Origin of the sequence: Actinomyces urogenitalis DSM 15434, from assembly GCF_000159035.1 — a bacterium.
GTDB classification, from domain to species: Bacteria; Actinomycetota; Actinomycetes; order Actinomycetales; family Actinomycetaceae; genus Actinomyces; species Actinomyces urogenitalis.
In genome coordinates this window covers 627,053-669,838 of the sequence record NZ_DS999576.1, presented here as the reverse complement: position 1 = coordinate 669,838, position 42,786 = coordinate 627,053, and the positions used below count along the sequence as shown (strand labels likewise).

Annotated in this window: 35 protein-coding genes, 4 tRNA genes, 1 other RNA gene and 1 pseudogene; 21 read left to right on the top strand and 20 right to left on the bottom strand. The window is 69.6% G+C overall.

The window, feature by feature from the left end; genetic code table 11:
• On the top strand, positions 1–1,088 hold a 1,088-nt coding region (locus HMPREF0058_RS11060; protein WP_006549881.1), incomplete at its 5' end, for a M20/M25/M40 family metallo-hydrolase.
• A 4-nt stretch (positions 1,089–1,092) separates the two neighbouring features.
• Positions 1,093–2,322, top strand: coding sequence for a glycerate kinase (locus HMPREF0058_RS11055; RefSeq protein WP_040319881.1), 1,230 nt, complete (start codon positions 1,093–1,095; stop codon positions 2,320–2,322).
• Between the two features lie 12 nt (positions 2,323–2,334).
• Here the strand turns inward: HMPREF0058_RS11055 and HMPREF0058_RS11050 are convergent, their stop codons facing one another.
• Positions 2,335–3,348, bottom strand: coding sequence for a LacI family DNA-binding transcriptional regulator (locus tag HMPREF0058_RS11050; protein WP_006549879.1), 1,014 nt, complete (start codon positions 3,346–3,348; stop codon positions 2,335–2,337).
• A gap of 220 nt (positions 3,349–3,568) precedes the next feature.
• On the opposite strand from HMPREF0058_RS11050, the gene HMPREF0058_RS13275 reads away from it, so the two are divergent.
• Together HMPREF0058_RS13275 and HMPREF0058_RS11040 are read left to right on the top strand one after the other, a co-directional pair.
• Positions 3,569–4,273 carry a hypothetical protein gene (locus tag HMPREF0058_RS13275; protein WP_048679083.1) on the top strand — a complete coding sequence of 235 codons (705 nt, stop codon included), beginning with the start codon at positions 3,569–3,571 and terminating at the stop codon, positions 4,271–4,273.
• A 91-nt stretch (positions 4,274–4,364) separates the two neighbouring features.
• Positions 4,365–4,436: transfer RNA gene (locus tag HMPREF0058_RS11040), tRNA-Asn, on the top strand.
• 82 nt (positions 4,437–4,518) lie between these two features.
• Here HMPREF0058_RS11040 and HMPREF0058_RS13475 read toward each other — a convergent pair.
• From HMPREF0058_RS13475 to HMPREF0058_RS11025, 3 genes and pseudogenes are all read right to left on the bottom strand, one after another.
• Positions 4,519–4,644, bottom strand: a pseudogene (locus HMPREF0058_RS13475) (helix-turn-helix domain-containing protein); the annotation flags it as partial.
• 494 nt (positions 4,645–5,138) lie between these two features.
• Positions 5,139–7,145, bottom strand: coding sequence for a DNA primase (gene dnaG, locus HMPREF0058_RS11030; protein ID WP_006549877.1), 2,007 nt, complete (start codon positions 7,143–7,145; stop codon positions 5,139–5,141).
• Positions 7,146–7,235: 90 nt separating this feature from the next.
• Positions 7,236–8,558 carry a deoxyguanosinetriphosphate triphosphohydrolase gene (locus HMPREF0058_RS11025; protein WP_006549876.1) on the bottom strand — a complete coding sequence of 441 codons (1,323 nt, stop codon included), beginning with the start codon at positions 8,556–8,558 and terminating at the stop codon, positions 7,236–7,238.
• A 145-nt stretch (positions 8,559–8,703) separates the two neighbouring features.
• On the opposite strand from HMPREF0058_RS11025, the gene HMPREF0058_RS11020 reads away from it, so the two are divergent.
• The 4 genes from HMPREF0058_RS11020 to HMPREF0058_RS11005 all read left to right on the top strand — a co-directional run bounded on the left by HMPREF0058_RS11020 (position 8,704) and on the right by HMPREF0058_RS11005 (position 12,196).
• Positions 8,704–9,933 carry a glycosidase gene (locus tag HMPREF0058_RS11020; protein WP_034236328.1) on the top strand — a complete coding sequence of 410 codons (1,230 nt, stop codon included), beginning with the start codon at positions 8,704–8,706 and terminating at the stop codon, positions 9,931–9,933.
• Between the two features lie 87 nt (positions 9,934–10,020).
• Positions 10,021–10,512 carry a peptide deformylase gene (gene def, locus HMPREF0058_RS11015; RefSeq protein WP_006549874.1) on the top strand — a complete coding sequence of 164 codons (492 nt, stop codon included), beginning with the start codon at positions 10,021–10,023 and terminating at the stop codon, positions 10,510–10,512.
• Between the two features lie 64 nt (positions 10,513–10,576).
• Entirely contained in the window at positions 10,577–11,518 is a 942-nt protein-coding gene (locus tag HMPREF0058_RS11010; protein WP_006549873.1) for a DUF7916 family protein, read from the top strand.
• Positions 11,519–11,695: 177 nt separating this feature from the next.
• Positions 11,696–12,196 (top strand): DUF3145 domain-containing protein, encoded by a 501-nt coding sequence (locus HMPREF0058_RS11005; protein ID WP_006549872.1) that lies wholly within the window; start codon positions 11,696–11,698, stop codon positions 12,194–12,196.
• A gap of 8 nt (positions 12,197–12,204) precedes the next feature.
• On the opposite strand, the gene HMPREF0058_RS11000 is transcribed toward HMPREF0058_RS11005, so the two are convergent.
• From HMPREF0058_RS11000 to HMPREF0058_RS10985, 4 genes are all read right to left on the bottom strand, one after another.
• Positions 12,205–13,485, bottom strand: coding sequence for a beta-ketoacyl-[acyl-carrier-protein] synthase family protein (locus HMPREF0058_RS11000; protein ID WP_040319880.1), 1,281 nt, complete (start codon positions 13,483–13,485; stop codon positions 12,205–12,207).
• Between the two features lie 3 nt (positions 13,486–13,488).
• Positions 13,489–13,737, bottom strand: a complete 249-nt coding sequence (locus HMPREF0058_RS10995; protein ID WP_006549870.1) for an acyl carrier protein — start codon at positions 13,735–13,737, stop codon at positions 13,489–13,491.
• A gap of 175 nt (positions 13,738–13,912) precedes the next feature.
• Complete coding sequence (locus tag HMPREF0058_RS10990) at positions 13,913–14,947, bottom strand: ACP S-malonyltransferase (protein WP_050765696.1); 1,035 nt, start codon at positions 14,945–14,947, stop codon at positions 13,913–13,915.
• Positions 14,944–16,122 carry a PucR family transcriptional regulator gene (locus HMPREF0058_RS10985; protein ID WP_006549868.1) on the bottom strand — a complete coding sequence of 393 codons (1,179 nt, stop codon included), beginning with the start codon at positions 16,120–16,122 and terminating at the stop codon, positions 14,944–14,946. Before HMPREF0058_RS10985 ends, HMPREF0058_RS10990 begins: the two co-directional genes overlap by 4 nt.
• Before the next feature lie 257 nt (positions 16,123–16,379).
• On the opposite strand from HMPREF0058_RS10985, the gene aspA reads away from it, so the two are divergent.
• Positions 16,380–17,855, top strand: coding sequence for an aspartate ammonia-lyase (gene aspA / locus HMPREF0058_RS10980; RefSeq protein ID WP_006549867.1), 1,476 nt, complete (start codon positions 16,380–16,382; stop codon positions 17,853–17,855).
• Positions 17,856–17,946: 91 nt separating this feature from the next.
• Here aspA and aceE read toward each other — a convergent pair whose 3' ends face one another.
• On the bottom strand, positions 17,947–20,706 hold the full coding sequence (gene aceE / locus HMPREF0058_RS10975; protein WP_006549866.1) for a pyruvate dehydrogenase (acetyl-transferring), homodimeric type: 2,760 nt from the start codon (positions 20,704–20,706) through the stop codon (positions 17,947–17,949).
• A 319-nt stretch (positions 20,707–21,025) separates the two neighbouring features.
• Between aceE and HMPREF0058_RS10970 the strand changes: the two genes are divergently transcribed.
• The 6 genes from HMPREF0058_RS10970 (at position 21,026) to HMPREF0058_RS10945 (ending at position 23,598) form a co-directional block, all read left to right on the top strand.
• Positions 21,026–21,430 (top strand): DUF3052 domain-containing protein, encoded by a 405-nt coding sequence (locus HMPREF0058_RS10970; RefSeq protein WP_006549865.1) that lies wholly within the window; start codon positions 21,026–21,028, stop codon positions 21,428–21,430.
• A 68-nt stretch (positions 21,431–21,498) separates the two neighbouring features.
• Positions 21,499–21,574, top strand: a tRNA-Val gene (locus tag HMPREF0058_RS10965).
• A gap of 68 nt (positions 21,575–21,642) precedes the next feature.
• Positions 21,643–21,733, top strand: a tRNA-Ile gene (locus tag HMPREF0058_RS10960).
• 17 nt (positions 21,734–21,750) lie between these two features.
• Positions 21,751–21,832, top strand: a tRNA-Leu gene (locus HMPREF0058_RS10955).
• A gap of 163 nt (positions 21,833–21,995) precedes the next feature.
• Positions 21,996–22,835: a Nif3-like dinuclear metal center hexameric protein gene (locus HMPREF0058_RS10950; protein WP_006549864.1), complete on the top strand. Its 840-nt coding sequence runs from the start codon at positions 21,996–21,998 to the stop codon at positions 22,833–22,835.
• 28 nt (positions 22,836–22,863) lie between these two features.
• Entirely contained in the window at positions 22,864–23,598 is a 735-nt protein-coding gene (locus HMPREF0058_RS10945) for a zinc ribbon domain-containing protein (protein WP_006549863.1), read from the top strand.
• Positions 23,599–23,602: 4 nt separating this feature from the next.
• On the opposite strand, the gene HMPREF0058_RS10940 is transcribed toward HMPREF0058_RS10945, so the two are convergent.
• Entirely contained in the window at positions 23,603–24,400 is a 798-nt protein-coding gene (locus HMPREF0058_RS10940; protein WP_006549862.1) for a YaaA family protein, read from the bottom strand.
• Positions 24,401–24,434: 34 nt separating this feature from the next.
• Between HMPREF0058_RS10940 and rnpB the strand changes: the two genes are divergently transcribed.
• Positions 24,435–24,823: RNase P RNA component class A (gene rnpB, locus HMPREF0058_RS11910), an RNA gene on the top strand.
• An 86-nt stretch (positions 24,824–24,909) separates the two neighbouring features.
• Here the strand turns inward: rnpB and HMPREF0058_RS10935 are convergent.
• From HMPREF0058_RS10935 to panB, 3 genes are all read right to left on the bottom strand, one after another.
• Positions 24,910–26,058, bottom strand: coding sequence for a hypothetical protein (locus HMPREF0058_RS10935; protein ID WP_034236323.1), 1,149 nt, complete (start codon positions 26,056–26,058; stop codon positions 24,910–24,912).
• 129 nt (positions 26,059–26,187) lie between these two features.
• On the bottom strand, positions 26,188–27,105 hold the full coding sequence (gene map, locus HMPREF0058_RS10930; RefSeq protein ID WP_006549860.1) for a type I methionyl aminopeptidase: 918 nt from the start codon (positions 27,103–27,105) through the stop codon (positions 26,188–26,190).
• Positions 27,106–27,116: 11 nt separating this feature from the next.
• Positions 27,117–28,034 (bottom strand): 3-methyl-2-oxobutanoate hydroxymethyltransferase, encoded by a 918-nt coding sequence (panB, locus tag HMPREF0058_RS10925; RefSeq protein WP_081449234.1) that lies wholly within the window; start codon positions 28,032–28,034, stop codon positions 27,117–27,119.
• A 135-nt stretch (positions 28,035–28,169) separates the two neighbouring features.
• Here panB and HMPREF0058_RS10920 point away from each other — a divergent pair, with 135 nt between their 5' ends.
• From HMPREF0058_RS10920 to HMPREF0058_RS11905, 4 genes are all read left to right on the top strand, one after another.
• Positions 28,170–29,501: a glutamine synthetase family protein gene (locus HMPREF0058_RS10920; RefSeq protein ID WP_006549858.1), complete on the top strand. Its 1,332-nt coding sequence runs from the start codon at positions 28,170–28,172 to the stop codon at positions 29,499–29,501.
• A 2-nt stretch (positions 29,502–29,503) separates the two neighbouring features.
• Complete coding sequence (locus tag HMPREF0058_RS10915) at positions 29,504–33,016, top strand: bifunctional [glutamine synthetase] adenylyltransferase/[glutamine synthetase]-adenylyl-L-tyrosine phosphorylase (protein ID WP_006549857.1); 3,513 nt, start codon at positions 29,504–29,506, stop codon at positions 33,014–33,016.
• 114 nt (positions 33,017–33,130) lie between these two features.
• Positions 33,131–33,793: a histidine phosphatase family protein gene (locus HMPREF0058_RS10910; protein WP_024035472.1), complete on the top strand. Its 663-nt coding sequence runs from the start codon at positions 33,131–33,133 to the stop codon at positions 33,791–33,793.
• 109 nt (positions 33,794–33,902) lie between these two features.
• The gene (locus HMPREF0058_RS11905; RefSeq protein WP_050765695.1) at positions 33,903–34,628 is read left to right on the top strand and encodes a class I SAM-dependent methyltransferase; all 726 of its coding nucleotides are present in this window, start codon (positions 33,903–33,905) and stop codon (positions 34,626–34,628) included.
• 19 nt (positions 34,629–34,647) lie between these two features.
• Here HMPREF0058_RS11905 and HMPREF0058_RS10900 read toward each other — a convergent pair whose 3' ends face one another.
• The 7 genes from HMPREF0058_RS10900 to lipB all read right to left on the bottom strand — a co-directional run bounded on the left by HMPREF0058_RS10900 (position 34,648) and on the right by lipB (position 41,793).
• Positions 34,648–35,451 (bottom strand): amino acid ABC transporter ATP-binding protein, encoded by an 804-nt coding sequence (locus tag HMPREF0058_RS10900; RefSeq protein WP_006549854.1) that lies wholly within the window; start codon positions 35,449–35,451, stop codon positions 34,648–34,650.
• Positions 35,448–36,431, bottom strand: coding sequence for an amino acid ABC transporter permease (locus HMPREF0058_RS10895; protein WP_034236317.1), 984 nt, complete (start codon positions 36,429–36,431; stop codon positions 35,448–35,450). The genes HMPREF0058_RS10900 and HMPREF0058_RS10895 overlap by 4 nt, the downstream gene beginning before the upstream one ends.
• A 73-nt stretch (positions 36,432–36,504) precedes the next feature.
• Complete coding sequence (locus tag HMPREF0058_RS10890) at positions 36,505–37,449, bottom strand: ABC transporter substrate-binding protein (RefSeq protein ID WP_006549852.1); 945 nt, start codon at positions 37,447–37,449, stop codon at positions 36,505–36,507.
• Between the two features lie 240 nt (positions 37,450–37,689).
• Complete coding sequence (gene glnA / locus HMPREF0058_RS10885) at positions 37,690–39,114, bottom strand: type I glutamate--ammonia ligase (RefSeq protein WP_006549851.1); 1,425 nt, start codon at positions 39,112–39,114, stop codon at positions 37,690–37,692.
• A gap of 138 nt (positions 39,115–39,252) precedes the next feature.
• Entirely contained in the window at positions 39,253–39,975 is a 723-nt protein-coding gene (locus HMPREF0058_RS10880) for a DUF4191 domain-containing protein (protein ID WP_006549850.1), read from the bottom strand.
• A 27-nt stretch (positions 39,976–40,002) separates the two neighbouring features.
• Positions 40,003–41,028: a lipoyl synthase gene (gene lipA, locus HMPREF0058_RS10875; protein WP_006549849.1), complete on the bottom strand. Its 1,026-nt coding sequence runs from the start codon at positions 41,026–41,028 to the stop codon at positions 40,003–40,005.
• Positions 41,029–41,109: 81 nt separating this feature from the next.
• Positions 41,110–41,793: a lipoyl(octanoyl) transferase LipB gene (gene lipB / locus HMPREF0058_RS10870; protein ID WP_006549848.1), complete on the bottom strand. Its 684-nt coding sequence runs from the start codon at positions 41,791–41,793 to the stop codon at positions 41,110–41,112.
• Positions 41,794–41,908: 115 nt separating this feature from the next.
• Here lipB and HMPREF0058_RS10865 point away from each other — a divergent pair.
• A partial coding sequence (locus tag HMPREF0058_RS10865; RefSeq protein ID WP_006549847.1) for a protein kinase domain-containing protein occupies positions 41,909–42,786 on the top strand: 878 nt, incomplete at its 3' end.

Sequence of the window (42,786 nt, the reverse complement as noted above, 5' to 3'; positions counted from 1 at the left end):
GCGCCTGGGCCCAGGCTGATCCCTTCACTGCCGAGCGCCGCGGCGACCGCCTGTTCGGACGCGGTACGGCCGACGACGGCGCCGGCGTCATCTCCCACGTCCACGCCCTGCGGGTGCTGGACGAGCTCCTCGGGGGCCTTCCCTGCTCGGTCACCGTCTTCATCGAGGGGGAGGAAGAGGTCGGCTCGCCCTCCTTCGAGAACCTGCTGGCTGCCTACCGCGACCGTCTGGAGGCTGACGTCATCGTCGTGGCCGACTCCTCCAACTGGAAGGTCGGTGTGCCGGCGCTGACCACCTCGCTGCGCGGCGTGGTCCAGGTCGACGCCCGGCTGGACGTCCTCGACCACGCCCTGCACTCGGGACAGTACGGCGGCCCGGTGCTCGACGCCGTGACCTCCATGTGCCGCCTGGTGGCCACCTTGCACGACGAGGCGGGCGACGTCGCCGTGCCGGGGCTGGTCTCCCGTGCCCAGGCTGCTCCTGACTTCCCTGAGTACCCCGAGGAGGCCTTCCGCGCCGACGCTGGCGTGCTCGACGGCGTCGAGCTGGCCGGTACCGGGGACCTCACCGCCCGGCTGTGGACCAAGCCGACGATCACGGTGATCGGCATGGACGTCACGCCCCTCCACCTGGCCGGCAACGTCCTGGCCCCCTCCTGCACCGCCCGCATCTCAATGCGTCTGGCACCTGGCCAGGACCCTGCCGCGGCCCAGGCCGCGCTCGTGGCCTACCTGAAGCAGCAGGTGCCCTTCGGGGCGCGCCTGACCGTCTCCCAGGGCGAGGCCGGTCCCGCCTTCGACGGGTCCTCGGACACCCCGGCCGGCCGTGCGGCCCACTGGGCGCTGTCCACGGCCTTCGGCGAGAACTGCGTGGACATCGGCCAGGGTGGCTCCATCCCCTTCATCTCCACCCTCCAGGAGACCTTCCCCGGTGCTCAGGTCCTGGTGACCGGCATCGAGGACCCGGACACGCGTGCCCACAGCGAGGACGAGTCCATGCACCTGGGTGACCTGGAGAAGATCGTTACCGCCGAGGCGCTCCTGCTGGCGCGGCTGGGCGGGGCCGTGGACGAGCCGGCCAAGGGCTGAGCGCGTGCGCGTCCTTCTTGCACCGGGTGGGATGTATCCCGAGCCCGGGGGCGTGCCTGTGACCACGGCGGGGACGGGCCTGCCTGCTCACGCCGTGGCCCAGGCCCTGTCAGCGGGATGGCGCAGCCAGCGGCCCGAGGACCGCCTGGCGCTCCTGCCGATGGCCGACGGCGCTGCCGGCAGCGCTGCGGTCTTTCCTTCTTCCCTGGTCACTGGCCGCCTGGCTGTGCAGGCCTCCGGGCCGCTTGGCCAGGTCCGTGAGGTGGACCTGCTCAGGCTCGCCCCGCCGCAGGCAAAGAGACCGAGTGACGCGGCTGCGCCGTCGTCGGGCTCCGGGACCACGTGGTTCCTGGACGCAGCCCGCCTGACGGCCTTGCCGGCGGACCGCGAGGAGGCTGCGCGCGAGGCGATGGAGGGCACCACCTACGGCCTCGGCCAGGTGCTGGCTGCCGCCGTGAGGGCGAGCGCACCCGACGACCTGCTTGTCGTGGGCCTGGCGCGCAGCGGTGTCCACGACGGTGGGGCGGGCCTCGTCGACGGGCTCGGGGGAGTGGAGCAGGCCGCCCGGATGCTCGCGGAGCGGCGGCTCCTGCTCGCCCTGGCCGACGACGTCCCGCTCGGCGGACTGTCTGGCGCCGGACAGGGGCTGGTCTCCGTGACCTCCCTGGGAGCCGAGCAGGCGCAGGAACGTGACCGGGATGCCTGCGCGGCTGCCAGCAGTCTCCTCACGCAGCTGACCGAACGCTCCGGGGTCGGTGGGCCGGTGCGCCGGGTCCTGCCAGTGGTTGGGGCCGAAAGGAGCGCACCGGGCACGCTCAGCGTCACCTCATGGGGCAGTGGGGCCGGCGGTGGGGCTGCCCTCCTCCTCCAGGCGCTCGGCGCGCGGGCGATGCCCGGCACGCGAGTGATGGCGGACCTGCTCGGCCTGGAGGCGAGGGTGGAGGACGCTGATCTCGTCGTGACTGCAGCGGGAGAGGTCTACGACGTCCTGGCGGACTCGCTGACCGCCGTCGTGGGCCAGGCTGCCTCGGCGCGGGCGCTGCCGGTAGCCCTGGTCAGCGGCCGCGCTCTTGTGCCGCGCGGTGAGCTGGCAGTGGCTGGTGTGAGCGCCTCCTACAGCCTGGAGGAGATGGGGGCGGGCACCATGGGCGTCTGGCACAGCGAGGGAGAGCAGGCAGTGCGCCGTCGGCTGGAGGAGATGGGCGCGCGCCTGGCCCGCAGCTGGTCGCGTTAGGCGGCGGCCTCGCTACTCCTTGGGCGCCGGGCCCGTGGAGCCGCGGACAATGAGATCGGGGGAGAAGAACATCTCCCCATCCGGGACGTCCTCGCCGGCGATCGCGGCCAGCAGGGTTGTCACGGCCGAGCGGGCGATGGCAGTCACCGGCTGGCGCACCGTGGTCAGCGGCGGGTTGGTCATGGGGATGAGCGGGGAGTCGTCGTAGCCGATGACCGAGACGTCGCCGGGGACCGACAGACCTGCGGCACGCACACCCTGGATGGCGCCGAGGGCCATGATGTCCGAGCCGCACACGATGGCAGTGCACCCCTGCTCCAGCAGCCGGGTGGCGCCTGCGGCGCCGCCCTCATAGCTGTACAGGGCCTCGACGGTCCGCAGGGGCTCGCCAGGCAGACCGGCACGCATGGCGTCCTCGTAGCCCGAGCGCTTGCGCTGGGCGGGGACCATACGCAAGGGGCCCATGGCCAGGCCGATTCGGCGGTGGCCCAGACTGATGAGGTAGTCCACCGCCATGCGCGCGGCAGTGCGGTCGTCCGTGGTGAAGCCGGGGGCCTTGATCGTGGGGGCGTTGCCGTTGATCGTGACCAGGGGGACCTCGCGCTCGCGCAGGCGTTGGTAACGGGTGACGTCGCTGGAGGTGTCGGCGTGGCGGCCGGAGACGAAGATGATGCCGGAGACTCCACGGTCCACGAGCATCTCGATGTACTCGTCCTCGGTGGTGCCACCAGGGTTCTGGGTACACAGCAGTGGGGTGTGGCCGCTGGGAGCCAGCAGCTGCTCGATCTCCTGGGCGAACATAGGGAAGATCGGGTTGGACAGCTCGGGCACGATCAGCCCGACCAGCCCGCGTGAGGCCTGGTGCAGGGCCTCGGGACGTTCATATCCCAGCAGGTCCAGGGCCACGAGCACCTGACGCCGGGTGACCTCAGCGACGTTGGACTTGCCGTTGAGGACACGGGAGACGGTCGCCGTCGAGACGCCAGCCTGCTCGGCAATACTGGCCAAGGTGATGCGTTGAGGCACCTCAAATCTCCTTCGAGTCGGTGCAGCTCGTGGTGCGGCGTTAGATGACAACGACGCAGACGGACCGCGGACGGGGCGCCGTGACTCGCCGTCGAATCGAGGCAGGGGCGGACCCGTGTCATGTATGAATGTAACGGCTTAATGTAAGACTATGCAAGATAGGTGTCGTGAGCAGGGGGAGGGGGCGCCGGGGCGGGCCTGGTGCCTGTAGCCTGCGGCCATGTCATGGCTGCGTCGTTCTCGCTCTTCTCACCTTGCCCTGCCTGCTGAGGTAGTCGCGGAGGTTGCGGCAGAATCTCGTCTGCTTGCGGCTGTACCGGTCTCGGCGGATGGTCGGCGCTGGCTCGTGGCGTGCCAGGACGGTCTGCGGGGCGTTGAGGTCGGGTCGGCGGAGGCCTCTGCGGCCGGCGGTGCTGCCGGGGATGAGGTCGAGGTTGGGGCTGCCGGTGGTGCTGCCGCGGCGGGCGGTGCTGCCGCGGCCGAGCCCGAGGTTAAGGCCGCAGGCGCCGCGGAACCATGGTGCTGGGACGGGCTGACGGGCTGGGACCAGGTGACTCGGGCGCGGTGGGATGCCGAGGAGCGCTGCTTCTCGTTTCATGTCTTGTATGAGAGGCGGGCACGGTTGCTGCGCGTGCCGGCGGCCCTGCGTCAGGGGAGGCCTGGCGGCGGCTGGGAGAGTGTGGACGTCGACGAGTCCGCCTTCGGGCGGGTGGTCAGACAGCAGGTTGAGCGTGCCATTGTCCACTACGTCAGCCAGGCCCTGCCCGATGGGCTGCGCGTGACAGCCTCGATCCGTCGCCGTGGCGACGGGAGCTTGTACGCGGTGCTTGATCCGGCGCTCGAGAGTCTGGATACGGGGCAGCGTGAGGCTGCTCAGGCCCTGCTTCGTCAGGTCCGTGATGGTGTGGGTCTGCCCACACCGTGAGAAAATGGCGGAATCTGGCGGTCTTAGCCTCAGGTGCCGATTCGACGCGGCCGTGAACGGTTGCTAAAGTTCTTTCCGCGCCAAGCGCGATTCCTGCGTAGCTCAATGGCAGAGCATCCGACTGTTAATCGGACGGTTGTTGGTTCGAGTCCAACCGCAGGAGCTTCTCGGAAGCCCCGGCCCCACCGGCCGGGGCTTCCGTCGTCTCCGGCTCCTGGCGCGGTCCCGGTCTCGATCCACTGAATCGGCACGCCTGTAGCCATAGCCCAGACGTTGAGCACGATCTTGCGTGGCTTACTGGAGAAGCCCGTTTCGTAGTTGCTGACTGTTGCGCGACTGACGCCCATGGCCTCAGCGAGCTGGTGCTGGATAGTCGGGGTTGAAGTTGGTTCTGGGCACCTTGGGGAGCAGGCTCCGAACGACGGTGGCGCGTGGGGGTTTTGTGGCGTGGGGTGGGTGATTGGTGCGTGCTTTGGCGAATGCGACGGTCTCTAGGGGAGTGCTAGGGCACGCACCAATGACGTGTGCACGTCCGCATCGGGGGATGCACGTTCCAGTGGGGGTGGTGGGTTTGATGGCTGCGTCAGTTGAGGCCCTGAACCGTCAGTTTGGGGCTGGCGTGTGGCCTAGGAGCGTCGGTTTAGGCGCTGAACAGTCGGTTCGGGTGTGGCGGGGATGGGGATCGACTGTTCAGGGCCTAAAGCGACGGGAAGAGGCGACGGAGATGGGGCGGCGTGTGGGGCTTTGGTGCGTGCAGGGGGGGGACTCGCCCCCTCTGGAAACGTAGCCTGGCGTATGACCCGAGCGGGTCCTGGGCGACGCCTGGCAGGTTGGCTGTCAGAGGGCCGAGCGAGTCTGGGCCTGCTCAGCCCTGGCTCAGCTGCATGCGCTTGTTCTCCAGGCCCACGATCTCCTCGAAGAGCTCGCGGTACCCGGGGTCCTCGGCAGACATACGCCTCTGCCGGCCGCGCAGCTCAGTGAGCCTACGGTTGACACCCATTCGAGCCAGCGAGGTCACGACGTCGCGTGCGTAGCGTTGAAGGGCATCAGGGTCGATCTCCTGCGATCCCCGCCGTGTGGCCACCGGAAGCGTGACGACCGCGAGCGCCGTCAGCGCCGCATCAATCTCCGGGGTGGCACCGAGGCGAACCTGCTCCACCCAGTGGGCGAAGGCAGTGCGCTCGATCTCCTTCAGACCCTTGCCCCCGGCGGTGAGTGCCGTGACCTCGTCCTGCATCCGGCTGACGCCTCCCGCAGCCTCGATCGCCTCGAAGGCGGCGCGGTGGACGGCGTTGGAGAAGGCGGCGGACTCAATCGTGTCCGCCCCGGCGCGCGCTGCTGCCATCGGCTGCTGCACCATGGTGGCCAGAACCTGACGCTCCAGGGCCGTGACCTGGTCCGTCACCGGCTCAAGCGCAGGACGCCGGGCATCCGTGCCCAGGACCGCATCCCCACTGCCACCGGAGGAGGCCTGGACGGCGCCAGGTCCTCGTCTCTCGGCAGACTGGACGGCGCGCAGCACGTCTGACTCGGGAAGGGCCACCCATCCGGCCAGACGCCGCGTGTACTCACGGCGCAGAGCCCTGTCCCGGATCCCGGCGACGATCGGCGCCGCCGTGCGCAGACCGCGTACCCGGCCCTCAGCAGTGTCCAGATCCAGGTTGGCCAGGCAGGTGCGGATGACGAACTCGAACAGGGGCTTGCGCCGCTCCAGCAGGCGAGGAATGCCCTGGTTACCCTCCTCCAGCCGCAGGTCACAGGGATCCAGGCCGTGTGGCTCGACGGCGACGAAGGTCTGTGCCGCAAAGTGCTGGTCCTCGCCATAGGCGCGCAAGGCCGCCTTCTGGCCGGCGGCGTCGCCGTCGAAGGTGAAGATGACCTCGCCGCCACGAACGCGGTTGCCCATGACCACGCCGACCGACGGATCAGCGGCGTCTCCCAGGAGACGCCGCACGATCCGCACGTGGTCCTCGCCGAACGCGGTTCCGCAGGTAGCCACGGCTACCGTCACCCCGGACAGGTGGGCCGCCATGACGTCCGTGTAGCCCTCGACGACCACCACCCGGTGCTGGCTAGCGATGTCCTTCTTGGCCAGGTCCAGTCCGTAGAGGACCTGGCTCTTGTGGTAGATCGCGGTCTCCGGGGTATTGAGGTACTTGGGGACGGTCTTGTCCTCGTCGCTCAGTCGGCGGCCACCGAAGCCCACCGTCGCTCCGGTCACGTCCCGAATGGGCCACATGATCCGGTCTCGGAAGCGGTCGTAGACACGTCCGCCGCCGGCTCCTCCTTGGCCGCACAGGCCGGAGGCTACGAGCTCTGCCTCTGTGAAGCCCTTTGAGCGCAAGTGCCCGGCCAGGTTGTCCCAGCCGGGGGGCGCGTAGCCCACATCGAAGCGGGCGAGAGCGGCGTCGTCGAAACCGCGTCCGTAGAGGAAGCGGCCGGCTGAGGCGGCAGCGGGGTTGGCGGGGGAGAGCTGGGAGCGGAACCACTCCTCGGCCACGCGGTTGGCCTCCAGCAGGCGCTGGCGCGTGCCGGGCTCGACACCGCGGCGCACGTCCCCCGAGGAGTCCTCGTAGCGCAGCTGGACCCCGACGCGTCCAGCCAGGTACTCCACGGCCTCAGCGAAGGAGAGGTGGTTGATCTTCTCGACGAAGGAGATGACGTCCCCTCCCTCGCCGCAGCCGAAGCAGTGCCACAGGCCCAGCTGGGGGCGGACGTGGAAGGACGGGGTCTTCTCATCGTGGAAGGGGCACAGTCCCTTCATCGAGCCCACGCCGCCGCTCTTGAGCGTGACGTGCTCGCCGACGACGTCCTCGATCTTGGCGCGCTCACGCACCGCCTCGATGTCCTCGCGCTTGATCAGTCCCGCCATGGCGTCATCCTAGGCGTGCCCACCGACATCAATGAACGTGCTGAGCCAGGCCCGCTCCTGCCAGGAGAGCCCCGCCTCCTCGTGGAGCCCTCACACCTGGGAGAACAGCCCGCACAACCGAGCGTGCCACTGCCTGGCCGAGGTGTCCGTCAACGAGGCGATCTGGTCAACCACCGCGCGCAGTCGCCCGGCGTCGTCGGCCGCCTGCCGCCAGGCCTCGGCAAAGACGGGCTCCAGGTGCTCGTCGCCCGAGGCCGTCAGCACGTCTGCCAGATCGAACAGCTCGGTGCGTTGGCGCAGGTAGACCGGCTCGTGCTCGCGCGGCGCCATGACGTAGCGCACCGCCGCCCCCTTGAGCACGAGGATCTCGGCGCGGGTTCCCTCGGGGATGACCAAATCGGCGTCGTAGCGGGCCAGCGGGCCGTCGCCGAAGACCTCACGGGTGGCGCGCGCCACCTCGGAGACGAAGCGGCCGATGAGCTGGCTCGTCATGTTCTTCAGGCCGGCGGCGTCGGCCATGGACCCGGTGTATCCCGCGATCCAGCTTTCCAGCGCCGTCAGCCTGCGCCAGGCTGCCTCCAGCTCCTGGGCGTCCAGGTCGTGTCCGTACCAATTCAGCGTCGCCTCGACGACGGCCTGGCTTTCCGCGGCCGAGCGCAGCGTGGCCGGGTCCATCTTGCCCAGGGCGATGGCGTCCTCGACGTCGTGGACGGAGTAGCCCACGTCGTCGGAGAAGTCCATCACCTGAGCCTCCAGGCAGCGTCTGAGCGCCGGCGCACCAGCACGCATCCAGGCAAAGACCTCGCGGTCGTCGTCGTAGCAGCAGTACTTGCGGGCGCTCTTGCCCTCAGGCCCGCCCGGCCCCTCACCACGGGCCCAGGGGTACTTGGCGACGGCGTCCAGGCTCGCACGCGTGAGGTTGAGGCCCACGCTGCGCCCGGAGGCGTCCAGGGTCTTGGGCTCCAGCCGGGTCAGCAGCCGTAGGGTCTGCGCATTGCCCTCAAATCCGCCGATCGAGGCGGCCACCTGGTCCAGGGCCTTCTCGCCGTTGTGCCCGTAGGGCGGGTGGCCGAGGTCATGGGCCAGGCAGGCGGTGTCGACGACGTCCGGGTCGCAGCCCAGCGCCTGACCGATCGCCCGGCCAACCTGAGCCACCTCCAGGGAGTGGGTCAGGCGCGTGCGCACGAAGTCATCGGCAGAGGGACCGAGCACCTGCGTCTTGGCCCCCAGGCGCCGCAGCGCGGAGGAGTGGAGAACACGGGCTCGGTCGCGCTCAAAGGGCGTGCGCTGAGGGTTCTTGGCAGCCTCGGTGACGAAGCGTTCGACGTCGTGGGCGCCGTAGCCGATGAGGTCGCCCCGGTCCTCTCCAACGGCTGTGGCGGGGGTAGTCAAGACGTGCTCGGGTGACGACATGGCCTCAGCCTACGCAGCGGCGCGCTAGTATGGCCGAAAGGTTGAGGACGATCGCTAGCGGCCTGTGCCAGTCACAGGTGTGCTCACCGGTGCCGCCCCGGCCTCGTGACCGGGCGGTGTGCCCGGCAGAAGGGAGCCAGCTGCCGTGACGACCACGACAACGCTCGTCCACCGTGCGTCCTCCGGACCCATTGAGTGGTGGCGTGACGGGCTGGTTTATGAGATTGCCTCGCCTGAGCTGGGCGCTGCCGATCTGGCTGGTGCCCACCGCATGCTTGACCACGTGGTCTCCCTCGGCTTCACCGCGCTACTGCTGCGTCCCAGCCTCCTGGAGACCTCCACCAGCCAGATCGACTCCTTCCGGGCACTGGCCGAGCAGGCGCATGAGCGTGGTCTGCGCGTGGTGGTGCGGGTCTCCGGTGCCCTGGGCCCGGTCACGGGTGCGCACGTGCACGATGATGACCGCTTCGTCGTCGGCGCCGAGCGCAGCGGTGAGGGGATCTTGGAGCGTGCAGAGGCCTTCCTAGCCGCCGGGGCCGACGGCGTCGACCTGGGCACGATCATTCCCCCGGAGGTCGATGAGCGCACGGACCTGGGACGCCTGACCGAGTACTTCACGATCCTGCACGGTCTGGTCGCTATGCACGTGGAGGACGGGATCCTCGGGGCGGACGTGTCCGCGGACTACCCGGACACGATGCGCCACCACCTCCAGGAGGACTGGCTGCACCACCTGCGCGACGACGCCCTGACCCTCACGCGTTGGGACGTGGAGTCCCTGACGCGTCACATCACGGCCTCACTGGCCGAGCATGACCGCTTCGGCGCGCCGCCGGTGTGGCGCTACCTGCCCAGCTTCCGCCTCAGCGCGGCCACCGATCCTGGGGACGGGCGGCGCTGGTTCGACGTGGCGGGGGAGGAACGGCGTCGTCGAGGACTGTCGATGCAGGCCCTCATGCTGGCCCTGCCCGGTGCGCTCTACCTGCGCCAGGGCGACGAGATCGCCCTGCTGGACCAGGACAAGCCGGAGGCTGCCATGGAGCTGGCGGCGCTGGTGGGCGCCCACGCGCACACCCAGGCCAGCCAGTTCGGCTCGCCGCTGGCTACCGTGCGTCACGCCACGCGGCTGCGTCGTGAGCGCAAGCTGGCCACCTCCACCCTCGCCTTCGTCACCGGCCTGGACTGGTGCCCGCCGCAGGCGCTGACCCTGCTCGTGCGCGACGTCGTCGTCCTGGTCAACACCACTGACCAGGCCGTGGCCCTGCCTGAGCACGCCTCTGTCCTGCTCAGCTCCCAGCAGCTGGACCAGAAGGACGGGCTGCTGCAGGTCCCGCCGACGACGACCACCTGGCTCGACGCCGCGACGGTCCGCTAGGGGCGAGTCGGCCAAGGGCCGGGGCGCGCGGCGGGAGAGGAGCTGCGGGGTTCTGCCCCAGGCGGTGCCACGTGCGAAGATGAGCCCATGGCTTACCGCGACATCCGCATCATCGGCGACCCGGTCCTGCGCACCCAGTGCGAGTGGATCACTGACATTGACGACTCGGTCAAGCAGCTGGTTGAGGACCTGCTGGAGACCGTGGACGAGGACGGCCGCGCGGGCCTGGCCGCGAACCAGATCGGTGTGGGGCTGCGTGCCTTCTCCTGGAACATCGACGGCGAGATCGGCTACATCCTCAACCCCCGGATCGATGAGCTGAACTTTGACGAGTACCAGGACGGGGACGAGGGTTGCCTGTCCGTGCCCGGGCTGTGGTACCCGACCAAGCGTGCCTGGTACGCGCGCGCCACCGGCATCGACCTGGACGGCAAGGAGGTCGTGGTCGAGGGTGAGGAGCTCATGGGCCGGTGCATCCAGCACGAGTGCGACCACCTGGAGGGGCACCTCTACCTGGACCGCCTGGACCGTAAGAACCGGGCCAAGGCGATGAAGGACTTGCGCGCCCAGGGTCTGTAGGCGCTACGAGGCTGCATCTGACAGCTTTCCCACCCCCCGCCCGGCTGCGACGAAGGAGCCCTCCATGACTCGACTGATCGACCTTCCCTCCTCGGCCCTGCCAGGGCTGCGCGGCGAGGAGCTCGTGCGTGCCATCGCTGACAGTGAGGGACGCGCCGTCGCCGCCGAGACGATCGTGGCTACCGGCCCTTTGCTGGACAAGGTCTCCAACCCCGAGCTGGCTGCTGCTGCGGGGGCGGACATCGTCGTGCTCAACCTCTACGACGTCGATCACCCGTGTGTGGCCGGCATGCCTGATGCGCAGGGCCAGCAGGAGGCTGGAGACGCCGATGCCTTCGCCTTCGGCTCGGTCGGTCTGGGCCGGGGCGTGACCGCCGGACAGGTGTCCCAGTGGACGGGGCGGGTCACGGCAGTGAACCTGGAGCCGGTTTTCCCTCAAGCGACCTTTCCGCAGGGCCGGCGTGCCACGGTGCGTGCCGCGCAGATGCTGGTCGAGCAGGGCGGGCAGATCGCCGTCATCACGGGAAACCCCGGTACGGGGGTGACGATCGAGGCGATTATCGAGGCCACCAGGCAGATTCGCGCAGCCACGGACGGTGAGCTGGTGCTGCTCGCTGGTCGGATGCACGCTGCTGGCTCGGGTGAGCCGGTGATGACGGCCGACGACGTCGCTCGCCTGGCTGACGCCGGTGCCCACGGCGTCGTGCTGCCGGCTCCGGGTACCACGCCAGGCACGAGCGTGTCCGCGAGCGAGGCCTGGGTGGCTGCGGCGCACGCGCGGGGCATGCTGGCGTGGAACTCGATCGGTACCTCCCAGGAGGGGGCCTCGACGAGCGTCATCGAGCGTCTGGGGCTGGACTCGAAGACCACCGGTGCGGATATCCACCACATCGGGGACTCCGGCTTCTTCGGAATCGCCCCGCCGGAGAACATCTACGCCTACAGCCTCGCGGTGCGCGGGCGGCGTCACACCTGGCACCGGATCGCGGCCTCGCGCATGCGCTGAGGTGCGCTAGCCGTCGCGCCAGCGTGGCGGGCAGCGCCCGCAGGTGTGGCGGTGCTGGCCTTGAGGGGCGGTTCATGGCACCATGACCTTGCACGCCGCGTGCGTCATGAGGAGGCCCGGTCGGGCTCGAGAACGTAGGGGAAGACGGCTCTCGAACCAACCAGGAGGCGATCCATCGTGAACGGTGCCTACACCCGCGGTGTTCTTTTCGTGCACTCTGCGCCTCGCGCGCTGTGCCCGCACATCGAGTGGGCGGCCGCCGAGGTGCTGGGCGCACGCGTCCACCTGGACTGGACGGAGCAGCCTGCGGCTCCCGGCATGCTGCGTGCCGAGGCCAGCTGGGTGGGGCCGGTAGGCACTGGTGCCCGGCTGACCAGCGCGCTGCGGGGCTGGGCGAACCTGCGCTACGAGGTGACCGAGGAGGCCGCCCCGGGCTCCGACGGCGGACGCTGGTCCCACACCCCGGACCTGGGGATCTTCCACGCCCAGACCGACGTGCACGGCAATGTGGTGGTACCTGAGGACCGGGTGCGCGCGGCGCTCGTGCATGCCTCCCAACCTGAGGTCATGCGCCGCGAGCTGGATCTGGCCCTCGGTCAAGCCTGGGACGACGAGCTCGAGCCTTTCCGCTATGCCGGTGCGGGCGCGCCGGTGCGCTGGCTGCACCGGGTGGGCTGAGCCTGCGCTCAGCGCGTGAAGACGAGCGCGACGTCGTGCCCGCCAAAACCGAAGGAGGTGCTGGCTGCGGCCCGCAGCCCAGGGACCTGGCGCCCCTGCGGACCGACGATGTCCACTCCGAGCTCGGCGATCTGCGGATCGATGCCGCCAGGCAGCAAGGTCGGTGGCAGCCAGCCTTCGGCCAGTGCCATGACGCTGAGAACCGCCTCCAGGCCGCCGGCTCCGCCCAGGAGGTGGCCAGTCGCTGACTTGGTCGCCGAGACTGCCGCTGCTGGCGCCGTTCGCGCCAGCACCTGCGCCTCGACCACGTCCCCGGCGGGCGTCGAGGTCGCGTGGGCGTTGACGTGCCCGAGCTGGCTGGGTTCCAGGCCAGCTTGGTCCAGGGCGGTTCGTAGCGCTCGCTCCTGCTGGGCGCCGCTCGGATCGGGCCGGGCCACGTCATAGGCGTCTGCGGTCACGGCCGAACCTGCGAGGACCGCCAGCACCTGGGCGCCGCGGGCTGCTGCGTGCGCAGCGGACTCCAGGACCACAACACCGGCCCCCTCACCCAGGACGAAGCCGTCGCGATCGGGTGCGAAGGGACGCGACGCCGTCGCCGCCTCCTCGTTGCGGGTGGACAGGGCCCGCATGGCGGCAAAAGCAGCGACCGTCATGGGGTGCAGGGCTGCGTCCGTGCCACCGGCGACCACGACGTCGGCGCGCCCCCAGGCGATGAGGTCGGCGCCGTAGGCGATGGCCTCGGCTCCTGAGGCACAGGCGGACACCGGCGCGTGGATCCCCGCCGTCGAGCCCAGCTCGATACCAACCGTGGCCGCCGGAGCGTTGGGCATGAGAGCCGGGACCGCCGTCGGCAGCACCCGGCGTGGTCCCTTCTCACGCAGGGTGTCCCAGGCCTCCATGACCGAGAGCACGGGGCCCATGCCCGGCGAGATCGAGACAGCCAGCCTCTGGCCGTCGACCACCCCGTTGCCTGCCGCGCCCGGGCCGAACGCCTGCTGCCAGGCTTCACGCGCCGCCAGCAGGGCACACTGACTGGCACGGTCCAGTCGCCGCAGCTCCTTAGGCGTCAGGCAGGACTGCGGCTCGAGGGCGAGCCGAGCCCCGATCCGCACCGGCAGCTCGTGGGTCGCCACCCAGTCCTCGTCCAGCTCGCGCACCGCGCAGCGCCCCTCGCGCAGGGCCTGCCACGTGGTGGGCACGTCCCCGCCCAACGGATTAGTGGTACCCAGGCCGGTGACGACGACGGTGCGTGGCGCCAGGGCCGAGGCCTCGGGAGCGGGACGGGCCACGTTTCAGCCCTGCTTCTGCGCGGTCACGAGCTCGACGAGCGAGCCAACGGTCGGCAGGGTGGGGATGAGGGAGTCGTCCAGCGCGACGCTGAAGCGCTCCTCGACCTGGGTGGCGATGGTGAGCAGGCCCAGGGAGTCGATGTCGAGGTCGTCGGCGAAGCGGGATTCAGGCGTGATGGTGCTGGCCTCCACGCCGGCCTCCTCAGCGGTGATCTCAGCGATGACGGCGAGGACGTCGGTCTGCTCAGGCATCAGGGTCTCCTAAGGGGTCATAGATTCGTGGTGGCGCCGGCTCTGGCCACGGCCGAGTCCGGGCGGTAGGGCCGGTGAGCGGCCGCTACCGGTCATTGTGTCTCACAAGCAGGGGCGGGGGTGAACCGACGGCGCGTCGGCTTGCCACAGGGCGGCTGGCGGCGCGAGGCGGGCGTCAGGCCTGGCGCCGCGCCGGCTCCACCAGGTCCTCAGGCGAGCGCAGGCGGGTCAGGTGCGTCTCTGGCAGGTCGCGGCGAGCCAGGCCGGTGAGGGTTCCTGCGGGGGCGAGCTCGATGATCGAGGTGATCGCTTGCCGGCGCAGTGTCTCCTGGACCAGGTCCCAGCGCACGGGCCGGGTGATCTTGGCGCAGACGGCGTCCAGCAGGCCCTCGCTGCCCTCGTGCGGCAGGTGGGCTACGCCGTCGGCGTCATCGATGACGGCGGCGGTGGAGGCCCGTCGGGGCAGGTGCGCCACGGCCGCAGCCACCTGCGTCTGCGCCGCGGACATCGCGGGGGAGTGGAAGGCTCCTGCCACGGCGAGAGGGAGCACGCGGACGCCGGCAGGAGGAACGAGCGCCGCCAGTGCCTCGCGGCTGCCCGAGGCAACCACCTGGGTTGAGCCGTTGACGTTGGCGGCAGTCAGGCCGGCCTGGTCGATAGCCGCCAGGACCTCCTCCCGGCTACCGCCGATAAGCGCCGCCATCCCACCGTCGTGCTCGGCCGCGCACCGGGCCATCGCCCGGCCCCGCAGCGCAGCCAGCCCGACGGCCTCGGCCGGGGAGAGAACCCCGGCCAGTGCCAAGGCGGTGAGGTACCCGAGGGAGTGCCCAGCGAGCACCGGCGCTGGCCCAGGTGAGGCTTGAACGGGGCGAGGGCCGGCGAGCCCGACGGCGATGGCGCAGGCCAGGGACGTGGCCACCGTCAGCGGCTGGGCGACCTGAGTGGGGCGGAGAGCCTCGGCCGAGGCCGTGGTGCCCAGGGCCACCAGATCCGCATCCGCCGCCTCGGACATGGCCTCCAGTACGCCGGGGAAGCGGGCGTTGGCGCCCTGCCACCAAGGCGTGAGCATGCCGGGGCGCTGAGAACCCTGCCCGGGGCAGACGACGGCGGTGCCAGCTGGGAGGGCCAGGGCCAGGATCTCGGGCTCAGCGCGCGCAGGACCGAGCGGTGCGCGGGCGCTCGCTGCGGGCGGCGGGGGCGTCGTCGTCATCGCTGATCGCCTTCGTGCAGACGGCCGGCGATGATGGCCAGGTGGAGGACCAGGCTGTCACGCGCGTCGGTGGCGTCCCATCCCGTCACCTCGCTGACGCGGCCCAGCCGGTAGCGCACAGTGTTGGCATGGACGAACAGCTCCCGCGCGGTGGCTTCCAGGCTGCGGCCCAGCGCCAGGTAAGTGGCGACAGTCTCCTCAAAGGGCTCACCCATCGCACGCAGCGGCTCATGCACGAGGGTCTCGACGCGCTCGGTGGCCAGCTCATCGCCCAGCAGCAGACGCTCAGGAAGCAGATCGTCAGCGCGCACCGGGTTCGGAGCCTGGATCCATCCCGGCAGCGCGCGCAACCCAGCCAGAGCTGAGCGCAGCGACCGACCCGCCTGGCTGACTGCGCTCACCACCGGACCGAGCACGGCGGCGCCGTCGAGCCGGCGAGCGATGAGGGCGGCTGCGGCGTCGACCGCCTGATCCGGGCTGCCGGAGGACTGCGCCGCCTCGGGCTGGCCCCCCAGCACGATGATGACTGAGTCCCCGCGCACGGAGACCAGACAGTCGTGAGCGTGCTGCCTGCCCTCGTGGCGAAGCCGGGAGGCTGCGATGGCGTCCAGGCTCGCCCGGGCGGCGATCGCCACCACCGGTCCGTTTCCGCTCCAGCCGGCCGAACCGGCCCGGGAGGCCGCCTCCTCCGGGGACCCGTGGAGCATCGAGTCCACGGCGACCGACTCCAGACGGGCGTCCCAGGCGCCACGAGCCTCTGCCGCGCGGGCGTAGACCTCCGCTGCGGCGAAACCGACGTCCCGGCCGAAGGTGAGGACGAGAACCGTCAGGGCGTCATGATCTTGCTCGGGAACGGCCTGGGGGGCCTCCTCCACGACGACGTCGAGGGCGGTGCGTACCATGCCGAGCGTCTGCTCCAGCGTGATCGTGCCGGTCAGGGCTGCTGGCGCCACGGAGAAGATCTTGCCGGGGGCGACGGCGGTGTCTGGGAACTCAATGGAGTCGACGAACATCGTCACGCCGAGACGGGCGACAGCAGCAATCTGCTTGCGGGCAGGCTCAGCCAGGGTGCGGTACCACGGGTGCGCGGCGCTGATGCGGTCCAGAGCGTGCTCGATGATGGGCTCCTGGGCCTGACGCAGAGCTGCGACCGCGGGTGCACTGAGGTCCTTCATGCCTGAGAGCCTAGCCTGCACCCACGACACCGGAACGGTCCGCAGGTGGGACCTTTTGAGGGAACCGACAGAAAAACGACGGCGGGGCCGGAATACGGCAGATCTGGGGCGAAAGTCCGTGGACGCCGTCGGATCTCGCCCGGCAATGGCGTCCGGGCCCTGCTGCGGGTCGCTAGGCTGGGGCCTGCAACACGGCGCTGGGCCGTGAGCAGACCGTCAACGTCGACGTGCGCCTGGGGCGCACTGGAGGAATCACGATGTCGCAGGCCACCCGCACCGAGGAAGACCTCCTCGGTCCCCGCGAGGTACCGCTCGAGGCGTACTGGGGTATCCACACCTTGCGCGCCCAGGAGAACTACCAGATCTCTGGCGTGAAGATCGGGGAGGAGCCCGCCTTCATCCGCGGCATGGTCCAGGTCAAGAAGGCCTCGGCACTGGCCAATCACGAGTTGGGGACGCTGTCTGACGAGGTGGCTGACGCCATCGTGTGGGCCTGCGACCAGGTGCTCGACGACGGGCGCTGTCTGGACCAGTTCCCCATCGACGTCTTCCAGGGCGGGGCTGGCACGAGCGTCAACATGAACACCAACGAGGTCATCGCCAACCTTGCGCTGGAGCACCTGGGCTACGCCAAGGGACGCTACGACGTCATCAACCCTAATGACCACGTCAACAAGTCCCAGTCCACGAATGACGCCTACCCCTCCGGCTTCCGGCTGGGTCTGTACGCCCAGGTCGAGGCGCTCCTGGCTGAGCTGGACCGTCTCATCGACGCCCTGGCGTCCAAGGGCACCCAGTTCAAGGACGTGCTCAAGATGGGGCGCACCCAGCTCCAGGACGCCGTGCCCATGAGCCTGGGACAGGAGTTCGAGGCCTTCAGCGTGCTGCTGGGCGAGGAGATCTCGCGGCTGCGGGCCAACTCCAGCCTGCTCCTGGAGGTCAACCTCGGTGCCACGGCGATCGGGACGGGACTGAACACTCCTGAGGGGTACCAGGACTCCGTGGTGGGCTACCTCCAGCAGGTCACGGGCCTGCCGATCAAGGGCGCGGAGAACCTCATGGAGGCCACCAGCGACACCGGCGCCTACGTCTCCATGCACGCGGCCATCAAGAGGCTGGCGGTCAAGCTGTCCAAGATCTGCAACGACCTGCGTCTGCTGTCCTCCGGACCGCGTGCAGGCCTGGGGGAGATCCGCCTGCCCGAGCGGGCTGCGGGGTCCTCCATCATGCCGGCCAAGGTCAACCCGGTGATCCCCGAGGTCGTTAACCAGGTCTGCTTCAAGGTCATCGGCAACGATGTGGCGCTCACCTTCGCTGCCGAGGCCGGCCAGCTCCAGCTCAACGTCATGGAGCCGGTGATCGGCCAGACGAGCTTTGAGTCGATCCGCCTGCTCACCCACGCCATGCGCACGCTGCGCGAGCTGTGCATCATCGGCATCGAGGCCAATGAGGAGGTGTGCCGCGACAACGTCCTGAACTCCATCGGGATCGTCACCTACCTCAACGAGGTCATCGGTCACCACAACGGTGACCTGGTGGGACGTGAGTGCGCCCGCTCAGGACGAAACGTGCGTGAGGTGGTCCTGGAGATGGAGCTGCTGGACGAGAAGACGCTGGACGAGCTGCTGAGCGTGGACAACCTCCTGCGTCCGCGTTACCGCGACATGCGCTACTACTCCGGCTCTGACCCGTCGGTTCCCCGTACCCGGGCCGAGGACGCTGACGAGGACTGACGCCAGCGCCCAGCGCGTGCAAGTGCGGCCGGTGAAGGGCTTGAAGACCCTTCACCGGCCGCACTCACGCGTTCAGCGAGAACGGCAGCCCTCAGGCCTCGCCACCCTGGCTGCCGGAGGAACCGGCGTTGACGTCCTCAAGGTTGTAGCGCTCGATCGCCTGGGCCACGACCTCGCGGTCGAGCTTGCCCTGCTGCGCCAGCGCCTGAAGCGCCTTGACGACGACGGAATCGGCGTCGATGAGGTAGTGGCGGCGAGCCGCAGCGCGGGTGTCGGAGAAGCCGAAGCCATCGGCACCCAGCACGTGGTAGTCGCCAGGGACCCACGGACGGATGAGGTCAGGCACCGCGTGGTCGAAGTCGCTGGTGGCGATCAAGGGACCGGTGGCGTGGGCAAGCTTGCCGGTCACGTAGGGCACGCGCTGGTCAGCGGTGGGGTGGAGGAAGTTGTCCTTCTCCACCGCCAGAGCCTCACGGCGCAGCTCGCCCCACGAGGTTACGGACCACACGCTGGCGCGCACGCCCCAGTCCTCAGCCAGGATCCGCTGAGCCTCGACGATCCACGGCACCCCCACGCCGGAGGCCAGCAGCTGGACCTCGGGACCGTCGCCTGCCGGGGCGTCGGAGATCTTGTGCAGACCCTTGAGAATGCCCTCGACGTCGACGTCCTCGGGCTCGGCCGGCTGGACGATCGGCTCGTTGTACACCGTCAGGTAGTACATGATGTTGCGGTTACGACCGCTGTCCGGGCCGTACCAGCGCTCCAGCGCGTCACGCACGATGTGGCGGATCTCGTAGGCGTAGGCCGGGTCGTAGGAGGCGAAGGCCTCGTTGGTCCAAGCCATGAGCGGGGAGTGGCCGTCCATGTGCTGGGTACCCTCACCGGTCAGCGTCGTGCGACCGGCCGTGGCACCGATGACGAAGCCACGGGCCAGCTGGTCCCCGGCGGCCCAGAACTGGTCGGCCGTGCGCTGGAAGCCGAACATCGAGTAGAAGATGTAGACCGGGATCATCGGCTCGCCGTGGGTGGCGTAGCTGGTACCGGCCACCTGGAACAGTGAGGCGGAGCCAGCCTCGTTGATGCCGGTGTGCATGAGCTGACCGGAGGTGGACTCGCGGTAGGACAGCATCATGTCCGCGTCCACCGGCGTGTAGTTCTGTCCCTGGGTGTTGAAGATCTTCTTCGTGGGGAACAGCGACTCCAGACCGAAGGTGCGCGACTCGTCAGGAACGATCGGCACGAAGCGGCGGCCGATGTTCTTGTCCTTGATGAGCTCCTTGAGCAGGCGCACGAAGGCCATCGTCGAGGCGACTTCCTGCTTGCCCGAGCCGGACTTGAGGATGTCGTAGACCTTGTCACCGGGTAGCTCCAGCTCGGTGCCGGCGTCACGGCGCTCGGGCACGAAGCCTCCGAGCTGGCGACGGCGCTCGAGCATGTAGAGCAGAGCCGGGTCATCCGGCGCAGGCTTGTAGTACGGAGGACGGGTGGGGTCAGCCTCCAGCTGCTCGTCGGTGATCGGGATGTGCAGCCGGTCGCGCAGGCCCTTGAGGTCGTCGAGCTTGAGCTTCTTCATCTGGTGGGTCGCGTTGCGGCCCGCGAAGTGGGAGCCCAGCAGGTAGCCCTTGACCGTGTGGGCCAGGATGACCGTGGGCTGGCCCTTGTGCTCCATGGCCGCCTTGTAGGCGGCGTACATCTTGCGGTAGTCGTTACCGCCGCGCTGCAGGGCCCAGATCTCCTCGTCGGTCCAGTCCTTGACCAGCTCGGCGGTCCGCGGGTCACGGTTGAAGAAGTGCTCGCGCACGTAGGCGCCGTCGTTGGCCTTGAAGGTCTGGTAGTCGCCGTCGAGCGTCTCCATCATGAGGTGCTCCAGGGCGTGGTCCTTGTCCGCGGCCAGCAGCTGGTCCCAGCCACGGCCCCAGATGACCTTGATGACGTTCCAGCCTGCGCCCTTAAAGAAGGCCTCCAGCTCCTGGATGATCTTGCCGTTACCACGCACCGGGCCGTCCAGGCGCTGCAGGTTGCAGTTGATGACGAAGGTGAGGTTGTCCAGCTGCTGGGAGGCCGCCAGCTGGAGCATGCCGCGTGACTCGGGCTCGTCCATCTCGCCGTCGCCCAGGAAGGCCCAGGTGTGCTGCTGGGAGGTGTCCTTGATGCCCGCACCCTGGAGGTACTTGTCGAACCAGGCCTGGTAGATGGCCTCGGCCGGGCCCAGGCCCATCGAGACGGTCGGGTACTCCCAGAAGTCCTTCATCCGGCGCGGGTGCGGGTAGGAGGGGATGCCACGTCCGCCGGTGGCGGCGGGGTGGGAGTACTCCTGGCGGAAGCCGTCGAGGTCATCCTCAGTCAGACGGCCCTCGAGGAAGGCTCGGGCGTAGTTGCCGGGGGAGGCGTGGCCCTGGAAGAAGACGTGGTCGCCGCCGCCAGGGTGGTCCTTGCCGCGGAAGAAGTGGTTGAGGCCGACCTCGTAGAGCGTGGCGGTCGAGGCGTAGGAGGAGATGTGTCCGCCCACCCCGATCCCCGGGCGCTGGGCGCGGGTGACCATGACGGCGGCGTTCCAGCGGTTCCATCGGCGGTAGGTGCGCTCGGCGTCCTCGTCGCCAGGGAAGTAGGGCTCGTCGGCGACGTCGATGGTGTTGACGTAGGGCGTCGTCGTCTGCGAGGGGACGGCGACGTTCTTGCGCCGTGCCTCCGCCAGCATCGACAGCAGGATGAAGCGGGCACGGGGGCCACCCTTCTCCTGGATGAGGGCGTCAAGGGACTCGCGCCACTCCCTGGTCTCCTCGGGGTCGTTGTCGGTGACCTTGGTCAGGAGGCCGTCGATGAGCGGCGTGGAGTCACTGGTCGGGCTCACGGGTTCCTCTTTCCTCGCTTCGGTGCGGTGGCAGTTCAGGCTCGCGGCGGCGTCGGGCCGGCGAGCCCGGCCGGGTCGCATGGACTGTAGTCCACCACAAATCTACGGCCTTTGCGTCACAGCGTCGCCCAGGTGACGGGAAGAAGGTCCCAGTGATGCTGTGAGGTCAGCCACCGAAATCCGGCTGAGCGTATGGGCTTGCGTCAGTGGGGTCACATGCTGTGGGCTAGACTCCGTAGCGCCCCACGGGGCACTGAAAACCGCGCTACCGCGCACGAGAACGGGACGCACTGCGAGCCCGAGGGACGGAGAGACGACAGTGGCGAGCACAGCAGGTGGGGCCTTTGGCTTCACCTCCGGCCTCATCATCCAGGAGTTCGGTTACGACGACGACGTCGACGACGAGCTCCGCGCGGCCGCCGAGGCGCTGACCGGTACCGAGCTGGTCGATGAGGACTATGAGGACGTAGCCGACTCCACGATCGTGTGGTGGCGCGATGACGACGGTGACGTCGACGACCTGACTGACGTCCTGGTGGACGCGCAGGCCAACCTCGACGGCGACGGCGTGATCTGGGTGCTCACCCCCAAGGCTCGTACGGCCGGGGCCGTTCCCTCCTCGGACGTGGAGGAGGCTGCCCGCACTGCCGGTATGCATGCCACCTCGGCCGCGGCGATGGGCCAGCACTGGAGCGGCATCCGCATCTCCAGCCGGCGGCACTGACGCCGGGTGCGTCGTCGAACGACGGCGTGCCGTATGCTGCGGCGAGCAGCAGCGCCTACGGGCGCCACGGACCTGTAGCTCAGTTGGTAGAGCAACGCGTTTACACCGCGTCGGTCGTCGGTTCGAGTCCGGCCGGGTCCACCACGTGCACAGCGACGGCCGTGACTGCGGTAGTCTCAGCCGGTCAGCGTGCTTACTTGGCACCCTGGCGGGCCCCCATAGCTCAGTGGTTAGAGCAGCGAGCTTATACCTCGTCCGTGCCTGATAAGCACATGGTCCTGGGTTCGAATCCCAGTGGGGGTACTGGCTCAGCCAGCCACGCCCCCATGGTGGAATCGGTAGACACAGCGGCCTTAAAAGCCGATGCCCTTGGGCGTACGGGTTCGAGTCCCGTTGGGGGCACCTGACCGCCGTCGCTACCCCTTGGCGCCTGTGGCTACCCCCTGGTATCCGTGGCTACCCCTCAGCGCGCGCTACGGGGTAGCGGGCAACCTCAACGGGTAGCGACGGGCATGGGTGGGTAGCGGGACCTGCCTGGCGGGTCGCCGGCCGTAGGCTTGGGACCATGAGCGAGACCACCCCATTGACCGTCGGCGAGGTCGTCAGCCTCCTGCGTCGCATCGCCCCGAACGAGCTCGCTGAGCCCTGGGACTCCAACCAGCTCATCTGCGGAGACCCCGCGGACCCGGTACGCAGGGTACTGCTGGCCGTCGACCCGCTGCCCGCCGTCGTTGATGAGGCGATCGAGACGGGCGTGGACATGGTCATCACCCACCACCCCCTCTTCCTGCGTGGCACTGACCACGTCTCGGCCACGACCTCCAAGGGCCGCAGTGTCCACCGCCTCATCCGCGCCGGCATCGCCCTGGCTAACGCCCACACCTCCTGGGACTCGGCGGCCGGCGGCGTGGCTGACGCACTGGCAGCGGCCGTGGGACTCACGCGGACCGTCGTGCTCAGCCCGAGCCAGGCTGACCCTGAGCTGGGGATCGGACGCGTGGGGGAGCTGGCGGAGCCGACGACGTTGCGTGCCTTCGCCCAGACCGTGGCTACGGTCCTGCCTGACTGCGTCCCCGGCCTGCTCGTCGGCGGAGACCTGGACGCCCAGGTGAGCCGGATCGCTGTCTCAGGTGGTTCTGGGGATTCCTTGCTCGGCGCCGCCCGGGCGGCTGGCGCGGACGTGTTCGTGACCGCGGACCTACGGCACCACCCTGCGACCGACCACCTGGCTGAGGGACGCCCCTTCCTGCTGTGCGGTACGCACTGGGCGACGGAGTGGGTGGGACTGCCCCCGCTGGCCACGCGTCTTGAGGCCGAGGCGGCCGCCCAGGGACGTAGACTCACCGCACAGGTCTCGTGCGTCGTCACCGACGCCTGGACCCTGAGACTGAGCACGGGCGCCTGAGGGCGCCACCACCGGAAGGACCCCCGACGTGACGCGCGCACCACTTGCCCAGCAGCGGCTGCTCATCGAGCTCCAGGCACTGGACTCTGCCTTGGCGCGGCTCAGGCACGAGCGCCGGCACCTGCCCGTGCTCGCCCGCATCGAGGCGACGGTGGAGCGGCTGAAGGCCAACAAGCGCGAGGCCGTGATCGCTGACGCCGGCCTGAGCGAGGCCAAGAAGGAGGCCACACGCCGCGAGGACGAGGTCGGCCAGGTGGTGCGCCGTGCCGGGGTGCTGCGCGAGCGCCTGTCCTCGGGCGGGGCAGGCGCCCGGGACCTGACGGCTATCCAGGGTGAGATCGACCAGCTCGGACGGCGTCAGGCCGTGCTGGAGGAGGCCCAGCTGGCCGCCATGGAGTCCCTGGAGGCGGCGCAGGGTGAGGTCGATCGCCTGGCCGAGGAAGAGACGGCGATCCGGGCTGCTGGCCGTGAGCTGACCGCTGAGCGTGACGCCGAGTTCGCGCGGCTGGACGCCGCTATCGCCGAGGAGCAGGGCAAGCGGGACTTCCTGGCCGGTTCCGTCGCTGCGGACCTCCTGGCCGACTATGACGCAGTGCGCGAGGCTACCGGTGGGGTGGGCGCGGTCGCACTGTACGGACGGCGCGTCGAGGGCGCCGCCGTGGAGATCAGCCCGCAGGAGCACGCACGCATCGCCGCCGCTGACGAGGACGAGGTCATCCACGCCGAGGACGGTGACGTCATCATCGTGCGGATGGAGCGCTGATCTCTCACACGACGAGCGTGAGATCTCGTCGGCCGCGCGAGTCCGGCTCGCCGAGCCAGCCATCGCGTACGCCCTCGATCTGAGCGGCCAGGGCAAGGACGTCCTCGACGTCGGCGTCAGCGGGCAGGCCGGACGTGGCGCGGGCACGCACGAGCGCTCCGGCCAGCAGCCCGCGGGTGTGCTTGGCGTGGTGGGAGACGACGGCGTGGCTACCGTCCGGTCTCCGGCTGACCACCCGCACGCGCACCAGCTGGCCCTGCGCCCCCGGACCCGGCTGCCAGGCAGGGGAGTAGACCCCGGAGCGGCAGTCGACGACGACGCCGTCGGCCGCTTTGGTCAGGACCGGCGCCAGGACGGGCTTCCAGAAGGACGCCAGGCGCCCGGCGTCGGGCAGGCTCACGCCCATCGACAGCCGGTGGTCGGGCAGCAGGTCCGTGGCTCTCACCGCGCCCCACAGGCCGGAGAAGACGATCACCTCATGGCGCAGGACCTCGCGAGTGTCCGCGGAGGAGCCCAGGAGGGACATCTGGGCGGCGTCGAAGAGCACCCCGGTGTACAGCGCGTAGGCCGGGGCACAGGGGGCCTGCTCCAGGACGAGGTTGAGCGCGGCGTCATCTGCCGAGCGTGGTCCGAGCCCGAGCACGCGGGCAGCCTCGCTACCGGCGCTGAGCGCGGCCAGCTCGGCCATGACCGTGCGGCGGGCCCCAGTCAGCCGGTCTGGCTCCCACAGGCTGCCCAGGTCCAGGGCCGGGCCGGCGTCGGGTGCGGTCTTGCCCTCAGAGGGAGGTAGGAGGATGAGCACGCACCGATCTTAGGGGTAGGCTGTCCGGCGCGGACGAGCCGACCGGGCGGCCGCGGTACCGCGGGGCGACCCGTGGATCGAGGAACGTCCGGGCTCCACAGAGCAGGGCGGTGGCTAACGGCCACCCGGGGTGACCCGCGGGACAGTGCCACAGAGAACAGACTGCCGGCCGGAAGCTCGCTTCTGGTCGGCGAGGGTGAAACGGTGGGGTAAGAGCCCACCAGCGCTGTAGGTGACTACAGCGGCTTGGTAAACCCCGCCCGGAGCAAGACCGCACAGCAGGCGCCAGAGGGCTGCTCGCCCGAGCCTGCGGGTAGGTCGCGTGAGCCTGCTGGCAACAGCAGGCCAAGATGGATGGTCGCCACCGCCATCGCCGGTCACGGCGGGCGGCAACAGAACCCGGCGTACAGGTCGGCTCGTTCGTCCGCTCGTGCGCGCCTCCTGCGGCGCACGGCACGGGCCGCTGCCCGGGATCCCCGGACAGCGGCCCGTGCCATGACGTGGGTTGCTTACTTGGCCTGGATGTAGACCTCGCCGGTGCCGTCGTACCTGGAGGAGAAGGCCGAGGCGGCGAAGACACCGCTGTTGGCGTCAGAGGCGTTGATGACGTAGGTGTAGTACCCGCTCGCCGAACCGCCGTCACGCGGCATGTCCTGGAGATCGAACTCGTCATCCAGGAAGACGGACTCAGTGGTGTGGGTGTTGCCGTCCTTGACGTAGTCCATCTCCAGCTCGAAGCTGCTGAGCTGGCCGGAGCCGTGGTAGGTGATGGTCACCGGGACCCGCATGTAGACCTTGCCCTCACCCGGATCCTTGTAACCCTCTGAGTAGCCCTGGGCGTCATAGGCCGCCTTGATGGACTCGTTGGCGTTCCACTCCACCGCGCCGAGGGTGACGTCGATCGAGGCCTGCGGGTCATCGTCGAACTCACCGGCCTTGAAGGTCACTGGCTGGCTGGGGTCGAGGGGGTCGTCCATGGATGAGCCCGCGCCCTTGGTGGCCTCGGGAGCCTCTGACTCCTCAGCCTCGGAGTCCTGCTCGGAGCCGGCTGCGGCCTCCGACTCATCTGCGGGGGCGGAGACAGAGACCTCGGAGGAGGACTCGCTACCGGAACCAGGCTCGGAGCCCTTGACCAGGAACAGGATCGCCCCGGCGGCGCCGCCGACGACGGCCAGGACGACCACGACGACGATGAGCCAGAACCACCACTTGCGGGTCAGTGGGTCCTTGCCTGCGCCGGGAGTACCGACGTCAATGGGCTGCCAGCCACCCGCCGTCGGACCTGTTGGACCTCCAGGGGAGGCGAAAGCGGGGGCGCCGGGGGCTGCAGGCATCGTCGGTGCGGCGGCGGGGAAGACGGCCGTGGCTCCGGCGTAGGCGGGGGGTGAGGAGACCGACGGCGCAGACCCGGCCGAGGCTCCGAAGGGCTGGACCGGGACGGTCGGCGCCGGCGAGGAGGCGGGTGCTGTGGCCGGGGTACCAGCGCCGGGAGCCGGCTGGATGACGGCCGTGGGGTCAGGACCAGCTCCGTCGTCAACCCACAGCTGCCAGCCCTCTGGGGCAGGGCCCCAGGAGGGGTCAGGCTGCCACCCGGGTGGCGGGATGAAACCCTCCGGAGGAGCGGGCCAGTTGGGCGGAGGGTTGAAACGCGGTGCCATAGGGCGACATCTCCTGGGAGTGGTAGAGGGACGTGGGCGGCGTCACGCTGGTCACGCCATGACAGACGCTACACGCTCACCAGCCATGTGCGCAGGCCTGGCACGCAGACTGAGCAGCCCCACTGAGGCTCAGGGGAGGGTGAGGATGTCTGCCCCGTCCTCGGTGACCACCAGCGTGTGCTCGAACTGGGCGGTGCGCGAACGGTCCTTGGTCAGCACCGTCCAGCCGTCGTCCCACTGCTCCCAGTCCTCAGTGCCGAGCGTGAGCATGGGCTCGATCGTGAAGACCATGCCCACCTCCATGACGTCGTCGTAGGCGGGGGCAGCGTCGTAGTGGGGGATGATGAGGCCGGAGTGGAAGGCCTCGCCGACTCCGTGGCCGGTGTAGTCACGCACCACGCCGTAGTCGAAGCGCTTGGCGTACTTCTCGATGACACGGCCGATGACGTTGACCTCGCGGCCCGGGCGCACCGCCTTGATGCCCCGCTCCATGGCGGTGCGGGTGCGCTCGATGAGCAGGGCCGTCTCGGGATCGACCTCACCCACGGCATAGGTGGCGTTGGTGTCCCCGTGCACGCCGTGGATGTAGGCGGTGATGTCAAGGTTGATGAGGTCGCCGTCCTTGAGCACGGTGGAGTCGGGGATGCCGTGGCAGATGACCTCGTTGACCGAGGTGCAGATCGACTTGGGGAAGCCCATGTAGCCCAGGCACGAGGGGTAGGCGCCGTGGTCGCACAGGTACTCGTGGGCGATCCGGTCCAGCTCGTCGGTGGTCACGCCCGGGGCGATCGCCTTGGCGGCCTCGGCCATGGCACGGGCGGCTAGGCGACCGGCCTGGCGGATCCGCTCGACGGTCTCGGCGTCCTTGACGTCAGAGGCGGTCACGCGCTCGGGACCGTCGTGGAACATGTACTCCGGGCGGGCGATGGAGCCCGGGACGTGGCGCTCGGGGCCGACGACGCCCTTGGTCAAGGTGCCGCGGGGAGCCCGGTCAGCCAGCGAGATCGTGGAAGAGGCAGCGTCGTGCTCAGTCATGGTCCTAAGCATAGGAGTCTGGCTCAGGCGTCAAACCAGTGCTCGGGCGCGGGGAAGCTGCCGGAGCGAACCGCTTGGGCGAAGGCTCCGGCAGCCTGGCTCAGCGCCGTGCCGACCTGCCCGAACTGCGCTGCGAAACGCGGGGTCCACTGCGTCATCCCCGCCATGTCCGACCACACGAGCACCTGGCCGTCGCACCTGCCGCCCGCGCCGATTCCGATGGTGGGCATGGGGGAGAGCTCTGTCACGCGCGCGGCAACGGGTTCGGGCACCATCTCCAGCACGACGGCGAAGGCGCCTGCCTCGCCCAGGGCCTGGACGTCGGCCACCATCCGGTCGGCGGCCTTCTCACCTCGTCCCTGGACGCGGAATCCTCCTAGGGCGTTGACCGACTGCGGGGTGAAGCCGACGTGGGCCATGACCGGGATCCCGGCGTCGGTCAGGGCCTGCACGGTCTGGGCCCGGGTGCGACCCCCCTCCAGCTTGACGGCGTTGGCCCCCACCTTGACCAGGCGCACGGCGCTGGCCAGGGCCTGCTCAGGGCCTGCCTCGTAGGTGCCGAACGGCAGGTCGGCCACCACCAGGGCGCGCTCGGTGGCGCGTGCCACCGAGCGGGTGGCCACGACCATCTCGTCCAGGGTTACCGGCAAGGTGGAGTCGTAGCCGAGGCTCACGTTGCCGATGGAGTCACCCACTAAGAGCACGTCCGTTCCTGCGACGTCGAGAATCCGTGCTGTGACGGCGTCGTAGGCCGTGAGCATGACGATCTTCTCCCCGCGCTCGCGCATCTGTGCCAGGTGCTGGACGCGGACCTTGCGTGGCCGGGGCGCGCTGGAGGCAGGTGAGGAAGCAGGTACGGCAGACCCGTAGGGAGCCGAGGTCTCGCCTGCCTGCGGCTGGCTGTGGCCCAGGGACGAGGAGGACGAGGGTGTCTCAGTCATGGGCTCCAGCCTAGGCGCATCCCGAGACACCTGAGCGCGTGCAACGCGCCGGACACGCGCGCACGGCATGATGGTGCCACCTACCGCACCGACGGCTCACCCGCCACCGGCCCTTGCCACAGAGAGGTTCCGAGCATGGACAAGCAGCAGGAGTACGTCCTCCGGGCGATCGAGGAGCGTGACATTCGCTTCATCCGCCTGTGGTTTACCGATGTCCTGGGCCAGCTCAAGTCCGTGGCGATCGCCCCGGCCGAGGTCGAGAGCGCCTTCGAGGAGGGCATCGGCTTTGATGGCTCAGCCATCGAGGGACTCACCCGCGTCTTCGAGTCCGACATGCTCCTGGCTCCCGATCCCTCGACCTTCCAGATGCTGCCCTGGCGTACTGGTGCTAACTCCGTGGCGCGGATGTTCTGCGACGTGCTGACCCCGGCGGGCGAGGCGGTGCGCACGGACCCGCGTGCTGTCCTGGAGCGCCAGATCGCGCGCGTGGCTGAGGCGGGCTTCACCTGCTACATCCATCCCGAGATCGAGTTCTACCTGGTCAATCGCCACGAGGACGGCTCCATCAGCCCGACTGATCACGCCGGATACTTTGACCACGTCGCCGGGGGCACGGCCCACGAGTTCCGCCGCCGCGCCATCCTCATGCTGGAGCAGATGGGGATCTCGGTGGAGTTCTCCCATCACGAGGGAGGCCCTGGCCAGAACGAGATCGACCTGCGTTTCGCTGACGCCCTGTCGATGGCGGACAACATCATGACCTTCCGGGCCGTGGTCGAGGAGGTAGCCCTTCAGGAGGGGTGCACCGCGACCTTCATGCCCAAGCCCTTCGTCGGTCAGCCCGGTTCCGGGATGCACACCCACTTCTCGCTGTTCGAGGGTGACCGCAACGCCTTCCACGATCCGGCCGGTCAGTACCAGCTCTCGGCCACGGGCCGGGCCTTCGTCGCTGGTCTGCTGCACCACGCCAGCGAGATCTCCGCGGTGACCAACCAGCACGTCAACTCCTACAAGCGGCTGTGGGGCGGGGACGAGGCCCCCAGCTACATCTGCTGGGGCCGCTCCAACCGCTCGGCCCTGGTCCGCGTGCCCATGCACAAGCCCGGCAAGGCCCAGTCCACGCGCATCGAGTTCCGCGGCATCGACTCCTCGGCCAACCCCTACCTGGCCTTCGCCGTCATCCTGGCAGCAGGCCTGAAGGGGATCGAGGAGGGCTACGATCTGCCTGCTGAGGCCGAGGACGACGTGTGGGCGCTGTCCGACCGCGAGCGCGAGGCCCTGGGCATCGCGGCCCTGCCGACCTCGCTCAAGCGTGCGGTCGGGGCGATGGCCAAGTCCGATCTCGTGGCTGACACCCTGGGCGAGGACGCGTTTGAGTTCTTCATGCGCAACAAGCGTCACGAGTACCGTGCCTACGACGCCCAGGTGACGGACTTCGAGCTCTCCCAGTTCTTCCCCAAGGCCTGAGCGTGGGCGGCGAGCTGCCGCCCACCGGGGCCCGTCAGCGCTCGGTGCGCTCACGGCTCCTGGCGGCCGGCTTCCAGGACTCCGAGCGCGCACGCGCCTGCCTGGAGGACGCGGCGCTGCGTGAGCTGCTCGCGGACCCGCCTGCCTCCCACGGTCCGACGGCGCAGGCGAGCCTGGGCCCGGCGGCAGTGGGCCTGGTCCAGGCCCTGGGGCGTACGGCTGACCCGGACCTGGCTCTGCTGACCCTGGTCCGCCTGGCGCACGAGGTGCGTGGTCCCTCACGCAGCAGCCAGGCCCGGCTGCTCGCCTCGCTCCTGGGCACGCTGACCGCGGCACAGGATCCGCAGGCGGAGCCCGGCGCTCGCGGCAACGCGCACCACCACCTCAGGCGCCTGCTGGCCGTGCTCGGGGCCTCTAGCGCGCTGGGCGACTTCCTGGTGGCCCACCCGCAGTGCCTGACGGCCCTCCACCCCTCGCGCTCGTGGCAGGACGAGGGGCCGCACGAGGCGGCGCAGGTCCTGGGTCGAGCAGTGCGAGATGCCTTGTCCTCCTGCCAGGAACGAAGCCAGGCGACCACCCGCGCCACCGCGGCGCTGCGCGTGGCCTACCGTGACCGGCTGCTGGCCATCGCGGCTGATGACCTGTGCGCTGCGGACCCGTTGGCGCACACCGAGGTCGTCGGCACCCGGATGGCTCAGCTGGCGGATGCCGCGCTGGAGACCGGCCTGCTCGTGGCGCGTCACGCCGTCGGCCCGGCAGCAGCTGAGGTGGCCCTGGCCGTCATCGCGATGGGCAAGACCGGGGCCTGCGAGCTCAACTACATCTCCGACGTCGACGTCGTCTACGTCGTCGCCCCGGCTGCCTGCGCCACCGGGTCGGCTGACGAGGCCGCGCAAGCCGGAGAGGAGCGGCTGCTGATCACGGGCACGGCCCTGGCTACGGAGCTGGCCCGCGTGGTTTCTGCCTCCGGCACGGAGCCGCCCCTGTGGCCGCTGGACACCGGCTTGCGTCCGGAGGGCAAGGACGGGGCCCTGGTGCGCACGCTCGCCTCGCACCTGACCTACTACGAGCGCTGGGCCTCCTCCTGGGAGTTCCAGGCGCTGCTCAAGGCGCGCGCCTGCGCCGGGAACCCGGGCCTGGGCCGGGCCTACGAGGAGGGGGTGGCTCCTCTCGTGTGGGAGGCCAGCCGCCGGGAGAACTTCGTGGACGACGCACGGGCGATGCGACAGCGCGTGGAGCACGACTCCGCACGCCCCGGCACGCAGGACCGCCGGATCAAGCTGGGCCCGGGAGGGTTGCGGGACGTGGAGTTCACCGTGCAGCTCCTCCAGCTCGTGCACGGCCGGGCCGACGAGTCCCTACGGGTGCGTGGAACGCTGCGGGCCCTGGCGGCCCTGAGCGCCGGAGGCTACGTCTCTCGTGAGGACGCAGCCGTGCTCGACCACGGGTACCGCACCCTGCGGCTGCTGGAGCACCGTAGCCAGCTGCTGCGCCTGCGACGTACGCATGAGCTGCCTAGCCGCCAGGAGAACCTGAGGCGGATCGGGCGGGGCATTGACCGGGAGCACCTGGCTGACCCCGAGGAGCTGCGCGAGCTCTTCCAGTCGGTGCGCCGCCAGGTCCGCTCCGTCCACGAGTCGGTGTACTACCGGCCGCTGCTGGGCGCCGCGGCGGCGCTGAGCCGCGATGAGATGGCGATGGCCCCGCGCGCCGCCCACGAGCGTCTGGCCGCCGGCGGCTACCTCGACCCGGACGGGGCGCTGCACCACATCCAGGCCCTGACTGAGGGAGTCAGCCGGCGCGCGGCCATTCAGCGTCAGCTCCTGCCGGTCATGATCGGGTGGCTGGGGGACGGCCCCGACCCGGACACAGGGCTGTTGTCCTTCCGGCGTCTGTCCGAGGCGATCGGCGGCTCGCACTGGTACCTGGCGATGCTGCGTGACTCGCCGGTGGCGGCACGGCGCCTGTGCCATGTGCTGTCCGGTGCCAGGTGGACCACGGACCGGCTGGCTGAGCGCCCGGAGGCGATCGCGTGGCTCGATGATGACGCTGAGCTGCGTCCGCGTTCCGGTGGAGCGCTGCGCGAGGAGGTCACGCGCCTGGTGCGGCGGCGTCTGCCAGGCCTGATTGGCGAACACCGCCAGGACCAGGCCGTCGAGGCCGTACACGCCCTGCTCTCGGTACGCTCGCGTGAGCTGCTGCGGGCGGCCCTGGCCGACTCCTTGGACGGTCTGGATCCCGAGCGCACCGCCCAGATCCTCACCGACGCCACTGACGCCGTGCTGGACGGAGCGCTCGCGGTAGCCACGGCGCTGACCCTGGCCGAGAGCGCTGACCCCGGCGAGGGCGTCGAGCTGCCCGGCGAGGACGGCCGGTGGCCACAGGCCCTGGCGGACTACGCCATCATCGCGATGGGCCGTCTCGGAGGCTGCGAGACCACCTACGCCTCGGACGCGGACGTGCTCTTTGTCCACCAGCCACGTCACGGGGCCGACGAGCGCGCTGCCGCGGCGCAGGCAGAGGAGGTGGCTCGGCGCACCCTCGGTCTGCTGACTACGGTAGGCCCCCACCCGCTTGCCCTGGACGCCGACCTGCGCCCCGAGGGACGTCAGGGCCCGATGAGCCGGTCCCTGGACTCCTACCGGGACTACTACGCGCGGTGGTCGGGTGCCTGGGAGCGTCAGGCCCTGCTGCGTGCGCGCGCCTGCGCAGGCAGCGCGCAGGTGGGTCGCGCCTTCGAGGACCTCGTGGCGCCGCTGCGCTGGTCCGAGCACGGTCTGGCACCCGATGAGCTGCGCCAGATCCGCCGTCTCAAGGCGCGTATGGAGTCCGAGCGGCTGCCGCGCGGCGCCGATCCCGGCCGTCATCTCAAGCTCGGGCCGGGGGGCCTGAGCGACGTGGAGTGGGCCGTGCAGGTCCTTCAGCTCCAGCACGCCGGGCGCGTGGGCGGGCTGCGCACGACCTCGACCCTGACCGCGCTGCGGGCCGCCGCCCTGGCCGGGCTGCTGACCGGGGCGGAGACGACGGCGCTGGTCGCCTCCTGGGAAACCGCCACCCGTCTGCGCTCGGCCAACGTCATCGGGACCGGACGCGACGGCGGAGCCCGCGTGGACGTCCTGCCCTCTGACCCGCGTCAGATCCGGGTCGTGGGCCGGCTTATCGGTCTGGCACCAGGTCATGAGCGCGATCTGGAGGACACCTACCGCCGCATGGCCCGCCACGCCAGACCGGTGGCGGCGCGGCTCATCTTCGGCTCCCATGCCCCTGAGCCGGACGACCCAGCCGGGGGCCTGGCGAACGGGCAGCCACGCGGCCGGGCCGCCGCAGACGAAAGGAGCGCGGCGGTCAGCAACGCGGCGCCGGGTCCTGGCCAAGCGGGCGGGACGACGGCGAGCGTGGGGGACCGGCCCGAGGCCGGGCAGACGCCCAAGGCAGGGGACAAGCACGGCAAGGTCGTGCGCAGGCCGGCTCACGGGCGTCCACGCTCCGGGACCGGTCCCTATCCGTGGTCCTAGGCGGTCCCTGGCTCTCGGTGGTCCCTGCTTTTCGGTGGACCCCGCGCGCCTGGCGGAGCCTCCTCACACCCCAGGGTGAGCTACCAGGCCGCAGGCTGCTGGCAGGATGGGGCCGTGAAGCTCATTCTTGTTCGCCACGGCCGCACGATCGCCAACGTCATGGGCGCCCTGGACACCGCCTTCCCAGGCAACCCCCTTGATGAGGTCGGGCTGGCACAGGCCGCCAGCCTGCCGGGCCGGCTGCGTGAGGCCGGGCACCTGGAGGACATCAGCTCGCTGTGGGTCTCGCCCATCCTGCGCGCGCGTCAGACCATCGCCCCCGTCGAGCAGGCCACGGGCCTGCAGGCCCAGATCTGCTCCGGTCTGCGGGAGGTCCTGGCCGGGGACCTGGAGATGAATACCGATGCCGCCTCGATCGCCTGCTACACCGACACCACCCGGGCGTGGATGATCGGCCGTCTGCACGCCCGGCTGCCCGGCTCGCCCGAGGACGGCGCGGACACGGTGGGCCGCTTCAGCGCCGTCGTCGAGCAGATCTCGCAGGTCGCCGCTCCTGACGCCACTGCGCTGCTCGTGGCTCACGGCACGGTGCTACGGGTATGGACCGCCCTGGTGGCGGCGACGGCGGCCGGCGCCGACCCGGCCTGGATCGCCAACCATCCCATGACGAACACGGCCTTCTCCGTGGTCATGGGTGACCACGAGCATGGCTGGCGCCTGGAGGACTGGGCGGAAGGGACGTGGCGCGCTGCCGACCCGGCAGGCCGGCAGCGGTGAGCGCCGCGCAGAACGGGATCAGCCAGCGTTCCGACCGTCACCTCCGTGCGGCCTCCTTCAGCTCGGGGCCCAGGACTACGAGCGGCTGCGTCCGGGCTATCCGGAGCAGATGTGGGCTGACCTGCGTGCGGACGCGGGAGCGCGTCTGGAGGGCAGCGTGCTCGACGTCGGGGCGGGCACCGGAAAGGCGAGCCTGACCCTGGCCCGCGCGGGAGCACAGGTGACGGCCCTGGACCCGAGTGCTGAGATGCTTGCGGTCCTGGGCCAGCGGGCCGCTCAGGAACGGCTTGCTGCCCGCGTGCGGCTGCGTCAGGGGAGCTTCGAGGACCTGGACCCGCAGACCGAGGAGAAGATCGACCTGCTCGTCAGCGCCCAGGCCTGGCACTGGACCGATCCTGCGACCCGCTGGGTGCGCCTGGCCGGTCTGCTGGCCGACGATGCCATGGCCGCGCTGGCGTGGAACGGCTGGCACCTGAAGGCCTCCCACCATGAGACCGGCCGGGTCGAGGCGGTGGTGAGCGAGCGCAACCGTCGGTGGGGTACCGCCGTGCCCGTGGACACCGAGGCCCGTGACACGGGAGGGGGCTGGACGCAGGAACCCGTGCTGGAGGGCCCTGGGGCCGACAGGCTCAGGGAAGGGCGCCGCCGCGTCTATGCCTGGGACTGGCAGATGCCGACGCGCCACTACCTGGAGCTCCTAGGGACGACCTCGCGCTACCGGCTGCTGGAGCAGGGCCGTCGTGAGGATCTCACGACGGCCCTGGGGCAGGCCCTGGGACCGACCACGTTCCTGGCGTGCCAGACGCTGCTGGTCGAGGTCATGGCCGGACGGTAAGGCAGGTCGAGAACAGGCCTTAGAGCACAGAGGACAGGAAGGCGCGGGTGCGCTCCTCACGCGGGTGGTCCAGGAGATCGGTGGGCCGGCCGGACTCGCAGATGACGCCCTCGTCCATGAAGACCAGCTGGTCGCCCACCTCACGGGCGAAGCCCATCTCGTGAGTGACGACGACCATCGTCATACCGTCCGCGGCCAGGTCCTTCATGACCTGAAGCACCTCGCCGACCAGCTCGGGGTCAAGGGCTGAGGTGGGCTCGTCGAAGAGCATGAGCTCGGGGTCCATCGCCAGCGCCCGGGCGATCGCCACGCGCTGCTGCTGGCCTCCCGAGAGCTGGGAGGGGTAGTGGCCGAGCCGGTCACCGAGACCGACGCGCTCCAGCAGGCTCGCTGCCAGCTCGCGTGCCTGGGCGCGGGCCATGCCCTTGACCTGGACGGGGGCCTCCATGACGTTGGCCAGGGCCGTCATGTGCGGGAAGAGGTTGAAGCGCTGGAAGACCATGCCGATCTTGGCGCGCTGGGCAGCACGGGCCTTGTTGCTCAGCGCGTGCAGGCGCACGCTGCCGTCGGCACGCTGCTCCTCACGCATCCCGATGAGCTCGCCGTCGACCCACACCCGACCGGCGTCGATCGACTCCAGCTCGTTGATGCAACGCAGCAGCGTGGACTTGCCGGAGCCGGAGGGACCGATGAGCACGGTGACGGATCCGGGGGCGACGGTCAGGTCGATGCCCTTGAGGACGTGCAGCTCCCCAAAGAGCTTGTGCAGCCCACGGATGCGGACCTTGTCGGTCGGGGCGTGGTCAGTGGTCGTCGTGGTCATGGCGTGTACTCGATCATCGGGTCGGAGGTGGTGGTGCCGGCGTCCAGGATGGCCTGCTGGCGCTTGGACATGCCGCGGTGGGCACGCGGGGAGGGCGTGCCGACGGTGTCGAAGCCGCGACCGAAGTACCTCTCGATGTAGTGCTGGCCCACCATGAGGATGGAGGTGATGATGAGGTACCACAACGCCGCCACGATGAGCAGGGGGATGGGCTGGAAGAGCCGGTTGCCCACGTTGTTGGCGACGAAGGTCAGCTCCTTGGTGAAGGGGACAGCCAGCACCAGGGAGGTGGTCTTGAGCATGGAGATGGTCTCGTTGCCCGTGGGCGGCACGATGACGCGCATCGCCTGGGGCAGGATGATCCGGCGCAGGATCGTGCCGTTCGACATCCCCAAGGCCGAGGCGGCCTCGCGCTGACCGGCGTCCACCGAGTTCAGGCCCGAGCGCATGATCTCAGACAGGTAGGCGCCCTCGTTCAGTCCCAGGCCCAGGATGGCTGCGACCGCACCGGAGAAGACCTCCTTGGTGGAGAAGACGAAGAACTCTGGCCCGAAGGGCACACCCAGGCTCAGCTTGTTGTACAGCGCCGGCAGCAGGCCCCAGAAGACCAGCTGGGTGTAGATCGGGGTACCACGGAAGAAGAAGACGTAGGCGTAGGCCACGTAGCGCAGCACCGGGTTCTCACTCTGACGAGCCACGGCCGTGGCCGCTGCCAGCACGATACCGATGAGCATAGCGGCCACCGTCAGTGCTAGCGTCCAGCCGACGGCCCGTACGACGTCGTCATAGCGGAAGTAGAACCACACCAGGTCCCAACGGAACTTCTCGTTGGTGACCAGGCCGTGGACCAGCATCGCCACAAGCAGGGCGACGACGGCTGCTGAGATCCAGCGACCGGGGTGGGGAACAGGCTTGAGCCTGTTGAGGACGACCCCGGAGGCCGGGGCGGTGCTCCGCGAGGGAGCAGAAGAGGTAGTCATCAGTAGTGGTCCTCGCACGGGGTCCTGCCTCGGGACGCGAGCCCCTGAGGCACGATGGTCAGGTGTCGCCGGGTCAGACGGCCGGGTTGATCTCCGCGGTGGTCAGGGCCTGGGAGGTGTCCACACCCCAGGAGGTGAGGATGTCGTTCCAGATGCCCTCGTCCATGAGGTACTGCACGGCTGCCTGAATGGCCTTGGCCGTGGCTTCGTCGCCCTTGGCAATGACGATGCCCTGCGGGGCGGCGTCGAAGACCTTGCCAGCGGTCTCCACGGCGCCACCGGTCTGGATCTGGGCGTAGCCGGCCACGGTGGAGTCAGAGAAGACGGCGTCCAGGGTGCCGCCGGCCAGAGCGGTGGTGGCGTCGGAGTTCAGGGCGTAGGACTTGATGTCGATCGCGTCCTTGCCAGCAGCCTGGCAGTCCTCGTTGAAGCCCTGGATGTCCTCCTCCTGGGCGGTGCCGGTCTGGACGCCGACGGTCTTGCCGCACAGGCCCAGGGTGTCGGACAGGTCCAGCCCGGTGGGGTTGCCCTTGGCCACGTTGAACTGGGAGCCGACGGAGATGTAGGAGACCATCTCGGTGGAGGCCTCGCGCTCGGGGGTGATGGTGAAGGAGGAGATGCCCAGGTCGTACTTCGAGCCGATGGACGGGATGATGGAGTCGAACTCGGCGTGCTGAGCCGTGGCCTCCAGGCCAAGCACGGCCGCTAGGGCGCGGCTGAGGTCGATGTCATAGCCGACGGGCTGGTTGGAGGTGTCCAGGAACTCGGCCGGCGGGTAGTCGGCGGACACGCCGATGGTGAGCTTGCCGTCGGAGGAGATCGACTCGGGCAGCATCGCGGCGATGTCGTCCTGCTTGGCGATACCAGAGACGTCGAAGCTGGGGATCTCGGCGCTGGTGCCGGCCGAGGCGCCGGAGGAGGCGGCGTCGTCGGTCTTGAGATCCGAGGCGGAGGTGCAGGCCGTCAGCGCGAGGCAGGCGGAGGCGGCCAGGGCGGCGAGGGCGGGAAGGCGCTTCATCAGAGGGCTCCTGGGGAGGTACGTGGTCGGGGTGGCGCGCTGGACAGAGCGTGGACCCGACCGCTGCGAGTAGGTCCAGAAGCAACAATAGCCGGTTCGGCGTATAAGTATGCAGTCAAAATCGCATAGAACGGTGTCGTTCTGGCCACATGGAAGGCTCCAGAAGGGGTGCATACGGACAGGGTCCCGATCCGCAGCGGATCGGGACCCTGTCTACAAGGCCTGCTCAGAGGTTCTCGCTCAGAGGTTGTAGTAGAGCTCGAACTCGTAGGGGTGCGGACGCTGGCGCAGCGGAGCGATCTCGTGCTCGCGCTTGTAGTCGATCCAGGTCTGGATGAGGTCAGGGGTGAAGACGTCTCCCTCAGTGAGGTAGTCGTGGTCAGCCTCCAGGGCGTCCAGAGCCTGGTCCAGGGAGTAGGGCAGCTTGTCGATGTCGAAGTACTCCTCGGGAGCGAGATCGTAGAGGTCCTTGTCGATGGGCTCACGGGGCTCGATCCGACCCCGGATGCCGTCGATCCCGGCCATGAGCACGGCGGCAAAGGCGAGGTAGGGGTTGGCCGAGGGGTCCGGCACCCGGTACTCCACGCGCTTGGCCTTGGGGGAGGAGCCGGTGACCGGGATCCGGATACACGCCGAGCGGTTGCGTGCGGAGTAGACCAGGTTGACCGGGGCCTCAAAGCCGGGGACCAGACGGCGGAAGGAGTTGACGGAAGGGTTGGTGAAGGCCAGGAGGCTCGGGGCGTGCTTGAGGATGCCGCCGATGTACCAGCGGGCGAGGTCTGAGAGCTGGCCGTAGCCGCGCTCATCGAAGAACAGCGGCTCGCCGTCCTTCCACAGCGAGTGGTGGCAGTGCATACCTGAGCCGTTGTCCCCGAAGACGGGCTTGGGCATGAAAGTGGCTGTCTTGCCCTGGCGCCAGGCCTCGTTCTTGATGACGTACTTGAACTTCATCATGTCGTCACCGGCGGCCAGCAGCGAGGCGAAGCGGTAGTTGATCTCCTGCTGGCCCGCCGTGCCGACCTCGTGGTGGGCACGCTCGATGTCCAGGCCCACCTCCTGGCAGGTGCGGACCATAGCGTCTCGGATATCAGCCATCTGGTCGTTGGGGGAGACGGGGAAGTAACCACCCTTGAAGGGGGTCTTGTACCCCTTGTTCCCGCCTTCCTCGCTGCGCCCGGAGTTCCAGGCGGCCTCGGCGGAGTCGATGGCGTAGCGGGTGGAGGCCGGAGTGGTCTCGTACTCGATGGAGTCAAAGAGGTAGAACTCGGCCTCGGCCCCGATGTAGCAGGTGTCAGCGATACCGGTTGAGCGCAGGTAGTTCTCCGCCTTGGCGGCCACCGAGCGCGGGTCGCGGGAGAAGACCTCGTCGGTGAAGGGGTCGACGATGGAGAAGTTGATCACCAGCGTCTTCTGCTCACGGAAGGGGTCGAGGAAGGCCGTGGTCACATCCGGAACCAGCTTCATATCCGACTCGTGGATCGCGGTGAACCCGCGGATCGAGGAGCCGTCGAACATGAGACCGCTCACCAGGGCCTCGGCCTTGAACTCCTTGGCCGGGATGGTGAAGTGCTGCATGACGCCGGGCAGGTCACAGAAGCGGACGTCGATGAGGACGACCTCTTCCTTGTCGATATAAGCCAGTGCCTCGGCGGCGTCCTTGAACATGCTTGCTCCTTGCGAGGGTCGGTTCACTGCGTCCCAGGCGCGTGCGCCCGGCGCTGACACGGCAACGTTAGGGTCCAGGAGTGACGCTGGCGTACCGTGAGTGTGTCCTTGGTGTTTCGGGCGGCAGGACCAGGCCGATCAGCGTCCTCGCATTGCGCGGCGGTCGGGGCGCACGTTGTTGGGGTCGATGCCCTTGGGGATCGGCAGGCCCTTGGAGGACAGCGAGGACAGGCGCTTGGAGACCTGGGTGATCTCGGTGTTGGTGAGCTTGGTGGGCTTGGTGGGAAGCCGGCGCAGGGTCCTGGACAGGTCGATCAGGCGTGTCTGGCCCTTGCCCGTGCCTACATGGATGACGTGCAGCGGGACGGTGGGCAGGATCCGGGTGACCTTCTTGGACTCGTCAGCCACGAGCTTGTGGGTGCGTCCCACCGGGCCCTCGACGATGAGGACGACGCCGGGGCGTCCCACCAGGCGCCACACGACGTCCTGGGTCTTGGGGTTGATCCCGGCCGGGTCGGGCTCAACGAACCAGCCACGGCCGATCTGGTCCAGCACGGCCTTAGCCGCCCCGGGCATCCCCTCGATCTGGGTGTAGGAGGCGCGTCGCACGGTCCACGACAGCAGGACCATGTCCGCCATGAGGGCCAGGAGCACGGCCATGATGAGCCAGTACCACAGAGCCTGGCTGGTCACCAGGGACAGGACCACCGCCGCGGCCAGGATGACCGCCGTGATGGCGAGCAGCGCCCACCCCACCCAGGGGTAGGTACGCCGGGAGACGGTGTAGGAGTCCTTGATGTTCTGGATGTACTGCCCGAAGCGACGCTTCTTCTTCGGGGCGGGGCTGGCGGATGTGCTCACGGTTGCCCACCTTAGCCGAAGTCAGCGCTACTCCTGTGCGCCCAGGCCTGCAGCCACGAGAGAGGAGGCCTCCTGCCGGGCTGTTCCGGCGACAGCGAGCTCGGCCATCTCGGCGGGGATCGGGCGGCCCTTGGCCTTCATCGCGCGCGACCACAGCAGTCCCGAGCGGTAGGAGGAACGCACCATCGGCCCGCTCATGACGGCCGGAATTCCCTTGTCCTGTGCCATCTGGGCCAGCTCGACGAACTCCTGGGGCTTGACCCACCGGTCGATGGGGTGGTGGAGCTTGGACGGGCGCAGGTACTGGGTGATGGTGAGGATGTCGACGCCGTTGGCCACGAGGTCGTCGACGGCCTCCTCGACCTCGGCGCGGGTCTCGCCCATGCCCAGGATGAGGTTGGACTTGGTCAGCAGCCCCGCGGCGGAGGCCTGCTGGAGGACGGACAGTGAGCGCTCGTAGGAGAAGGCGGGACGGATCCGCTTGAAGATCCGCGGGACGGTCTCCAGGTTGTGGGCGAAGACCTCAGGGGCGCAGGAGAAGACCTCAGCCAGGGCATCGGGGTTGCCACGGAAGTCCGGCACGAGTAGCTCGACGCCGCAGCCAGGCAGCACCTGGTGGATCTGGCGGGCGACCTCGGCGTAGAGCCAGGCGCCGCCGTCGGGCAGGTCATCGCGGGCCACACCTGTGACGGTGGCGTAACGCAGGTTCATCTCCGCCACGGAGGCGGCCACGCGCCGCGGCTCGTCCTCGTCGTAGGCCGTGGGGCGGCCGGTGGCGATGTCGCAGAAGTCGCAGCGGCGGGTGCACAGCTCGCCGCCGACGAGGAAGGAGGCCTCACGGTCGTTCCAGCACTCGTAGATATTGGGGCAGTTCGCCTCCGCGCACACGGTGTGCAGCTGCTTGTCCCGCACCATCCCACGCACTTCTTGGTAGGTGGGGGAGATGACGGCCTTGGTCCGCAGCCACCTGGGCTTGTGCTCGATGGGGGTCTCGGCGTTACGCGCCTCGACACGCAGCAGCTTGCGACCCTGCGGGGCGATCGTGTCCGTCACGTGCTCTTCCTCCTTGGCCAGTGGCAGGTGCGAGCCGATCCTATGCCCGTACTGCCGCCGTGTGGGACCGACGGCCCAGATTCATCCCTCGGCCGTCAACGGTGCCAGATGCTCCTGGAGGCTGGCGACCACGGCGTCGGCCGGCTCGCTGGTGGCCAGGTGGCGTCCGGTCTGGACAGCCAGGGAGGTGACTCCGGCGTCGTCGATCCCGCACGGGATGATCCGGTCCAGCCCGAAGGCCGCCAGGTCCGGGTCGACGTTGAGACCGATGCCGTGCAGCGTCACTCCTCGCGCCACCCGCACCCCCAGGGCGCAGATCTTGCGCTCACGCGCGGCCGGCGGGCTGCCGGGCGCCGGGGGCACCCACACGCCCGAGCGGCCCTCGACCCGCATGGTCCTGACGCCATAGGCCGAACAGACCTCCATGACGGCTGCCTCCAGGGCGCGCACGTACTTGATGACGTCGATGGGGCTGGCCAGGCGCACGATCGGGTAGACGGTCAGCTGGCCGGGCCCGTGCCAGGTGGTCTTGCCCCCGCGGTCGACCTCGATGACGGGCACGTGCCCAGGCTCGACGACGTCGCCGGCAGGACGCTCCCAGGAGTGCGCGCGCCGGCCGACGGTGTAGACGCTCTCGTGCTCGACGAGGATGAGCGTGCCGGGCCGGGTACCGGCGACGACCTCATCATGCACCTGCTGCTGGAGGGCGCGGGCCTCGGGGTAGGGCACGAGCCGGGAGGCGAGGTCGAGGTCAAGTCGCTGCACGCGGGCCAGCCTAGGCCGCGGCGCACGGTTGTGGACGACGGCGGATCGCTCGGCTGTGTCCACAGCCGTACCGGGCCGGCTGGCACGGTGGGGCGAGCATGGTGAGCATGAGGCCATGAGACGGACTACGCGGGCACGGCGCACCCAGGTGGCCAGGGTGCAGGGGACCAGCCGGCCCGAGACGAGTGAGCAGGTCCTGGTGGCCCAGGAGCTGGAGCTTCATGGCCTGGCCACTGAGCCTTTGGTTCCTGCCGGCCGAACCGCGTCCAGCGCCGTGCTGCGTGGGGTCGATGAGCAGGGCCACGACCTGGTGGTGCGTGTGCTCCGGCTCCCACCTGGGCGGCGTGGCCGCGAGCTGCGTCAGCGCGCTCAGGTACTGCGAGAGCTGGAGACGGCTGGCGTGGTGGCGGTCCGTGCGGTGCTGGATCTGGCGGGTGAGTACCTGGCGGTGGTGATGGATCTGGTGGAGGGGGTCGATCTTGGTGTCCTGCTAGCCGCCAGGGGCAGCCTGACTCGCGGCGAGGCGGCGACGCTGCTGCAGGAGGTGGCCGCGGGCCTGGCGCGCCTGCACGAGGCTGGCATCGTTCACGGGGACGTCTGCCCGGCCAACATCATGGTCACGACGGGCGGCCACGGCGTCCTGGTGGACCTCATGGGCGCGCCCACGCAGACCGGTACGCCTGGATGGGCGGCTCCTGAGCAGGATCGTGGGGGTAACGCCACGCTGGCCACCGACGTCTACTCCCTGGCAGCGGTGCTGCGTTCGTGCGCCCAGGGTACCCTGGCCCTTCAGGCACGTCTGCACGCGGTGGTCGATGATGCCCTGAGCGCCGATCCGGCTCGCCGCCCGAGCGCGGCGGAGCTTGCCTCGCGAGCCGAGGAGCTGGGACGTCCTCGGCCCCTTGAGCTGCCGCAGGAAGCGCTCCTTCAGGCCACGGCGCTGCGCGGGCAGCTGGCGGTACCCACGCGGACGAAGCCTGCACGACGTCGTCC

What these genes read in the sequence shown, in the direction of transcription:
- HMPREF0058_RS13275 (WP_048679083.1), top strand. Translation starts at nt 3,569, where the DNA reads ATGTCATGGCTGCGTCGTTCTCGCTCTTCTCACCTTGCCCTGCCTGCT.
- dnaG (WP_006549877.1), bottom strand. Translation starts at nt 7,145, where the DNA reads ATGGCGGGACTGATCAAGCGCGAGGACATCGAGGCGGTGCGTGAGCGC.
- HMPREF0058_RS11025 (WP_006549876.1), bottom strand. Translation starts at nt 8,558, where the DNA reads ATGTCGTCACCCGAGCACGTCTTGACTACCCCCGCCACAGCCGTTGGA.
- def (WP_006549874.1), top strand. Translation starts at nt 10,021, where the DNA reads ATGGCTTACCGCGACATCCGCATCATCGGCGACCCGGTCCTGCGCACC.
- HMPREF0058_RS11010 (WP_006549873.1), top strand. Translation starts at nt 10,577, where the DNA reads ATGACTCGACTGATCGACCTTCCCTCCTCGGCCCTGCCAGGGCTGCGC.
- HMPREF0058_RS10995 (WP_006549870.1), bottom strand. Translation starts at nt 13,737, where the DNA reads ATGCCTGAGCAGACCGACGTCCTCGCCGTCATCGCTGAGATCACCGCT.
- HMPREF0058_RS10990 (WP_050765696.1), bottom strand. Translation starts at nt 14,947, where the DNA reads ATGACGACGACGCCCCCGCCGCCCGCAGCGAGCGCCCGCGCACCGCTC.
- HMPREF0058_RS10985 (WP_006549868.1), bottom strand. Translation starts at nt 16,122, where the DNA reads ATGAAGGACCTCAGTGCACCCGCGGTCGCAGCTCTGCGTCAGGCCCAG.
- aspA (WP_006549867.1), top strand. Translation starts at nt 16,380, where the DNA reads ATGTCGCAGGCCACCCGCACCGAGGAAGACCTCCTCGGTCCCCGCGAG.
- HMPREF0058_RS10950 (WP_006549864.1), top strand. Translation starts at nt 21,996, where the DNA reads ATGAGCGAGACCACCCCATTGACCGTCGGCGAGGTCGTCAGCCTCCTG.
- HMPREF0058_RS10935 (WP_034236323.1), bottom strand. Translation starts at nt 26,058, where the DNA reads ATGGCACCGCGTTTCAACCCTCCGCCCAACTGGCCCGCTCCTCCGGAG.
- map (WP_006549860.1), bottom strand. Translation starts at nt 27,105, where the DNA reads ATGCTTAGGACCATGACTGAGCACGACGCTGCCTCTTCCACGATCTCG.
- panB (WP_081449234.1), bottom strand. Translation starts at nt 28,034, where the DNA reads ATGACTGAGACACCCTCGTCCTCCTCGTCCCTGGGCCACAGCCAGCCG.
- HMPREF0058_RS10920 (WP_006549858.1), top strand. Translation starts at nt 28,170, where the DNA reads ATGGACAAGCAGCAGGAGTACGTCCTCCGGGCGATCGAGGAGCGTGAC.
- HMPREF0058_RS11905 (WP_050765695.1), top strand. Translation starts at nt 33,903, where the DNA reads ATGTGGGCTGACCTGCGTGCGGACGCGGGAGCGCGTCTGGAGGGCAGC.
- HMPREF0058_RS10900 (WP_006549854.1), bottom strand. Translation starts at nt 35,451, where the DNA reads ATGACCACGACGACCACTGACCACGCCCCGACCGACAAGGTCCGCATC.
- HMPREF0058_RS10895 (WP_034236317.1), bottom strand. Translation starts at nt 36,431, where the DNA reads ATGACTACCTCTTCTGCTCCCTCGCGGAGCACCGCCCCGGCCTCCGGG.
- HMPREF0058_RS10890 (WP_006549852.1), bottom strand. Translation starts at nt 37,449, where the DNA reads ATGAAGCGCCTTCCCGCCCTCGCCGCCCTGGCCGCCTCCGCCTGCCTC.
- glnA (WP_006549851.1), bottom strand. Translation starts at nt 39,114, where the DNA reads ATGTTCAAGGACGCCGCCGAGGCACTGGCTTATATCGACAAGGAAGAG.